Genomic DNA, 56,635 nt, shown 5'->3' with positions numbered 1-56,635 from the left:
GAACTGGGCGCGCTGGACGCGGACCAGAAGGACCCGCGCAAGCGCCTCACCGACACCGGCCGCAAGCTCGCCCAGCTGCCGGTCGACCCGCGCCTCGCGCGCATGGTCCTGGAGGCGGACAGGAACGGCTGTGTCCGCGAGGTCATGGTCATCGCCGCCGCGCTGTCCATCCAGGACCCGCGGGAGCGCCCGGCCGACAAGCAGGCCCAGGCCGACCAGCAGCACGCCCGGTTCAAGGACGAGACGAGCGACTTCCTCGCCTATCTCAACCTCTGGCGCTACATCCGCGAGCAGCAGAAGGAGCGCGGCTCGTCGTCGTTCCGCCGGATGTGCAAGCAGGAGTATCTGAACTTCCTGCGCATCCGCGAATGGCAGGACATCTACACCCAGCTGCGCACGGTCGCCAAGCAGATGGGCATCCATCCCAACGAGCAGGACGCCCCCGCGGACCGCGTCCACATCTCGCTGCTGGCCGGTCTGCTCTCGCACATCGGGCTGAAGGACGTGAAGGAGTCCAAGGACTCCGCCCCCGGCACCCGCAGGGACAGCGGGCGCAACGAGTACATCGGCGCCCGTAACGCCAAGTTCGCGATCTTCCCCGGCTCGTCCCTGTTCAGGAAGCCGCCGCGCCTCGTGATGTCGGCCGAGCTGGTCGAGACCTCCCGGCTGTGGGCCCGGGTCAACGCGAAGATCGAGCCGGAGTGGGTCGAGCCGCTGGCCGGCCATCTGCTCAAGCGGACGTACAGCGAACCGCACTGGGAGAAGGACCAGGCGGCCGTGATGGCGTACGAGAAGGTCACGCTGTACGGCATCCCGATCGTCGCCCAGCGGAAGGTGAACTACGGGCGGATCGACGCCGGGGCGAGCCGCGAACTGTTCATCCGCAACGCCCTCGTCGAGGGCGACTGGCGCACGCACCACAAGTTCTTCGCCGACAACCGCAGGCTCCTCACCGAGGTCGAGGAGCTGGAGCACCGCGCCCGGCGCCGGGACATCCTGGTCGACGACGAGACCCTGTTCGACTTCTACGACCAGCGGGTGCCCGACCATGTGGTGTCCGGTGCCCACTTCGACTCCTGGTGGAAGCACAAGCGGCACGAACAGCCCGACTTCCTCGACTTCGAGCGCGAGATGCTCATCAACGAGAAGGCGGGCGCGGTCACCAAGGACGACTATCCGGACTCCTGGCGTCAGGGCCGGCTGAAGTTCCCGGTCACGTACCAGTTCGAGCCGGGCGCGGACGCGGACGGTGTGACCGTCCACATCCCGCTCCAAGTCCTCAACCAGGTCACGGAGGAAGGCTTCGACTGGCAGATCCCGGGGCTGCGGGAGGAACTGGTCACCGAGCTGATCCGCTCCCTGCCCAAGCCCATCCGGCGCAACTACGTCCCGGCGCCGAACTACGCGAAGGCGTTCCTGGAGAAGGCCGCGCCCCCGGAGGGGGGCGCTCCGGCACCGTCCGTCCAGGAGCCGCTGACCACGGCGATGACGCGCGAGCTGAGACGCATGGTCGGCGTGCCCTTCGAGGCCGACGACTTCGACTGGTCCAAGGTGCCGGACCATCTGACGATCACTTTCCGGATCGTCGACGAGCGGCGCCGCAAGCTGGCCGAGGACAAGGATCTCGAAGCGCTGAAGCTCCGGCTGAAGCCGAAGGCGCGCCAGGCCCTCTCCCAGGCCGCGGCGGCCACCGCCGAGCGACAGGGCGGGGAGTCCCTGGAGCGCACGGGCCTGACGGACTGGACGATCGGCTCCCTCACCCGTGTCTTCGAGACCCGGCGGGCCGGTCAGCCGGTGAAGGCGTACCCGGCGCTGGTCGACGACGGGGACACGGTCTCCGTACGCCTCTTCGACACCGAGGAGGAGCAGGCGCAGGCGATGTGGAAGGGCACCCGCCGGCTGATCCTGCGCAACATCCCCGTCAGTCCGGCGAAGTTCGCCTCCGAGAAGCTGACGAACCAGCAGAAGCTCGGCCTGTCCGCGAACCCGCACGGCTCGATCCAGACCCTGTTCGACGACTGTGCGACGGCCGCCGCGGACCAGTTGATCGGCGACTTCGGCGGACCCGCGTGGGACGAGGAGTCGTACCGGAAGCTGTACGACAAGGTGCGGGCGGAGATCGTCGACACGACGGTCCGTACGGTCGGACAGGTGCAGCAGGTGCTGGCCGCGTGGCAGGCCTGTGAGCGCCGTCTGAAGGCCGTGCGGAGCCCGGCGCTGCTGCCGAACCTGGCGGACGTACGAGCCCAGCTGGACGCCCTCGTGAAGCCCGGCTTCGTCACGGAGACGGGCATCCGGCGGCTGCCCGACCTGATGCGCTATCTGGTCGCCGCGGACCGCCGGCTGCAGCAGATGCCGACGAACGTCCAGCGGGACACGACGCGTATGGCGAAGGTCCAAGAGATGCGCGACGAGTACGCATGGCTGCTCGAACAGCTGCCGCAGGGCCGGCCGGTCCCGCAACCGGTGCTGGACATCCGCTGGATGATCGAGGAGCTGCGCGTCAGCTACTTCGCGCACGCGCTGGGCACGGCGTACCCGGTCTCGGACAAGCGGATCGTGAAGGCCATCGACGCGGCGGCTCCGTAACGGGACGTGCACGGGGGGTGAGTTCGACCAGGGACCCACCCTCCTGTACAGTCTCTTCTCGCAGCGCACCGCACGAAGCGCCGGGGAACCGGAGCCTTCGGGCGGGCGAGCTCCCAGGTCCTGTGGAGCAGTTTGGAGTGCTCGCCACCCTGTCAAGGTGGAGGCCGCGGGTTCAAATCCCGTCAGGACCGCAGCAAAGCCCCGTATCCGTGCCGGATGCGGGGCTTCTTCGTGCCCTCGACGCGCAGGCCTCGCCGCCAACGCTCCTGCCCCTGCGGCCCGGACGAGGACCGCGCCGGCGCCACGCCCGCAGCCGCGCCTCGCGGCGCCCGGGACCGCGACGCCGACCGCGCCTCCTCCGACCAGGGTCTTGTGCACGCCTCCCGGTGGCGCCGGCGGCGGAGTTCGCCCCGGAGGCCCCTTCCGGACGCCATGCGGCCGCCGGGGCCCGCCCGTACGCCCCCGGGCCGTCTTGACGGCGTCATCTTCCGCCGGTACCCAGAACTCAGGGCCCCGCCCCCTCGGGCCCCTGGGGAGGTGGGGTATGGCGGCATCCGCTCGGCACGAGACCCGTGCCCTGCTCCGTGCCCATCTGTCCGCCGCTTCCGGGTACCGCCATCTGACCCGGCACTGCGCGATCTGCCACCATCTTCTGCGACTGGCCATGGAACCCGGCCAGCGCGGCGAGGAAGACGCCGAGACGGCGTCCGAGGAGGACCACGCCCCGACCGCGTGAACCGGCCTCCCGGCCCGGGCCAGGGGAGGTTGGCGCGGCGCCCGCATGGGCACTCCTGGACGTACGACCCACCCAACACCCGCTGCACGCAGTGGTGTTCCTCTAGCAAGGACACCATGAGCACAACAAGGCTCAGGAGGTGTGACGGGTGTCACCACATAAGTTTTGGGGACCGAGGATCTTACGCCCCTCCTACAATAGGTCAATTTAATATGTGCAATTGCACTGTCTCCTGAGGTCCCGCACAGCAGATCCGACACCCCTCCCCAGACTCCGACAAGGCCGCTCACACACCAGCCCGCACACCCCGCAGAGGGCACAAAAAAAATCGCGCTGGACCCGGCGGAGTCCAGCGCGATCGACGACGCACCCTTGTCGTGCCTCTACTGAGCTTGGGCGAGGGTCCTGTTGGGGCAGAACCCGCGTCGCTTGGAGCTGTGGTTCGGACGTCGCGGCAGGTTGGGGGACCTACCGATGTGTCCGGTATGCGGTTGTTCAGGCCTCGCTGCGCTGCTGCGGGATGCCCGCGAGCAGAGCGCGGACCTCAGCTTCGCGGTAGCGGCGATGCCCGCCGAGCGTACGAATCGACGTGAGCTTGCCGGCCTTCGCCCACCGCGTGACCGTCTTGGGGTCGACGCGGAACATCGTGGCGACCTCAGCCGGGGTCAGCAGCGGCTCGGCATCAGGGGTGCGAGCGGTCATGAGCGGCCTCCTCGGGAGAACCGAACCTTCTCGGTTCTTTCCTCTAAATTCTGCACCTTGACCCGCGTTGCCCGAAATGGCGGACGCGAGTCGAGTCGGTTATAGGACGAACGGCTTGTCCTCGGCACTACAACTACACCATCTGTCCAGCCGCGTCGGCCAAACCGATGGAATTGCCCTCCCAGGTGTTCATCAGCGACGGAAGCCGATGGACCATGCCATAGCGGACAGTCACGCCACTGTGACGATCAGTCACAGTGGCGATCAGGAGGCGCCAAACCCACCAAAGGGCGCAATGCTGCGATTCCGCCCAAAAGTGGGTTCACGTGGACAGAGAGAGCCTCCCCCGGGCTCCTTGTCCTATTTTGGCATGAGGAGGGACGTAAGACGCAAGGTCCTTGTAAGTGCTGTCCGTCACGCTTGACGGCATAAGCCCGGATCGAGGCATACGTCCCCCAGGGGAGCTGCAGTAGGTCAACCATGGGCCAAAGGTTGTGACTTCACCATGTCCTGCAGGTCACAATTCGTGCACTGGTTCCCGAAGGCCCCACCATGGGCACCGCCCTGGCCCCGGGGGCCGCCTCCCGGCGGCGGGCCGCCCTCAGTTCGCCGAGCGACGGTCCCGCACGGCCCGCCAGCGCTCCACCAGCCGTCCGTAGGCCTCCCCGGCCGCGGCCCCGTCCCCGTGCCGCAGGGCCTCGATGCCGTCGGCGACGTCCGCGGCCGAGTGGTCCCCGTCCAGCGCCGCGGGCGGCAGGACATGGACGAGCCCGCCGTAGTCCAGCTCGACCAGCGACCGCGGGTGGAACTCCTCCAGCCACCGCCCCACATCCACCAGACCGTCGATCAGCGGGCCCTCGTCGAGGGTGTCCCTCAAGGTGCGCAGCGCCCGCGCGGTGCGCCGCCGCGCCTGCACCATCGGCGTGCGGTACCGCAGCATCGGGGGAATCTCCGGCGACCCCTGGTCGTAGCGCCGCTCGGCGTCCGAGACCAGCACGAACCAGTGCAGCGGCACCTGCCAGGTCGCGGTGCGGATCCACGGGCGGGCGTCCGGGTTGCCGGCCAGCCAGCGCTCGTAGTCCTGGACGGCCTGGCGGCGCACGACCGGCGGCAGGACCGCGTCCAGGACCGGCGGCGGCAGCTCCTGCGCCAGCTCCCCCAGCGCCTGCCAGCCGCGCAGCCGGGTGCGCCACGGGCAGACGCACAGCACGCCCTCGACCTCGGTCACGAAGGCGTCACTGCTCTCGTGCACCGGCACCGCGACCGGCGGCGTGGGCACCAAGTCGGCGAGGGAGCGGCGCAGTTCGTCCTGGTACGAGGGGCGCTCGGGACGCCGGGCGTAGCGCGCCCAGTGGCTGCGCTCCGGCTCGGGGAAGGCGGCCAGCGGCTCGTACACGCGCAAGTAGGACGCATACGGCACGATCACCGAGGACACCTTGGGCACGCCTGCTCCCTCCCCAACGGACCTGACGCGAAACCCGTCCGGGTGCCGCCCGGACGAGGTCGAAAACCATTGCAAATCGTCCCACGAACCGATCCCGGTGTACTCCGGGGGAGGGTGATCCTGGGCACTGCGCGGCTGCCGGGCACCCGCACGCTCTACGCTCATGCCCACGGGAACCGCCACCCGCACGGGACCCGCCCCCAACCGCCGCTACTCCACCGGGAGTCACCACCGTGACCGACGTAACCGACGGCGTCCTGCACACCCTGTTCCGCTCGGACCAGGGAGGCCATGAACAGGTCGTGCTCTGCCAGGACCGGGCCAGTGGCCTCAAGGCCGTCATCGCGATCCACTCCACCGCCCTGGGCCCCGCGCTCGGCGGCACGCGCTTCTACCCCTACGCGACCGAGGAGGAGGCCGTCGCCGACGCGCTGAACCTCGCGCGCGGGATGTCGTACAAGAACGCCATGGCCGGGCTCGACCACGGCGGCGGCAAGGCCGTGATCATCGGCGACCCCGAGCGGATCAAGACGGACGAGCTGCTGCTCGCCTACGGCCGTTTCGTGGCCTCGCTCGGCGGGCGGTACGTCACCGCCTGCGACGTCGGCACCTATGTCGCCGACATGGACGTCGTGGCACGGGCGAACCCCTGGACCACCGGTCGCTCCCCGGAGAACGGCGGCGCGGGCGACTCCTCCGTCCTGACCGCCTACGGCGTCTTCCAGGGCATGCGGGCCTCGGCCCAGCACATGTGGGGCGACCCCACCCTGCGCGGACGCACGGTCGGTGTCGCGGGCGTCGGCAAGGTCGGGCACTACCTGGTCGAGCACCTGCTGGAGGACGGCGCCCGGGTCGTGATCACGGATGTGCGCCCGGACGCCGTGCGCCGGATCACCGAGGCGCACCCCGAGGTGGCCGTGGCCGCCGACACCGAGGACCTCATCCGTACCGAGGGTCTCGACATCTACGCGCCCTGCGCCCTCGGCGGCGCGCTCGACGACCACTCCGTGCCGGTGCTGACGGCGAAGGTGGTGTGCGGCGCGGCCAACAACCAGCTCGCGCACCCGGGCGTGGAGAAGGACCTCGCCGACCGCGGGATCCTGTACGCCCCCGACTATGTCGTCAACGCCGGCGGTGTCATCCAGGTGGCCGACGAGCTGCACGGCTTCGACTTCGACCGGTGCAAGGCCAAGGCGTCGAAGATCTTCGACACCACGCTGGCCATATTCACACGTGCGAAGGAAGACGGTATTCCGCCGGCCGCCGCGGCCGACCGGATCGCCGAGCAGCGGATGGCGGAGGCGCGGACGGGAGCCCTCGCGGAACCCCTTCCCGGGGGTGCCGCACAGCGTTGACCGGTACCCGCCGACGGGAGGTTGGAGAGAACTCTCACTCTTATCGGCGGGTCGTGCGCCAATAAGTGGTTAAAATCGGCCGTGACCAGCGAGGACGGGGCGCCTCGAGGGTTCTGAGCACACGCCCGCCTTGCGGGCGACGTACCGTATGGGCGTGGGCTCAGGTACCGTGGAAGCCCTACGGACCGGTCTCTCCGCGGAGAGCCCGTTCCGGATCATGAACGCGTGTCAAGACTCTGGGGCCGTCGAGCCCCGTCGTTGAGGGGGTCGAGCCATGGGGCGCGGCCGGGCCAAGGCCAAGCAGACGAAGGTCGCCCGCCAGCTGAAGTACAACAGCGGTGGGACGGATCTCTCACGCCTGGCCGAGGAGCTGGGCGCATCGACGTCGAACCCGTCGCCGAACGGCGACCGGTTCGAGGACGATGAGCAGGACGACGACGTGTACGCACGGTACGCCGACCTCTATGAGGACGACGACGAGGACGAGGACGACCAGTCCCCGCAGCAGCGTCGCCGCGGCGCTTGACCCTGCGCTGAACTCGCATCCGGTCCGTGACTCTGGTCACGGACCGGTTTCTCTGCGTCCGCCGGGGCTCAGCCCGCGTAGTCGCCGACCAGCTCGGCGCCCGTCGTGTGCTCACCCCTGCGGGTGATCTCGCCGGAGATCCACGCCTCGACCCCGCGGTCGGCCAGGGCGGCGAGGGCGACGTCGGCCGACTGCTCGGGGACGATCGCGATCATGCCGACGCCCATGTTCAGCGTCTTCTCCAGCTCCAGGCGCTCGACGTCGCCGGTCTTCCCGACGAGGTCGAACACCGGCGCGGGCGCCCAGGTGGACCGGTCGACGACCGCGTGCAGATCGTCCGGGATCACCCGGGCCAGGTTGGCCGCGAGCCCGCCACCGGTGACGTGGCTGAACGCGTGCACCTCGGCCGTACGGGTCAGGGCCAGGCAGTCCAGCGAGTAGATCTTCGTCGGCTCCAGCAGTTCCTCGCCCAGGGTGCGGCCGAGTTCCTCGATGTGCTGGTCGAGGCCGAGCTTCGCCCGGTCGAGAAGGACGTGCCGGACGAGCGAGTACCCGTTCGAGTGAAGTCCGGAGGCGGCCATGGCAATCACCGCGTCACCCTCACGGATGCGCTCGGCGCCGAGCAGCCCGTCGGCCTCCACAACGCCCGTACCAGCCCCCGCGACATCGAAGTCGTCCGCACCGAGGAGACCGGGGTGTTCGGCCGTCTCACCGCCCACCAGGGCGCATCCGGCCAGCACACAGCCCTCGGCGATGCCCTTCACGATCGCGGCGACGCGCTCGGGGTGCACCTTGCCGACGCAGATGTAGTCGGTCATGAACAGCGGCTCGGCACCGCACACCACGATGTCGTCCATGACCATGGCGACCAGGTCGTGGCCGATGGTGTCGTAGACGCCCATCCGACGCGCGATGTCGACCTTCGTCCCGACGCCGTCCGTGGCGGAGGCGAGCAGCGGACGCTCGTAACGCTTGAGGGCGGAGGCGTCGAAGAGGCCGGCGAAGCCGCCGAGGCCACCGAGCACCTCGGGCCGCTGCGTCTTCTTCACCCACTCCTTCATGAGCTCCACGGCGCGGTCGCCCGCTTCGATGTCGACGCCCGCTGCTGCGTAGCTGGCGCCGCCCTCGGCACTGATGGTCTCAGACATGACGATGAGAACTTTCGTGTCGTACGGCAGGTGTCACGGACGACGGATCGCGTCGGCCGCGGCCGTGGCGGCCGGACCGGCCGCCAGCTCGGTCTCCAGCAGCTGCTTGCCCAACAGCTCCGGGTCCGGCAGCTCCATCGGGTACTCCCCGTCGAAGCAGGCGCGGCACAGGTTCGGCTTCGCGATGGCGGTCGCCTCGATCATGCCGTCGAGGGAGATGTAGGCCAGGGAGTCGGCGCCCAGCGAGGTGCCGATCTCCTCGATCGTCATACCGTTGGCGATCAGTTCGGCGCGGGTGGCGAAGTCGATGCCGAAGAAGCAGGGCCACTTCACCGGCGGGGACGAGATCCGGATGTGGACCTCGGCGGCGCCCGCCTCGCGCAGCATGCGCACCAGCGCCCGCTGGGTGTTGCCGCGCACGATCGAGTCGTCCACGACGACCAGGCGCTTGCCCTTGATGACTTCCTTCAAGGGGTTCAGCTTCAGCCGGATACCGAGCTGGCGGATGGTCTGCGAGGGCTGGATGAAGGTGCGGCCGACGTACGCGTTCTTCACCAGGCCGGCCCCGAACGGGATCCCGGAAGCCTCCGCGTAACCGATCGCGGCGGGGGTCCCGGACTCGGGCGTCGCTATGACCAGATCGGCCTCGGCGGGCGCCTCCTTGGCCAGGCGGCGGCCCATCTCGACGCGCGAGAGGTAGACGTTGCGACCGGCGATGTCGGTGTCCGGGCGGGCCAGGTACACATATTCGAAGACACAGCCGCGGGGCTTCGCTTCCGCGAATCGGGAGCTGCGCAGACCGTTCTCGTCGATCGCGACGAACTCGCCGGGCTCGATCTCGCGGACGAAGCTGGCGCCCGTGATGTCGAGGGCGGCGCTCTCCGAGGCGACGACCCAGCCGCGCTCGAGGCGGCCGAGGACCAGCGGGCGGATGCCCTGCGGGTCGCGGGCCGCGTACAGGGTCTGCTCGTTCATGAAGACGAGCGAGAAGGCGCCCATGACCTGCGGAAGGACCTTGGCGGCCGCTTCCTCGACGGTCAGCGGCTTGCCGTCGTCGTCGACCTGGCCGGCCAGCAGCGCGGTGACGAGGTCGGTGTCGTTGGTGGCGGCCACCTGGGTGGCGCGGCCGTTCTCCTTGGGGAGCTCGGCGACCATCGCGGCGAGCTGCGCCGTGTTGACCAGGTTGCCGTTGTGACCGAGCGCGATGGAGCCGTGCGCCGTGGCCCTGAACGTCGGCTGGGCGTTCTCCCAGACGGAGGCACCGGTGGTCGAGTAGCGGGCATGTCCTACCGCGATATGACCCTGGAGCGAACCGAGCGAGGTCTCGTCGAAGACCTGGGAGACCAGGCCCATGTCCTTGAAGACGAGGATCTGGGAGCCGTTGCTGACCGCGATTCCCGCGGATTCCTGGCCCCGGTGCTGAAGGGCGTAGAGCCCGAAGTACGTGAGCTTTGCGACCTCTTCGCCCGGAGCCCAGACACCGAAGACGCCACACGCGTCCTGGGGGCCTTTCTCACCGGGGAGCAGATCGTGATTGAGTCGACCGTCACCACGTGGCACGGCTCCGAGTGTAGGCGAGATCGTGCACTGGTCCGAATCCGGTCATCTGTAGCGCAGGGCCTCCGGCCGCGTCGGCCGGACGGACTCATCACTCCGCGGCCGCCTGGACGCCCTTGCCGTTTTCGCTGGTCAGCGTGATCTCGCGATGGGCGAGCCGATAGGCCAGCGGCCGGGCGAGCCGCTCGGTCAGATTCTTCTCGACGCTCATGAGTGAGCCGTCGCACATCTTGCGGGTGGTCCGTGGACTGCCCAGAGTGAGGTGACGGTCCCGTACGGTCGCGGGCGCGGTGAACCGGTTGCAGCCGAGGCTGCCGGAGGCCGTGCCCGTCTTCCGGTCGAGCGTGAACCACGCCTTGCCGACGGCCGCGGTCGGCAGCGAGGAGGCGACGTCCCCGTCGACCAGTGCGGTGATCCGCCACCTGGTGCCGTGCAGGGGCGCGTCATGCTCCCTGGTCAGGCGCACCCGGTCGCCGTTCTCGGTGGTGAGAGTGAGCTTGCCGTGGTCGACGGCGGCGGCGAGCGAACGGCCGGCGAGCACCCGGGAGAAGGCCGCCTCGAAGGCCATCGGGTCCTTGGCGCAAGCCATGTCGGTGGCCTCGGCGGGGCCGAAGTCGATACGGCTGTCCCGGAATGCAACAGGCGCGCCGAAACCGTTGCAGCCGTAGTTGCCATGGGCCCGGCCGTGGTCGTCGATCCGGAGGTACGCGCCGTCGGGGGCCTTCCGGGTGGTGCCGCCGGAGGTGAGGCTGTCCACCCGCCAGTGGACGCCGGTGACGGACGGGTCGGTGCGCCGGGCGACGGAACCGCTGCCGCCGTCCGAGGCGGATCCGGTGCCGCAGGCCACGGCGAGGGGGAGCAGGGTCAGCACGGTGAGGGTCAGTCGGTGCTTGTCCATGGGGGTGGGACGGGCGGGGCTCAGGCACGGTTCCACGGCCGCACCCGGCCGGGTCAGGTCATCAGGGGCAGCAGGGGACCGAGATCGGCCCGTTCACCGCTCGCGCTGACCTTGGCGTCGGCGAGAGCGAGGTCCCATGCGGTACGGCCCGTCGCCAGCCGGATCCAGGTCAGCGGGTCGGTCTCGACGACGTTCGGCGGGGTGCCGCGGGTGTGGCGGGGACCCTCGACGCACTGCACGACGGCGAAGGGCGGAACGCGCACCTCGGTCGAGGCGCCCGGCGCCTTGGCCGCGAGCGCGTCGGCGAGCAACCGGGTGCAGGCGGCGAGAGCCTGACGGTCGTACGGGATGTCGAGACCCTGGACGGCGTCGTTCAGGTCGTCGGTGTGCACGACGAGTTCGACGGCGCGGGTGACGAGGTAGTCGACCAGCGGCATGGCGCCCGCGTCGGTGTCGAGCAGCCGGGTGGCGGGCGGCTGCGCGAGGCGCTGTGTGACGTGCTCCTCCGTGTCGGCGAGGAAGACGTCGAGATCGGGGTGCTGCCCGGCCGGTGCGCGGGAGATACCGGCGAGGGCGCCGGAGTCTGCGGGGGCGGCGAACGGCCAGTCGAGGACGGTGGCGTTCTGCCGGGCCGGCTCCGGCTTGTCGAGGAAGCGGCCGACGGCCTGGAGGGCCATGCCGAGGTGCGCGACCAGTTCCCCTACGGTCCGGTCCCCGAGCCGGGTGGGGAGCGCGAGTTGGGCGGGGGTGAGGGTTCCCACGGCTTCCCGTACGTTCCCGAACTGGGCGAGGACCGCGGCACGGGTCCTCGCCGGGTCGTAGGTGCGGGCGCGCTTCTTGGCCGGGGGCATGGTGGTGAGCCTATGCCTTCACCGCGCGCCCGCTCAGCCTTCGGCGACGAGGTCCGGGGCGCGGACCGGGCGTACGGCCGGGTGAAGCCCCGCCCGGCTGGGCGGGGCCGTCACCGTCCTGGACCGCTCACACGAGCAGCGCCGGAATGGTCTCCTCGTGGGCCTTCCGCAGCTCCGTCAGCGGCAGCTCGAACTCGCCCTGGAGTTCCACCGTGTCACCGTCCACGACACCGATGCGGGTGACGGGCAGACCGCGCGCACCGCACATGTCGTTGAAGCGGACCTCCTCGGAGCGCGGCACCGCGACGATCGCGCGGCCCGCCGACTCGGAGAAGAGGAAGGTGAACGCGTCGAGCCCGTCCGGCACGATCAGCCGCGCACCCTTGCCTCCGAGCAGCGCCGACTCGACCACGGCCTGGATCAGACCGCCGTCGGACAGGTCGTGCGCGGAGTCGATCATGCCGTCGCGGGAGGCGGAGATCAGGATCTCGCCCAGGAGCCGCTCCCGCTCCAGGTCGACCTGCGGCGGCAGACCGCCGAGGTGCTCGTGGACGACCTGCGACCAGGCCGAACCGCCGAACTCCTCACGGGTGTCGCCGAGCAGGTAGAGGAGCTGGCCCTCCTCCTGGAAGGCGACCGGGGTACGGCGGGCGACATCGTCGATGACACCCAGCACCGCCACGACCGGGGTCGGGTGGATGGCCACCTCGCCCGTCTGGTTGTACAGGGAGACATTGCCGCCGGTCACCGGAGTGCCCAACTGCAGACAGGCGTCCGCGAGTCCGCGGACGGCCTCCGCGAACTGCCACATGACGGCCGGGTCCTCGGGCGAGCCGAAGTTCAGGCAGTCGGAGACGGCGAGCGGCTTGGCGCCCGTGGTGGCCACGTTCCGGTACGCCTCGGCGAGCGCGAGCTGCGCGCCCGCGTACGGGTCGAGCTTCGCGTACCGCCCGTTGCCGTCGGTCGCGATGGCGACACCGAGCCCGGACGTCTCGTCGATACGGATCATCCCGGAGTCCTCGGGCTGGGCGAGGACCGTGTTGCCCTGGACGAAGTGGTCGTACTGAGAGGTGATCCACTTCTTGGACGCCTGGTTGGGGGACGCCACCAGCCGCAGGACCTGGTCCTTCAGTTCCTCGGACGTCTTGGGCCGCGGCAGCTTGTTCGCGTCGTCGGCCTGGAGCGCGTCCTGCCACTCGGGACGGGCGTACGGACGCTCGTAGACCGGGCCCTCGTGCGCGACCGTGCGCGGGTCGACGTCGACGATCTTCTCGCCGTGCCAGTAGATCTCCAGCCGGTCCCCGTCCGTCACCTCACCGATGACGGTGGCGATGACGTCCCACTTCGCGCAGATCTCCAGGAACCGGTCGACCTTCTCCGGCTCGACGACCGCGCACATCCGTTCCTGCGACTCGCTCATGAGGATCTCCTCCGGCGAGAGCGTGGAGTCGCGCAGCGGTACGTCGTCCAGGGTGACGCTCATCCCGCCGGAGCCGTTGGAGGCGAGCTCGGAGGTCGCGCAGGACAGACCGGCGGCACCGAGGTCCTGGATGCCGACGACCAGCTTCTCCTGGAAGGCCTCCAGGGTGCACTCGATGAGCAGCTTCTCCTGGAAGGGGTCGCCGACCTGGACGGCGGGGCGCTTCGACGGCTTGGCGTCGTCGAAGGTCTCGGAGGCGAGGATCGAGGCGCCGCCGATGCCGTCGCCGCCGGTGCGGGCGCCGTACAGGACGACCTTGTTGCCCGCGCCGGAGGCCTTCGCGAGGTGGATGTCCTCGTGCCGCATCACACCGATGGCGCCCGCGTTGACCAGCGGGTTGCCCTGGTAGCAGGAGTCGAAGACGACCTCGCCGCCGATGTTGGGCAGGCCGAGGCAGTTGCCGTAGCCGCCGATGCCGGCGACGACGCCCGGCAGGACGCGCTTGGTGTCGGGGTGGTCGGCCGCGCCGAAGCGCAGCGGGTCGACGACGGCCACCGGCCGCGCGCCCATCGCGATGATGTCGCGGACGATGCCGCCGACACCGGTCGCGGCGCCCTGGTAGGGCTCCACATAGGACGGATGGTTGTGCGACTCGACCTTGAAGGTCACCGCGTAGCCCTGGCCGACGTCGACGACACCGGCGTTCTCGCCGATACCGACGAGCAGCGCGTCGGACTGGGGGGCCTTCTCACCGAACTGACGGAGATGGACCTTGGAGGACTTGTACGAGCAGTGCTCGGACCACATGACCGAGTACATGGCGAGCTCGGCGCCGGTGGGGCGGCGGCCCAGGATCTCGACGACCCGCTCGTACTCGTCCTTCTTCAGGCCGAGTTCGGCCCAGGGCAGCTCGACGTCGGGGGTCGCGGTCGCGTGCTCGACCGTGTCCAGAGGCGTCCGGCTCATGCGCCCACCAGCTTCTTGAGGATCGACGTGAAGAACGGGAGCCCGTCGGTACGGCCGGTACCGATCAGCGGCTCGACGGCGTGCTCCGGGTGCGGCATGAGGCCGACGACGTTCCCGGCCTCGTTGGTGATGCCGGCGATGTCGCGGAGCGAGCCGTTCGGGTTGAAGTCCAGGTAGCGGAAGACGACCCGGCCCTCGGCCTCCAGCTTGTCGAGCGTGTACTCGTCGGCGACGTACCGGCCGTCCATGTTCTTCAGCGGGATGTGGATGTCCTGACCGGCGGTGTAGTCGCTGGTCCAGGACGTCTCCGCGTTCTCCACCCGCAGCTTCTGGTCGCGGCAGATGAAGTGGAGGTGGTCGTTGCCGAGCATCCCGCCCGGGAGGAGGTGGGCCTCGGTGAGGATCTGGAAGCCGTTGCAGATGCCGAGGACCGGCAGACCGGTCTTCGCCTGCTCGATGACGGTCTCCATCACCGGCGAGAACCGGGAGATGGCACCGGCGCGCAGATAGTCGCCGTAGGAGAAACCGCCGGGCAGCACCACGGCGTCGACCTGCTTGAGGTCCTTGTCCTTGTGCCAGAGGGCGACGGGTTCGGCGCCGGCGAGGCGGATCGCGCGCTGTGTGTCCCGGTCGTCGAGGCTTCCCGGAAAAGTGACGACGCCAATACGAGCGGTCACTTGGCGGCCTCCGCCACTTCCTCCACCTTGACGGTGAAGTCCTCGATCACGGTGTTGGCGAGGAAGGATTCCGCGAGCTCGTGGATGCGGGCGAGCGCGGCGTCGTCGACCGGGCCGTCCACCTCGAGTTCGAATCGCTTTCCCTGACGTACATCGGAGATGCCTTCGAAACCGAGCCGCGGCAGGGCGCGCTGGACCGCCTGGCCCTGGGGGTCGAGGATCTCCGGCTTGAGCATGACGTCGACTACGACGCGTGCCACTGGCACTCCCGGTGTGTGGTGCTGAGCAGGTTCCTTCAGACTACCCGCACAAAATTTCTACTCGCGTAGATTCGTAGCTTCCTACGTGAGCCCCGTCACGATCGCGCAACGCCGAGCGGCCTCCACACGGAAAATCCTCGGAAAAACCGCAGAAGAGCGCGGCAGAGCATTGCCTGGTGGACACGCGGGCGTATTCAGTCGGTCTTCACAATGCAATGCCGGGCACTGTACAAAGGAAATGGCAATAGCCGATACTTTGCCCAATTACTGCCGGACAGTCGACATCTCCCCGGCATCCCCGGACGTCCGCGCACGTCATGGCGGATGAGCGCGGAGGTGCCGCACGAAGGGACCGATATTCGTGGCGCAGCGTGTCGTGGTCACTCTCTTTGACGACATCGACGGCTCAGAAGCGGCGGAAACGATCGTCTTCGGACTGGACGGCAAGTCGTACGAGATCGACCTCAATCAAGCCAATGCCAAGAAACTGCGTAAGGCGCTGGCACCCTACGTCGAGGCCGGCCGCAAGAAGGCCAAGTCCGGCAAGGCGTACACCCACACGGCGTTGACCCCGGACCCGGCCGCCGTCCGCGCCTGGGCCCGTTCCAACAAGATGGACGTGCCGCCGCGGGGGCGTATCCCGAAGAAGGTCTACGAGGCGTTCGCCGAAGCGCACTGAGCGGTGGCGGGCGGTCGGGGGCGCCGGAGCGTTCGGGGCATCGGAGCGTTCAGGGCGTCGGCGCCTTGAGGGGCGCCGGCGCATCCGCCGGGGTGCCGAACTGTTCACCGGGCGCGGTGAGCTGCCGGGGCTGGTGTGGCGGCCGGGGTTGATGTGACCGTCGAGGTGACGCTCCCTGCCGGGGTTTCCGTGGCGGTCGAGGTGACCGTCCCCGCTGGAGACTGCCGTGGCGGCCGGGGTGGCGTGCGGCGGCCGCCATCGCGCCCCGCTCGCAACCGACTTGCGTTGCACCCCAGGTGATCAGCTAAAGTCTGGAGCACGCCGAGGGGCAAGGCCGAAAGGTCGAGACCCGAGGAGTCACGCGGGTGTAGTTCAGTAGCAGAACACCCCCTTTCCAAGGGGGAGGCGCAGTGTGCAATCCCTGTCACCCGCTCCACAGCACCGGCTCAACCAGTCTTCTGGATCAGGTAAGCTGGTGCTTGCACCGATCGGTGAGAGCCGGTCGGAGGCAATGCGGACGTAGCTCAGTTGGTAGAGCGCAACCTTGCCAAGGTTGAGGTCGCGAGTTCGAGCCTCGTCGTCCGCTCCACGGAGCAAAGGCCCCGGTCAGTCGACCGGGGCCTTTCTCGTGTGCGTGTCCGTAGCGGCATGGGGCGCGACGGGTGTCTGACATTTGTCATGCCGAGTGATGACATCGCGCACTGCCGACGGTCTCGGTACGCCGGGACGCTGGAAGCATGAACGCGAACGAGCGTGACGAAGTGATTCAGGTCACGGACCTGCGTCGAGTGTACGGAGGCGGCTTCGAAGCCGTGCGCGGCATCACCCTCTCGGTGGCCCGCGGCGAGCTCTTCGCGCTCCTCGGCACCAACGGGGCGGGCAAGACCTCGACGGTGGAGCTGCTGGAGGGTCTCGCACCGCCGACCGGTGGCCGGGTGCGGATCCTGGGACACGATCCGTACGAGGAGCGGGCGGCCGTGCGCCCCAGAATCGGAGTGATGCTCCAGGAGGGCGGCTTCCCCTCGGAGTTGACGGTCACGGAGACCGCCAGAATGTGGGCCGGCTGCACAAGCGGCGCCCGCCCCACGGACGAGGCACTGGAACTGGTCGGCCTCGCCCACCGCTCGGGCGTCCGGGTGAAGCAGCTGTCCGGGGGCGAGAAGCGACGCCTGGATCTCGCACTCGCGCTCCTCGGCCGCCCCGAGATCCTCTTCCTGGACGAGCCGACCACGGGCTTGGACGCCGAAGGACGCATGCGCACCTGGGAACTGGTCCGGGAGCTGCGCGCCGACGGCACCACGGTCCTGCTCACCACGCACTATCTGGAAGAGGCGGAGGAGCTGGCCGACCGGCTCGCGATACTGCACGAGGGACGCATCGCCGTCTCCGGCACCCCGGCCGAGGTGACAGCCGCCCAGCCGTCCCGGATGTCCTTCGAGCTTCCCGAGGGGTACTTCCTCGGGGACCTGCCGCCCCTTCGGGAACTCGGCGTCACAGGGCACGAGACCGCCGGCCGCACGGTCCGCCTCCGAACGCACGAGCTGCAACGCACCGCCACCGCCCTGCTGCTCTGGGCCGAGCGCACCCATGTCGAGCTGCGCTCGCTCGACATCCGCTCGGCCTCCCTCGAGGAGGCGTTTCTGCACATCGCCCGTGAGGCGAGGGAGGACACCGGCCGAACACGCCACGACGGGCCACGAGACGACAGGGCCGCGCGCACAGCGGCGGACAAGGAGGCGGCGGCATGAGCGGCGTCGCGACCACCACACCCGCCGCACGACTCGGCGCCCTCGCCCGCGCCGAGCTGAGTCTCCTCGGACGCAACAAGAGCGTGATCACCACGGCGGTGCTCGTGCCGTCGGCCCTGCCTCTCGCCACACGGCCCGCGGTCGAGCAGATGGCCCGCAAGGCCGGCGGGCTCACACCCGGCACGATGATGATCACCGCCGCGATCGGCTTCTCCTTGCTCTTCGCGGTGTACGCGGCCCTGGTCAGCACCTATGTGGCACGCCGGGAGGAACTGGTCCTCAAGCGGCTGCGCACCGGGGAGCTCACCGACCGCGAGATCCTCGTCGGGTCCGCACTGCCCGCCGTGTCCATCGGCGTCGTGCAGTGCGTGCTCCTGACCATCGGCTGCATGGCCTTCCTCGACGCCGGGGCGCCCCGAGCACCCCATCTCGCCCTCCTGGGACTGCTGTCGGGTCTGATGCTGTGCGCGGCGCTGGCCGCGCTCACCGCGACCTTCAGCAGATCCGTCGAGAGCGCACAGGTCACGGCGCTGCCGCTGCTGTGCGTGTCAATGCTCGGCTCCGGCATCGCCATCCCGCCCGACCTCCTCCCCCACCGTGTCGCCTCCCTCTGCGAACTGCTGCCGCTGTCACCGGCGATGCGCCTGATACGCGGCGGCTGGACAGGCGGCCTCCCCGCACACGAGGCCCTGAGCGCCGGCGCGATGGCGGTGGCCTGGACTGTGCTCGCGGTGTTTGCTGTACGACGGTGGTTCCGCTGGGAGCCCCGGCACTGATCCCGGCCCGGTACCCGCCAGGACCAGGCGGAGGGGCACTCGCGCCGGAACCGGACGGGGACAAGACATGAGGAGCAGGCGGTCATACGACGACCGCAGCTGATCGGGGGACGAAGGACGTGGGGGAGCCGACAACTGGGGCACGTGGGACGGAAGACGCGGTGGCGATGACCCCGGGCAGGAAAACGACCGGGGACCCGATGGCGATGACCCCGGGCAGGAAGACAACCGGGGACCCGGTCGCACCGCCGACGGGCGAGCGAGGGGCCGGCAGACAGGCACCCGTCACGCGGTCCGAAGGGGGGACAGGATGATCGGACGGCTCAGGCACTGGCAGCGCCGCGCCTGGCACGACCGCAGCAAGGCGGCCCGGGTCGAGCTGCAGAGCGTCATCGTGACGCACTGCACGCTCTGGCTGTTCTCCCTGTCCTGGCTCATGCTGCCGCTGCTGTCCGGGCTCCACCCCGGGCCGATGCCTCGGCTCCTGGGCGGGCTGCTTCTGCTCCTGGGTGCCCTCCAGTGCACGGTGGCCAACCGCCGCGTCCGGCCCGTCCTCGATCACTATCTGGGCCGCGCCGAGCTGCCGCCGCGCGCCCTGCGGGCACCGGCCGGACTGCTGATGCTGGGACTGGCGCTGCTCGTGGTGCTCGACCTGCTGGATGCGGCCCCCGCGTTCACCGTCCGGCTCATACTCGGTGCCACGCTGATGCCCTTCGGGATGCTGTACGCCCTGGTGGTGCCTCTCCGGGTGTTCCTCCGACAGACCGCGGTCCTCACCGCCGTCCTCGCCGTAGTGCTCGGGCTGGCCCGGCTGGACGGCATGGCAGCCCTGGAGTCAGCCGCCATGGTCGTGTTCGTCGGTCTCTTCTGCCTGCTCACCTCCCGGTGCGGGGCGTGGACCCTGTCCGTGCTGTGGGAGGCGGAGCGGGCCCGGGATGTCGAGGCCCAGCTCGCCGTCGCCGAGGAGCGGCTGCGGTTCGGACGTGATCTGCACGATGTGCTCGGGCGCAACCTCGCCGTGATCGCCCTCAAGAGCGAACTCGCCGTCCAGTTGGCCCGCCGCGGGCGCCCCGAGGCCGTGGAGCAGATGATCGAGGTGCAGCGATTGGCCCAGGAGTCGCAGCACGAGGTGCGTGAGGTCGTGCGCGGCTACCGGGAGGCGGATCTCGGCAAGGAACTGGCCGGCGCCCAGGGGGTGTTGACGGCGGCCGGGGTCGAGTGCACGGTGAGCGGCTCGGCCGTCGGACTGCCGGCACCGGTGCAGTCGGCGCTGGGCTGGGTGGTACGGGAGGCAGCCACCAATGTGCTGCGCCACGGGGACGCCCGGCACTGTGCGGTGACACTCAAGATCAAGGAGGAGCGGGCCGTGCTGTCCGTCGAGAACGACGGGGCGCCGAGATCCGGACCGGGCCCGGGATCGGGGCTCACGGGACTGCGGGAGCGGCTGTCGAAGGTCGACGGCACCCTGCGGGCCGGACCGGACGGGGAGGGCTCCTTCCGGCTGACCGCCGAGGTGCCGCTCTCCCCCGTCGACCCCTTCGCCCCGCCCCGCACCGTGAGCGAGGTCACTCCATGACATCTTCCCCGCCGGTCCGGCTGCTCCTGGCGGACGACGAACACCTCATCCGGGGAGCGCTCGCCGCCCTGCTGGCCCTGGAGGACGACCTCGTGGTGGTCGCGGAGGCGGCGACCGGTCCCGAGGCACTCGCCATGGCCCGGGCGCACCGGCCCGATGTGGCGGTGCTGGATCTTCAGATGCCGGGGGCCGACGGTGTGAAGGTCGCCACATCCCTGCGGGCCGAGCTGCCGGAGTGCCGGGTGCTGATCGTGACCAGTCACGGTCGGCCCGGGCATCTGAAGCGGGCGCTCCAGGCCGGTGTGCGCGGGTTCGTCCCCAAGACCGTCAGTGCGCAGCGGCTCGCGGAGATCATTCGCACCGTGCACGCCGGACATCGTTATGTGGACCCGGACTTGGCCGCGGACGCGATCTCCGCCGGGGACTCACCGCTGACCGCCCGCGAGGCCGAGGTGCTTGAGCTCGCCGCCGACGGGGCGCCCGTGACAGAGATCGCGGAGCGGGCCGCGCTGTCGCAGGGGACCGTGCGGAACTACCTGTCGTCGGCCGTCTCGAAACTCGGGGTGGAGAACCGTCATGCCGCGGTGCGTCTCGCACGGGAGCGAGGTTGGGTATAGTTGCTCTCGCGCAACGGCGCAATGCGGACGTAGCTCAGTTGGTAGAGCGCAACCTTGCCAAGGTTGAGGTCGCGAGTTCGAGCCTCGTCGTCCGCTCCACGGAGCAAAGGCCCCGGTCAGTCGACCGGGGTCTTTCTCGTGTGCGGGGGGCGACCGTCAGGTCCAGCGGACGCCCGTCAGACGCTCGTACGCCTCCGCGTACTTCGCCCGGGTCGCCTCCACGATCTCCTGCGGCAGCGGCGGCGGGGGCTGCTCGTCGGCGCGGTCCCAGCCGGAGGCGGGGGAGGTGAGCCAGTCCCGGACGAACTGCTTGTCGAACGACGGCTGAGAGTGGCCCGGCTCCCACCGGTCGGCCGGCCAGAAGCGGGAGGAGTCCGGGGTGAGGACCTCGTCGGCGAGGACGAGGGTCTCGCCGTCGTACCCGAACTCGAACTTGGTGTCCGCCAGGATGATCCCGCGCTCGCGGGCGATGTCCCGGGCACGCCCGTACACCGCGAGCGTCGCCTGCCGCAGCTGGGCGGCGGTCTCGGCGCCGACCTGGCGGGCGACCTCCTCGTAGGAGACGTTCTCGTCGTGCTCGCCGACTGCGGCCTTGGTGGCGGGCGTGAAGATCGGCGCGGGCAGCTCCGAGCCGTCCACCAGTCCCTCGGGCAGGGCGAGGCCGCAGACCGTGCGGGACTCCCGGTACTCGACGAGGCCCGAGCCGGTCAGATAGCCGCGGGCCACGCACTCCACCGCGATCATCCGCAGGGACTTGCAGACCAGGGTGCGGCCGGCCCAGTCGGCGGGGGCGCCGGGCGGGAGCTCGGTGCTCAGGACATGGCTCGGCACCAGATCGCGGAGCTGGTCGAACCACCAGAGCGACAGCTGGGTGAGGATCCGGCCCTTGTCCGGGATCTCGGTCGGCAGCACCCAGTCGAATGCGGACGTACGGTCGCTGGCGACCATCACGAGGTCGCCCGCCTCGTTCTGGTACAGGTCGCGCACCTTTCCGGTGTGCAGATGCACCAGACCCGGCACCTGGACGGGCTCGGGCTTTACGACGAATCCGGACACGGTTCCTCCCCGTGGTTCTGTCCAATCGGCTCGATTCTCCCGTATGCGAGGAACGAGCGGAGTACGGGGTGGGCCGCGGAGGGATCAGTCCCGCTTGCAGATGCGGTCCAGGAGGTTCGCCGTGGCCTGCTGGACACGGGTGTCCGTGTGGCCGGGGCGGTCCAGGGCGGGGGACCAGGCGAAGGTCCCGGAGGCGAAGACCAGGGCTCCCGACGGGGCCCGGTAGAGGGAACTCTCCTGGTGGCGCAGGGCGCCCTCGCCGTCCCGGTACGGGGAGTGCGCGAGCAGGATGCGGCCCTGGTGCTCGGGCAGGGGGGCCCGCGGGAAGTAACGGTCCGCCTCGCCGGCGACCATCCCGTCCAGTTCGTCGCCCTCGTGGGCGCCGGTCGACTCCCAGAGCCAGTGCTCGGCGTTGCGGACGACGAGGGGGTGGGGCTCGGGGACCCGTCCCGCGTACTGGATCCCGATCATCTCCTGCTCGGGGCGGTCGATCTCCCGCCACAGCGCGGCCCTCCCCGGGCCGCGGCGCTTGCGGCAGATGAGCAGCCGGTCCGGGACCCCGGACGGGGAGGGACTCAGCTCCACCTGCCAGTACATGGTGTTGGCGGACAGGAACACCAGTGAGGTGCCGTGTTCCCGGGCGAGTTCCACGGTGCGGCGCATCTGCGTCGACCAGTACTCGTCGTGGCCGGGGAAGACGAGGCCGCGGTAGCGGGTGGGGTCGACGCGGCCCGCGTGCAGATCGCGGGCGTCGGCGTAGGCGATGTCGTAGCCGTAGCGCTCGGCCCAGCGGATGAAGTCGTAGGCGTGGCCGACATGCAGAGGCAGGCCCGCGCCCGCGTACGGGCGGTCGAAGGAGACCGTGGTGGCCGCGTCGGCCTCGCCGAGCAGCCGGCCGTTCTCGTCCCAGGCGTGGTAGAGGCTGGCGCCGGTGTGCCCGTCCTCCGGATAGAGGTTGTACGCCTGCCAGGTGATGTCGGGCAGCAGCAGTAGCAGGTCCGCCGGGCGGCCGTCGCGGACGGTGAAGGGCACATGGGAGCGGTAGCCGTCGGCGGTGGTGAGGACGGCGACGTACGCGCCGATGCTCCAGTACGAGGGGACCTGCAGCCGCCAGGAGAGCCACCAGTGGTGGCAGGAGACCGTGCGATCGGCGGTGAGCGGAGGCGGCTGGACGATGCCGGAGAGACGGGGGCTGGTGGTGATCTTGGATGCACCGTCGCCGCCGTAGTGCCCGATCCGGTACACGTCGACGGCGAACTCCTGGGGCGGGTCGACGGTGATGTGGAAGTCGATGGCGTCGCCCGGTGCCACCGCGCCCGTCGAGGTGAAGCCCTTGATCTGGCGGTGGACGTCGTCGGCCGAGCGGGGGCCGCTGGTGCGGGGCGCCGGGATACGGGTGCTCTTGGAGCCCTGGGAGGGGATGTGGGCCGGTGCCGGATCCACGTACCAGGGGACCACGTGTCCCGTGTCGTCGAAGTACGTCTCACTTCCCCGGAGCCAGGGAACGGGGCCCTGGCCGAAAGGATCCGTCACGGCATGCGCGAGAGCGCCCGACTCCCAGCGGCGGATGTGCTCCGACCCCATGTGATGTCCCCTCCCTCGTCCCCCGTGAGCCGTCCTCGGCCCCTGCCCCGGCATGTGCCTCGTGCGCGATCGGTCCCAGCACATCACATTACGCACGCACTCCGTCACCGTTCGTCGTGAATTGACGTGAACGGAATGGGATTCTCCGGCCAGGGGTCGGGGTCGCGGAATCGGAGGTCCGGCATCTCCGCAGGTGGGCGGAGGCGGGGATGCCGACGGGTGGGGCGGATGCGGGTGGGAGCGGGCCCCGGGTCGGCGCGGACCGAGGGGCCGCGGGTGCCGTCTGGCCGGATGTCAGACCAGCCGGACCGGCTTCTCGGCGCGCACCCCCAGGTTCAGCAGCCAGGCGTACAGCGGGCCCGGGTCGCCTTCCTCGACCAGGGTGAGGACCCGGGGGGCCAGATCGACCGTGCGCTCGCCCCTGACCAGGAGGGACGGCCCGTCCAGCCAGTCGAGCCCCGGCACCGCTCCGGCCGTGTCCATCGCGGCACAGCACACCATCGCGGTGACATGGTCCACGAGCAGTTCCCGGCCGGTGCGGGGCGGCTGGAGCGGGAACAGCGGCAGCACTCCCTCGTCCCACAGCGCCGGGACCGGGCCCGGCGTCTGCCCCGCCTCACCGCCGCCCGGCGTCCGGCCGACGGCCGCCTCCTCCCGCGCCATGGCGGTGCTGAGCCCGGCGGCGAGGGCGGCGGCGCGCACGCTGGCGACCACGCCGTCGTCGTCGGGAGCCGCGGGCACCGGCGCCTCGCCCTCGGTGCCCGGCGCCCGGACCGTCAGATACTCCAGGACCCGCTCCAGCGTCGGGCCGTCCGCACCGGGCACCGACCTGGGCGTGGGCTGGTGGACGCCCAGGGCGTCCAGGACGCGTTGGAGGCGGGCCGCGTCCGTGCGCCACTTGCGGTCGACGACCTCCTCCGGGTAGTCCCGCCAGTCCACCGGCGCCCACTGCGGGCCGGGCTCGGCCGGGCCTCCGTGGAAGAGACGGGCCGCGAGCAGCGAGGCCGCTTCGTCGACGGCACCGGGCTCCTCGAGCAGATCACAGGCCGGCCGCTCGCCCAGCCGGGAGGTGAAGCCCTCGGCCAGCCGGTCCCGGCGCGACAGTTCCGTCAGTGCCGCGACCACACCCGCGTCCAGCCGCGAGGGCCAGCGGCCCATCCGCCACGCCGGCAGGGCGACCCGGGTCAGCAGGCGGTCCCAGCCCGCGTACGCCAGCCCGACCTGCTCCTGCGCCACGATCCGCAGACCGTAGTCCACAGCCTGTGCACGCTCGGCCGCTGCCGCCGCCACCCCCCGCTCCATCTCCGCCGCATGCCCGCGGCAGCTCCGCAGCAGCAGACGCGCCACCCAGCCGACCCCGGCGAGCAGCGTGCGTATCGGCGGGCTGTGCTCGGGGGCGGACGTCACGGCCACGGCCGCGTCCAGTCCTCGTACGAAACGGCGGGCCGCCGCTATGTCGGGGTGCGCCGACGGGCCCGTACCGGCCACGACCGGGGCGAGGACCGCGCGCAGTTCGCCCACCCGCATCCACCACAGGAACGGCGAGCCTATGACGAGTACGGGCGCGGTCGGGGCCCGGAGGGGCCGGGGGGCCGCCAGACCGCGTATTCCCCGGGGCGCGGCTATCTCCTCTCCGCCGCGGGGCGGCGGGCCGTGGGCGCGGTGGGTGCGGTCCTCCAGCCAGCTGTCGCAGTCCGGCGTGAGCGCTATCGCGGAGGGGGCGGGGACGTCCAGGCGGTCGGCCAGGTCCCGGACCATCCGGTACAGATCGGGGGCCGCGTCCTCCGAGACAGGGACCGTCGGGCTGACGGCCGGGCGGGCGCGGGCGACGACCAGGGCGATACCGGCGGCGGAGAGCAGCACGACGGCGGCGACGGCGGTCACGACCCAGCGGGTGATCACCCAGTCGTGGCCGCTGATGTGGCCGGTGGACTCGCCGGCCAGCAGCACGACGGCGACGGCGGCGGGCAGCAGGGCGACGGCCAGTGCCCTGCTGCGGATCCGCAGCACGGCAAGAGCCCGTGAGCGCGCGCCCTGCGCGCCCGCCTCCACACCCATACCGGTCACGACCGGACGTCACCCCCTCTGTCCCGCCTCTGTACAGCCCGCCTGCGTCCGGCGCGGCCTGCGCCGAGACGGTCTCCGTCGTGTCCGTCGCGGAAGTCGTCGCCGGACACCCGTGCGTTGCTCACTCCCCCACTGTGGCACCCGCCACCGACATCGCAATGCAGGTGGGCCAAGTGCCGGAACAGCTTGCGCCGCACCCTAGTTGGGGCTCTCGCCGCCGTCAGCCGGATGGGTCACCGCTCACTCGATGGAATGGCTTTGGGGAAAGGTGGATGACGCAGGGCACGGACCGGGCCCCGAATCCGGAGAGGGATTCGAGGCCCGGGGGGTTCATCGCTCACCGCCCTTTGGGGCGGGGACCCGTCTTCAGACGGGTGGCGCCAGCCGGGGCTCAGGCCCGGGCGTCGGCCTCCGCGGCCTTCGCCGCGATGTCCGTACGGTGCTGGGAACCGTCGAGACGGATGCGGTCCACCGCCGCGTACGCCCGTCGGCGCGCCTCAACGAGGTCCGCACCGGTCGCCGTGACGGACAGCACACGGCCGCCCGCGCTCACCACCGCGCCGCCCTCGCGCCGGGTGCCCGCGTGCAGGACGTACGCGTGCGGGGCGTCCTCGGCCGCCACCTCGTCGAGGCCGGCGATCGGGTCGCCGGTGCGCGGAGTGCCCGGGTAGTTGTGCGAGGCCACGACCACGGTGACGGCCGCGTCGTCGCTCCAGCGCAGGGGTTCGGCATCGGCGAGGGTGCCGTTCGCCGCGGCCAGCAGCACACCGGCGAGCGGGGTCCGCAGCCGGGCGAGGACGACCTGGGTCTCCGGGTCGCCGAAGCGGGCGTTGAACTCGATGACCCGCACACCGCGCGAGGTGATCGCCAGGCCCGCGTAGAGCAGACCGGAGAACGGGGTGCCGCGGCGGCTCATCTCGTCGACCGTGGGCTGCAGAACGGTCCGCAGGACCTCGTCGACCAGCTTCGGATCAGCCCACGGAAGCGGCGAGTACGCGCCCATGCCGCCGGTGTTCGGCCCCTCGTCGCCGTCCAGGGCGCGCTTGAAGTCCTGCGCGGGCTGGAGCGGGACGACGGTCTCGCCGTCGGTGACGGCGAACAGGGACACCTCGGGGCCGTCCAGGAACTCCTCGATGACGACGCGCTCGCAGCGGGCCGCGTGCGCCCGCGCGGCGTCGAGATCGGCGGTGACGACGACACCCTTGCCGGCGGCGAGGCCGTCATCCTTCACGACGTACGGGGCGCCGAAGGCGTCGAGCGCCTCCTCCACCTCGTCGGCGCTGGTGCAGACGTACGAGCGCGCGGTGGGGACGCCCGCCTCCGCCATCACGTCCTTGGCGAACGCCTTGGAGCCCTCCAGCTGCGCGGCCTCCTTGGAGGGGCCGAAGACGGGGATCCCGGCTTGCCGCACGGCGTCCGCGACACCCGCGACGAGCGGTGCCTCCGGGCCCACGACGACGAGCCCGACGCCGAGTTCCGTGGCGAGCGCGGCCACGGCGTCTCCGTCGAGGGCGTCGATCCGGTGCAGCTGGGCCACCTCGGCGATACCGGCGTTGCCGGGAGCGCAGTGCAGCGCGGTGACGTCGGGGTCGAGGGAGAGGGAACGGCACAGGGCGTGTTCGCGGGCGCCGCTACCGATGACGAGGACCTTCACGAGGTCAGCCTAACGGTCGCGAGCCGGTGGCCTTGTGGGGGCCGCCGAAGGACAGCGGAAGGGAGGTTTGTGGCTTTACCCAAACCGCCACCCGTCGGTGACTCACTCATCACTCGTTGGAGAACTCCTCCACGACGGTGGCGCCCAGCTCCCGGACGATCAGTTCATGGCCCGAGAGGGCCGACTCGTCCAGGTCGGGGTCGTCGTCCTCCGGCATGTCGTCCTCGGGGGCGACCGGCTGCCGCGCCGGGGCGGAAGGCGCGGCGGGAGCCGGGGCGGAGGCGGGACCGGCCGGTGCCGGGGGCGGGGCCGCCGCTGCGGACGGACGCGCTGCCGGTGCCGACTGCTGGGGTGCGGGGCGCGGCGCTGCCGGTGCCCCGGCGCCGTAGCCACCACCACCGCCGGCGTTGAAGCCGCCGCCGAAGCCGGAGCCCCCGGAGGGCTGCGGGGCCGAGCCGCCCGACGGGTCGACGATCGCCTCGATCTTCCACTGCACATTGAACTGCTCGGCCAGGGCGCCTCGCAGCACGTCCTCGCTGCCGCTGCTCAGGAAGTTGTCGCGCGCGCCCGCGTTCACGAAGCCGAGTTGCAGCGTCGTGCCGTCGAAGCCCGCCACCTGGGCGTTCTGGCTCAGCAGGATCCAGGTGAAGCGGCGGCGGTTCTTCACCGCCTCCAGGATGTTCGGCCACAGCATGCGGGGGTCGAGGCCGCCGGGAGCCGGGGCGGAGGCCGCGGTCCGGGTGGACGCGGCGGCCGGAGCGGCGGACGCGGCGGGCGCCTGCGCGGCCGCGGGGCCCGCCGGTGGCACGGGCGCGGCCGGGCCCTGACTCCCGCCCGCGGGCGTCGCCGTGGGCCACCCGCCGGGCCGTCGGCCACCGCCGGCCGCGCCGGCGGTGGGCCAGGAGCCGGGAGCGGCGGCGGCCGGAGCCTGCGGCTGCGCGGCGGGGGCGGCGGCGGCCGGAGGCTGAGCAGAGGCGGCGGGAGGCGCCTCCTGGGGTGCGGGCGGCGGGGCCGCGGCGGGCGCCGCCCCGCCGTCGTGGCCACCGGGACCCCCGGCCCCGTACACACCCGCGCCGGACGCCGGCGCACCGCCGGGCCCGGGGCCCCCGCCGCGCACTGCGGCCCGAGCCGCCGCGGCACCGCCGCCGGGCGGAACGGGCTCCGCGTGCTGCGGCACCGGTCCCCCGGCCATCGCGTCGTGCGCTCCGGGTCCCGGGACATAGCCCATGACGGGGCCCGCTCCACCGGAGAAGTCGACGCCCCGCTCCAACCGGTCGAGGCGCGCCATGACGGACCGCTCGTCCCCGTACGCGGCGGGCAGCAGCACGCGCGCGCAGATCAGTTCGAGCTGGAGCCGAGGGGAGGTCGCGCCCCGCATCTCCGTCAGCCCCTCGTTGACGAGGTCGGCGGCACGGCTCAGCTCGGCCGGGCCGAACACGCCCGCCTGGTCCTGCATTCGCTCCAGTACGTCGGCCGGGGCGTCGATGAGTCCCTTCTCGACGGCGTCGGGCACGGCGGCGAGGATCACCAGGTCGCGCAGCCGCTCCAGCAGGTCGGCGACGAACCGACGGGGGTCGTTGCCCCCCTCGATGATCCGGTCCACGACTTCGAAGGCGGCGGCCCCGTCCCCGGAGGCGAAGGCCTCGACGACGGAGTCGAGGAGCGAGCTGTCCGTGTACCCGAGCAGGGAGGTGGCCATGGCATACGTCACACCGTCGGTGTCCGCGCCCGCCAGCAGCTGGTCCATGACGGACATGGAGTCACGCACGGACCCCGCGCCCGCGCGCACGACGAGCGGCAGCACCCCGTCCTCGACGGGGATGCCCTCTTTCTCGCACACCTCGGCGAGGTAGCTCCGCAGGGTCGCCGGCGGCACGAGCCGGAAGGGGTAGTGGTGGGTGCGCGAGCGGATGGTCCCGATGACCTTCTCCGGCTCCGTGGTCGCGAAGATGAACTTGAGGTGCTCGGGCGGCTCCTCGACGACCTTCAGCAGCGCGTTGAAACCGGCCGACGTGACCATGTGGGCCTCGTCGATGATGTAGATCTTGTACCGGCTGCTCGCGGGTCCGAAGAAGGCCTTCTCGCGCAGGTCACGGGCGTCGTCCACACCACCGTGCGACGCGGCGTCGATCTCGATGACGTCGATGGACCCCGGTCCGTTCCGCGCCAGGTCACGGCAGGACTGGCACTCGCCGCACGGGGTCGGCGTGGGGCCCTTGTCGCAGTTCAGGCAGCGCGCCAGGATGCGGGCGCTGGTCGTCTTGCCGCAGCCGCGGGGCCCGCTGAACAGGTACGCGTGATTGACCCGGTTGTTCCGCAGCGCCTGCTGCAGCGGGTCAGTGACATGCTCCTGCCCGATGACCTCGGCGAAGGACTCCGGGCGATAGCGGCGGTACAGCGCGAGAGACGACACGCTTACGAGGTTATAGGCGCCCACCGACAACACGCCCCGCCCGAAGCCGCTCCCCCCGCGGGGCCCGCCCGGCCCCTGAGAAAGACCCGGCCCCCGGCTGCCCGGGGAACGCCTTTGCTGCCCGGAAACAGAGAAGACCCCTCACGCACCCGCCAGAGCCGACCTACCCTTGCTGCCTTCCGGCCCTGGGGGAGTTCAGTCAGATAGCGCCGCGTGAGGGGCTGAGCCCCAGCCTACCCGATCGCCCAGGCCCCGAACGAGTTCGCTAGCACTCCCTCGCGTCATGTAATGTTTCCGGCGGAGGATTCGCCTAGAGGCCTAGGGCGCACGCTTGGAAAGCGTGTTGGGGGCAACCCCTCACGAGTTCGAATCTCGTATCCTCCGCCAGTGCCTCACCGGGCACGATGTCGAAGGGCCCCACCGTTCGCGGTGGGGCCCTTCGACATTGTCCGTCTCGGTTTCCGTCGCGGTTTCCGTCTCGGTTGGATTTCCCGTCGGGTTCAGGCGGCGCCCAGAGCGCGTCTCGCCGGTCGAGGCCTTCGACGGTGTCGGGGCCTTCAGTGTTGTCGGGGCCTTCGACGGTGTCGGGGTTCAGGATTCGGTGGGATCGGGGGATGCGCGGGGGCCGCCGAAGCCGTGTTCCGACAGGTCGAACCAGTTGCCCTCCGGGTCCATGGCCCGGTACTCGGCGAAGGGGCGGTCGGTGAAGCGTTCGGCCGGTTTCGGGGTGCCGGCCGCCATCAGGGCCTCGGAGGTGGCGGCCGTGTCCTCGACATGGAAGCCGAAGTGGTTCATGCCGACCGGGGTCTCGCCGTCGAGCTGGTGCTTGATCAGGGCGAGGGACAGCCAGCCGTCGGAGAGGAAGCAGCTGCCGTCCGGATCGCGGTGGAAGAGTTCCATCGCGAAGACCGAGCAGTAGAACTCCGCCAGCTTCTCGGGGTCGCGGGCCACGATGGCCAGGTGGCGGAGTTTCGGCCGAGCGGTGGGTTCGTCCACGGCGGGATCCTTCGGGTCGAGGGCGCGCTGTGCCGGGCGGGGTGCGGGGACCATGTTGTGGAACGCCCTGATCAGCCAGTGGCGCTGCGCTGTCCGCTCCACGACGGCCAACGCGTGCGTGGTGGCGAGCGGCTCGCCGTCCGGGGCGGTGATGGTCGACTCCGCCTCGACCGTGGCCAGGTCGGGGCGGAGGAATCGGACGGCCATGACCCGGGCGTCGAGGACGGTTCCGGCGTACGGTCCGTGGAAGAGGGCGCGATGCCCGGCCTCGATGCCGGTCCGGCCGGGCGGTTTGTCGCCTCGTACGGTCGTGAAGTCGCAGTCCTCCGCGAAGCTCGCGGCGAAGAGCGCGGCGTCGCCCGCCGCCCAGCCGCGTGCCATCTCGGCCCACAGGGCCCGGATCGCCTCAGCGGCGTCCTGGGTATCGCCTTGAGTGCTGCCGTCCTGGGTGCCGTCCTGGGCGGGGGTGTTCGGGTCGTCGGGCTGGTGCATCGGTGTCACGCCTCCAGCAGTGCGCTCGTACGGACACGGAGGGCGAACTCGGGGCACTCGGTGCCCTCGGAAGGCTGCCGGGGAGGCGGGGCCCAGGCCGCCAGGGCGTGGTAGAAGACGCCGCCGCGGTGCTCCAGATAGCAGATGATGTTGAGGGGCCACCCGGTCCGGCCGAACAGGTGGCGGTCCATGGGAGTCGGGCGTTCGCTGAGCACCTTGCCCCGTTCCGACGGCGGGCCCAAGCGGTGCCAGTCGGGGTGCATATGGATGGAGCCGAGCAGGTCCATCCCGAGGGCGTCGGCTTCGCGGGACGCCCGGAGGAGGTCGCGGGAGTCCATCCACCAGCCACGGTGCTCGTTCTCGTAGGCCGGTCCGAACTCCGGCACGATCGTGTCGCGGAACTCCTGTCGGGCCGCCGGGTCACTGGTCCGGGCGTTGCGGCCGAAAGCGACACGCCGTACGTGGTACGTCGTCCCCTCCGCGCTCCCGAGCAGAAGCGCGAAACAGGGCAACGGGGTCTCGGGGGTGACGAGTCGGTACTCGCCGACGGCCGCGTTGAGGAATTCCGCGAGTGCCTGGTCGTCCATCAGGACGGTGGGAGGAGTGCGCGTGGTGCGGACGGGCGGGGAACCGTCAGGGGTGCCGCATCGGGCGTCCGGTAACGCGGACTCGGATGCGTTCGTCGTTGCGGGCATGGGCTGTGGTCTCCGTTGAGATGGGGGGTGGGGAGGCCGTTGGAGCGGATGCCCGGAGACGGTACTTGAGAGTTCACCATCTTTGACCGTGACCGCTGTGAATCGTGGGGTATTCCCTACGGCTCGTTAGGGACTTGCGGCCACGGGTGTGCCGTGGTGGGGGGATGAGGAAGGGCCCGGCCGGTTCGCCCCGGTCGGGCCCTTGAACGTGTTCCGTTCTCACCGGCGGTCCCTCGGGCGGGGTCATGGAGACTCCGCCGGCCGCCAGGCGTCCTCAGGTGCTCTGTGCTGCCGCCTTCCGACGCCGCAGCAGCACGGTGACCGGCAGGAGGGCGCCGCCCAGGACCAGCCCGGTCGCCCCTCCGTAGAAGGCCATGGACCTGCCGGCGACGACGGCGTGCGCCCGGGCCGCCCGGCCGTGGCCGCTGTGGCGCGGGAAGGTGATGCGGGCGCGGTAGGTCTCCTCGTACTGGCCGCTCCTGAGGCGGAGGGTGGCCTTCCAGGGGCCGTTCGCCACCTGGTCGGTCACCACCACCGTCACCGGTTCGGACTGGCCGGGCGCGAGGGTGGTGCCGAGCTCGACCGGGTAGGGGCCGGCGTTGATGCTGCCTCTCACCTTGGTCAGGTCCAGGGTTCCGCTCAAGTCCAGAGCACGGCCACCGGTGTTGTGGACCTGCGCCCTGACGATCGCCCGGCCGGACCGGTCGCGTTCGCCGGTCATCGTGTCCACCCGGAATCTGGTCGCCGGTGGATTGTGACCGCCCACGGAGAGATACACCCGGATACCGGCGCGGTTCACCAAGGTGACACCGGGGCCGTGTCCTCCGGACATCTGGGCCCAGACGACGCCGTATCTCTCGCCGGGCGCCGCGTCCTGGGGCACGTGGATCGTCACGGTCGTACGGGCCGTGGAGCGGGGCGGTACCCGCAGCCACTTCCTGTCCAGTGACATCCAGGAGGTCAGTTCGTTTCTTCGCCTTCCGAAGGTGCCGACGAACGAACCGTGCTTGATTCTCGCGGAGCTGGGATACATCACGACGCGGGCCGGTTCGCGGGAGGTGTTCGCCACCTCGACACGTCGGCGGATGGTGGCGCCGGGACGGAGATTGTCGATGATGTACTGACGTGCGCGTGTGTCGTTGACGAGAGGCGCGGGAACGTCGACGAGCCGTACGGAGAAGCTGCCTTGACCGCGGGCGCCCCCCGCCGCCGCGACACGGGGTGACGCGATCGCGGACGGAGGGCCGCCGACGGTCCCGGCAAGCGCCAGCAGGCACAGCGCTCCGGCCGGAATGTACTTGTGCACAGAAGAACCTCGGCTCGCGTTACGTCACGCCACGGAATGCGTGATGGTCGAGGTGTACGTGCCCGCGAGCGAGTTCGCGGGCACCGTGATCGAGATCGTCGGGTTCCAGGTGGCCGAGTTGGTGCCGGTGACCGCAGTGGCGGTCTGCACGGGGCCCGGCGGGTACATGGGGCTCAGGTCCGACGGGGTCACCGTGGCGGAGCCGATCACGCTCGCCTGAGGAGCGTGATACGTACTGGAGTTCGGCGCGGAGACCGAGATGGTGGAGTTGTTGGGCCCGACGAAGTCCACGGCCTGGGCCGTGACGATCCAGCCGGCGGTGCCGCCGCGCTGATCGGTCACGGTGACGTTGCCCAGTTGGTTGGTGACCGTCTGCGGGCTGGAGCTGACGTTGGTCGCACCGAGGTCGACCGGTCCCGCCGGCACCGTGATGCCGAGGCCGCCGCCGGTCACCTCCAGTGTCACGGGGGTGTCTTCGGCGGAGGCCGATGCGGGACAGGCCAGAACTGCCAGGGACGACAGCATCACCGACAAGGGAATGCCACGACGCATTCTCTTTTTCCTCTCGGGGGGAGACGCAGCAGTGTCTCGCTGCATGATCACTGGCATAGTGAGCACCTGCGTCACCGTCTGCAGTCGTTCCCCGATCCGACACGACCGCATCTAGCCGATTCGGGTCAATATGCGCACCGGACCCCGGACTCCGGCCGCGCGCACCATCTCTGATGGCACCTCAGCCCTCGTCGAAGCCGTGGAAGGTCCCCGACCCATCAGCGGCATCGGCGAATTCGGCGAAGTCCATGTTGGCGAGGCTGAGGTTCGCCGACACGTCGAAGAACCACCGGGCAGGGACTCTGAACGTCCGCCCGGGTTCGTCCGCCAGGTCCACGGCCAGCAGCGGATACGACGGATCCGCCATGGTGGCCGCGTCCGCCAGGAAGACATGGAAGGCCCGCTCGTCCCCCTCTGTCGCGGCTTCCTCGTTCAGCAGCGCCTGGACGCTCGCCTCGGCGAAACGAGGGTCGTCGACGTATGTGGCGGGGGAATGGTCGTCCGCGGCGTCGAGTGCGGCTCGAACCGCGTCCCAGGATCCGTCGTCACCGAAATCGGTGCGCAGAACCAGCGAGGTCAGATCATCGGGTTCAGGCAGAGACATGGCAGCGATCCTGTCACCCGCCTACGACAACGGCCGCCGGCTCCCCCTTTCCCGCCCCAGGGTGCGCAGTTCCGCCCAGGCGGCCGGGGTCCGTCCGCGCTCCTGCCAGTACGGATGGAAGAGCACCGCGGTCGACAGCCGGTACAGGCGCCGGCGCAGCTCGGTCCGGCCGGGCCGTTCGGCGAGCCGGCGATAGATGGTGCTCCACTCCTGCTGGGCCTGGACGAGGTCGTCGGGAAACCGTCGCATGCACAGATTCAATCACGTGTTCGATTTCAGTGGCATCCAGAGTCCGGCCCGTCGCAGCGCAAGGCGCCGGACCCGGCCCGCCGGCCCGGGTGTCCGGAGCGCCTGGAACGCGGGTTGATGGCACGTTTCGGGTGAGTGGGTCCTTGTTCGCCCCACGGTGTTATGAAGGGAACATGGAGGTGTTGTCCGGCGGTACTGGAGCCCGTCGTGTCTGCTGAACGCCGGCCGCGCACTGGTCGTCCCCGGCTGCTGAACCTGCACAGCGTGGCCGGGCAGGTCTTCCTCGTCCAGTTCGTGATCGTGGTCCTGCTGGTCGGGGCCGCAGTGGCGGCCGTGGTGCTGCAGTCGGCCCGGGACGCCCTGCAGGAGGGGAAGCGGGAGGCGGTCGTGGCGGCGCACACGTTCGCGAACGCTCCCGGTGTGGTCCAGGCGTTCCGCAGCCCTGACCCGACCAAGGTGCTGCAACCGAAGGCCGAGGCGGCACGGAAGCGGTCCGGCGTGGACTTCGTGGTGGCCCTGAGCACCCAGGGGATTCGTTACACCTACCCGTACCCGGAGGAGATCGGGAAGAAGTTCGTCGGCACCATCCAGCCTGCGCTGCACGGCCACACCGTCGTCGAGCAGGTCGGCGGGCCGCCCCTGCCCGCGGGCAAGGGGACCGCCGTGCAGGCGGTGGTCCCGGTGACCGACGCGCACGGGACGGTCGTGGGCCTCGTCTCGGCCGGGATCACGGTCAAGAACGTGTCCGGACTGTGGATGCCGCAACTGCCGCTCATCCTGGGGGCAGGCGCGGGCACGTTCGTGGTGGCCACGGCCGGGACGACGCTGGTGGCCCGGCGGCTGCGGCGGCAGACCCGCGGCCTGGCCCCGGAGGAGCTCGCCCGGTTGTACAAGCACCACGACGCGGTCCTGCACTCCGTCCGGGAAGGCGTGCTGATCACCGACGCCGACGATCGGCTGCTGCTGGCCAACGACGAGGCACTGCGGCTGCTGGGCCTGCCGCCGGGTGCCAAGGGGCGCCCGGTGCGGGAGCTGGACCTGCCGGAGCCGCTCACCCGACTGCTCGCGTCGGCGGGGCCGGTCACCGATCAGGTCTACCGGGTGGAGGACCGGCTGCTGGCGGTGAACAAGCGGCCCACGGTCCCGGACACGGGACCCGACGGCAGTGTGGTGACCTTGCGGGACACCACCGAGCTGGCGGCGGTCACGGGGCGGGCCGAGGTGGCGCGGGAGCGGCTGACCCTGCTGTACGAGGCCGGTGTGCGGGTCGGGACGACCCTGGACGTGCTGCATACCGCCGAGGAACTGGCCGAGGTGGCGGTGCCGCAGTTCGCCGAGGCGGTCACGGTGGACCTGCTGGACTCGGTGCTGCGCGGCTGGGAGCCGACGGCCGAGGGATGGCGGCATCTGCGGCGCGCGGCGATCACCGGCGACACCCGGATGATCCCGGTCTATCCGGTCGGCGAACTGATCACGATCTCGCCCAAGGGTCCGCAGATGAGGACGTTGCAGCAGGGACGGGGGGTGCTGGAGCCGGACCTGCGGCAGGCGCCCGACTGGCAGGCGCAGGACCCGGGGCGTGCCCGGAAGGCCCTGGAGTGCGGTCTGCGTTCGCTGGTGGCCGTGCCGCTCCAGGCCCGGGGGATGCCACTGGGCGTGGCGAACTTCTACCGGATGGCGGGATCCCCGGCGTACGGGCCGGAGGACCTGTCGTTCGCGGAGGAGCTGGCCGCGCGGGCGGCGGTCGCCATCGACAACGCCCGCAGGTTCACCCGGGAGCACAAGATGGCGGTGACGCTGCAGCGCAGCCTGCTGCCGCGCGGCCAGCCGGAACAGGAAGCGCTCGATGTGGCCTGGCGGTATCTGCCGGCGGAGGGCCGGGGGGTGGGCGGGGACTGGTTCGACGTGATCCCGCTGTCGTGCGCGCGGGTGGCGCTGGTGATCGGGGACGTCGTCGGCTACGGCCTGCACGCGGCCGCGACGATGGGGCGGCTGCGCACCGCGGTGCACAACTTCTCCACGCTGGACCTCCCCGTGGACGAGGTGCTCGGGAACCTCGACGACCTGGTCGTGCGCATGGACAACGAGGAGCGGCCGAACGGTGCCGCCGAAGGCCACGAGGGAGAGGGGGTGACCGGGGCGACCTGCCTCTACGCGATCTACGACCCGGTGACGGGGACGTGCACGATGGCCCGCGCCGGGCATCCCGGCCCGCTGGTGGTCTCCCCGGAGGGGGTCGTCAGCAGTCCCGAGGTTCCGGCCTCGGCCCCGCTGGGACTGGGCGGATACCCCTTCGAGACCGCGCAGCTGCGGCTGGCCGAGGGATCACAGCTGGTGCTCTACACCGACGGTCTGGTGGAGAACCGCAGCCGTGACATCGACACCGGACTGGCCGACCTGCGCCGGGCCCTGGACGGGGCCGGGGGGCGCAATCCGGAGGAGGCCTGCCGGGCGGTGATCGACGGGCTGAAACCGGACCACCCCTGCGACGACATCGCCCTGTTGGTGGCGCGTACCCGGTTGTTCCCGCCCTCGCACGTGGCCGACTGGGACGTGCCCTCGGACCCGGCGATGGTGCCCTCGGTACGGGCGCAGTGCCGGGAGAGGCTGTGCGACTGGGGGCTGGAGGAGACCGCGTTCACCACCGAACTCGTCCTCAGCGAGCTGGTCACCAACGCCATCCGGTACGGCGCCCCGCCGGTCAGGGCACGGCTGCTCTACGGGCGCTCGCTGATCTGCGAGGTCGCGGACTGCAGCAGCACCTCGCCGCGGCTGCGGCGGGCGGCGACCACGGACGAGGGCGGGCGCGGGATGTTCCTCGTCGCGCAGTTCTCCCAGCGGTGGGGAACGCGGTACACCCCCCGCGGCAAGGTCATCTGGGCGGAACAGGCCCTGCACGGCGGCGCGGCCTCGGGCGCCGGACAGCGACCGGTCGACGCGCTGCTCGAACAGTTCGGCGAGGCCACTCTGTGAGCCGACGACTCCCCTGGGTGCCGGGGGCCCCGCCGGGCCGGGCCCCCGCACCACCGCCGTATCTCGCCGGTCGGGTCAGCCCTTGTTGGAGCCCAGGGTCAGACCGCTGACGAACTGGCGCTGCAGCGCGAAGTACACGATCAGCGTCGGGATCGCGGTCAGCAGGGCGCCGGCGGCGACCAGGTTGGGATCCGTGAAGTACTGGCCGGACAGGTTGTTCAGGGCCGAGGTGATCGGCATCTTCTCGCCGGTGGAGATCAGGACCAGGGCCCAGAAGAAGTCGTTGTAGATCCAGATGGACAGCAGGGTCGCCAGGGCCGCCATCGCCGGTTTGCACAGCGGCAGCGTGATCTGCCAGTACAGCCGCCACACCGAGGCGCCGTCGACGAGCGCGGCCTCGGTCAGCTCGTGCGGCAGCGAGCGCATGTAGTTGCTCAGCACGAAGGCGCAGAAGCCGGACTGGAACGCCACATGGATGAGGACCAGGCCGAGCGCGGAGTCGTACAGCTTGCCGCTCTCCGTGATGCCCGGCAGGTTGGTGAGCAGGTACAGCCGGTACAGCGGGGTGATGATGACCTGCTGCGGGAGCAGGTTGCCCGCCGTGAAGAGCAGCATCAGCGCGAGGTTGAGACGGAAGTCGAAGCGGCTGACGTAGAAGGCGACCATCGACGACAGGAACAGCGTCAGCAGCACGGCCGGCACCGCGATCAGCAGTGTGTTGCCGAAGTAGTGCAGCATGCCGGACTGCTGATAGGCGTTCGTGAAGTTGTCCAGGCTCAGCTTGTCCGGCCAGGACACATAGCCCTTGGCGCTGGTCTCGCTGTACGGGCGCAGGGCCGAGAAGATCGCCCACAGCAGCGGAGCGAGCCATGCCAGGGCCGTACCGGCGAGGAAGACATGCAGCAGGACGCGGGCGGGGCGGACGGGCGCGCGCTTCGTCGGCGCGCCGGTCGCGAGGGTGGAGGCGCTCACGCTCGCCGCTCCTTCCGGAAGGTGGCCACCAGATACGGGATGATCACGGCGAGCGAGATCACCAGCAGGACGACGGCGATCGCCGACCCGTAACCGATACGGCTGGACTCACCGATGATGTTGTTGGTCACGAGGATCGACAGCAGCTCGGTGCCCTGGGCGCCCTTGTTGAAGACGAAGACCAGGTCGAAGGCGCGCAGCGACTCGATGATGGTGACGACCAGCACGACGGTGTTGGTCGGGCGCAGCGTGGGGAAGATGACGCTCTTGAACGTCTGCCACTCGTTGGCGCCGTCCAGGGCCGCGGCCTCGCGCAGCGAGGGGTCCACGCTCTTCAGACCGGCCAGGTACAAGATCATCATGTAGCCGGTGTGCCGCCAGGACGCAGCGATGAGGACGGCCCACAGATTGAGGCTGGGGTCGCCGATCCAGTCGATGTAGTGGCCCGGCTTGTTCGCGCCGATGATGCTGTTGATCAGGCCGGTGTCCGGGTTGTAGACGAGCTGCCAGACGAAGCCGATGCACGCCATGGAGATGACGACCGGCAGGAAGTACGCGGTCTGGTAGACCCTGCTGAACCGGATCTTCTTGTCCAGCTGTACAGCCAGGAACAGGCCGAACGGCGTCGGGATCAGGATCAGCACCACGAACCAGACGACGTTGTGCTGGACGGCCGGCCAGAACTGCGGGTTGTCGGTGAAGAGTTGCTTGAAGTTGTCCAGGCCCACCCACTGGATCGAGTCGAACCCGATGCCGTCCCAGGTGGTGAAGGCGAGCGCGATGGAGGCCAGGGCGGTGACCCAGACGAGGGCCACGTGCAGGACCGTGGGCACGCCCGCCATCAGGGCGAGCGTGATCCGGTCTCGGCGGGTCAGCAGGCGACGGTGCCCCCGCGTGACCGCCTTCTTCTTGGATGCGGTGCCCGGGGGCGGCTCGGGGGCCGCCTCCGGGGTCTTCGTGGTCGTGTCGGCGCTCATGCGGACGCGAAGATCGTCTTCTTCTGGCGCTCGATCGAGGACAGCTGGCTGTCGACGCCCTTGGGGTCCTGGATGAACTTCTGCAGCGCGGGCTGCATCACCGTGGAGGTGAAGTCCGGGCGGCTGTCGCGGTCCATGAACTGGGTGAGGCTCTTGGCGCCGCCGATCATCTCGAACGCCTTCTTCTGCAGCACGCTGTACGAGGAGGTGTCGGCCTTGGAGGAGGCGGCCACCACGCTGGGGTCGGTCTTGAGGTAGGTCTCCTCGGCACCGGGGGAGCCCAGGTACTCCAGCAGCTTCAGGACGCCCGCGTGGTTCTTCGGGGCCTTGCTGACCATGAAGCCGTCGGTGGGCGCCTCGACGGTGTCCTGGCCGTAGGCGGGGTTGATCTCCGGGAAGGCGAAGAAGTCGAGGTCGTCCAGGTCCGCCTTGTTGGTGAACTGCTGGGCCACGAAGCTGCCCAGGAGGTACATGCCCGCCCTCTTCGACACCAGCGTCTGCGCGGCGTCCTGCCAGGTGCGGCCCATGGCGCCGTCCTGGTGGTAGGGCAGGATCTCGGTCCAGTGGTCGAAGACGGCCTTGACCTTGGCGTCGGTCCAGGACGCCTTGCCCGCCATCAGCTGGACGTGGAAGTCGTAGCCGTTCAGGCGGAAGTTGATCTGGTCGAAGGTGCCCATCGCCGGCCACGCGTCCTTGTCGCCGAAGGCGATCGGGACCAGGCCATCCTTCTTCATCTGCTTGCACAGGGCCACGAGCTGGTCCCAGGTGGTGGGGACCTGGTAGCCGTGCTGCTGGAAGACGCTCTTGCGGTAGAAGATCGCCCACGGGTACGTGGTCAGCGGCACGAAGTAGTACTTGCCGTCCTCGCCCTTGCTGAGCTTCTTCATCGCGTCGGGGAAGTTGTCCCCGATCTTCTGCCACACGTCGTCGATCGGCGTGGCGAGCTTCTTGGCGGCGAAGAACTGCATGCGGTAGCCGGCGAACCAGTTGAACACGTCGTCCGGCGTGCCCTGCAGATACGAGTTGATCTGCTCCTGGAAGGTGTTGTGGTCCTTCGTGTTGACGTCGACCGTGATGCCGGACTGCTTCTTGAAGGCCGCGTAGACCTCCGTGAAGGCCTTCTTCGGCACGGCGTCGGAGGCGTTGGAGCCGAGGGTGACGGTCTTCGGGTCGGAGGACGTTCCGCTGCCGCCGCAGGCGCTGAGCAGGGGTATACCAGCTCCGGCGAGGACGGCGGCGCCACCGACACCGCGCAGCAGGGAGCGGCGGTTCAGGCTCGGGAGGGAGGGACCGGACGGAGTGTGCTGCATGACGGCTCCTGGGGGCAGGGTCGGTCATGGCTGGCCCCTGTGAGCGGGTCAGAATCAATCAGAAACCAACTTGACCGAACATCGTGGGCGTCATCCCACTCGCATGTCCGGGTATGCGTCAAGAGGCCCCCGCAGCCGTTTTGGAAACGTAATCGACACGACCTTGATCGCTGCTGCTCACAACCAGGCAGTGGAGAACCGGTATCGAGGCGCCGCATGGTGGGCGTTCGACGGGTCGTCACCCATGGTCAGTCGTGAGGTCGGAGCCCTTGAACCAAACAGGTCCGCTCACCGCCCACGGGTGACGGAACATCATCTTCCGCACCCTGCTCCCGCTAACCGATCGTCACCGTCCTCGACACGGTGACCTGGTCGATGTCGCTGGTGCGGATGGTCGCCTTCATGGTCCAGGCGCCCCGCAGCGGCAGGTTCAGCACGTCCGCGGCCCAGTAGCCGCCCCGGTCGGTGAGCCCCGCGTCCAGGGGGCCGAGGTTGCGCGCCTTGAACGTGAAGGTCAGGCGCAGTTCCGGAACGGTGGCGATCCCCCCGTCCGGACCGTAGACGACCGCCTGGACGGCGTTCTCGCCCGCCCGGGCCGGCGTCAGCTCGATCTGCACCTTGCCGTGCCCGCCGGCCGTTCCCACGTCGAAGGGGAGCTCCGTGGTGGAGCCGAGGGACTCGTCGGCCACAGCCGTCGAGGCCGCCGACTCCGTCGCCGCCCGGCCCGGCTGGGTGCCGCTGAGCAGTGTCGAGAGCACCAGCACCACAATCCCGATCGTGACCTCCGCCAGCACCGAGCGGCGCAGGGCGCGCCGCTGCGGTCCCGGCTCCGGCGGGCCGTCCTCGTGCAGCGCCCCCGGGCGTGCCGGTCCGCCCCCGGCCGTCACCGGTTCCCGTGCCCGCTCCGGCACCGGCACCCTGGCCGCGGGCACCGCGAGCCGTGCCGTCCAGCGGCGCGAGTACGCCGCCGCCGCCAGCAGGCACACCACCGCGACCAGCTTGGCGGTCAGCAGCCTGCCGTAGACCGTGGAGGTGAGCGCGTCGAGGGAGCCGAGGCCGCGCCAGGACTGGTAGACGCCGGTGGCGACCAGTACGGCGACCGCGGCGAAGGCCAGCCGGGAGAACCGGGCGACCGCGTGGGCCGGGAGTTCCTCCGGCGCCCGGTACAACACCGTGAGCAGCGCCGCGAGACCGCCCAGCCACACCGCCATCGCCAGCAGGTGCAGCACCGCCGAGGTCATCGCCACCGGCACCTGTATCCCGGCGGAGGCATGCTCGGACACCGCCCAGGTGAGGGTCAGCGCGACCGACAGCACGCTCACGATCGCGAACCGCGGCCGGCCGCGCGGCGCCGCCCCCGACCGGCCGACGACCACCGCCGCCAGCCCCAGCACCACCAGCCGCGCGAGCAGCGCGAGGCCCGGCCGGCTCGTCAGCGTCTCCCGCAGGACCGACGGGTCGAACGCCGCCGCCGGGCCGCTGCCCCGCTCGTACGGGCCCCGGAGCAGCAGCAGCGCGCACGTAGCGCCCAGCAGCGTCCACCAGCCGCCCACGAGCAGACCGCGGGCCCCGTTCACCCCGGTCGCCATCGCGAACACGCTGATGCCGAGCACCAGGGCCAGTCCGCCGTAGGCGACGTACCGGGCGATGTCGTAGAGCGCGGCGGAGGCCGCGTCCTGGGCCTCGTCGCCTGTGACGACGGCGGTTGTCACAGAGGGCTTGCCGACGGAGAACGTGAGGGCGCCGTTCACCGGGTGACTGTCGGCCGACACCACCCGCCACGCCACGATGTAGGTGCCGTCGGGCAGGTGCGGGAGCGTGACCCGCGCGGTGTCGGCGCGCCCGTCCGCGTGCTCCGGACTGCCCGTGTGCACCCGGCGGTTGCCCGGGTCCAGGACGCGGATGGAGTTGTCCAGCAGGCCGACCGACTCGGAGAAGGTGAGGGTGACCGCCTTCGGTGCCGTCCTCAGCACGGTGCCGTCCGCCGGATCGGTGCCCTTCAGTGCGGCGTGCGCGGACGCGGAACCGCCTCCCGCGAGGAGGACCAGGGGGACGACGACCAGCAGGAGGGCCAGGCGCCGAAGCCCCCCGCGACGCCCGCCCGCCCCCGGGCTCCTTCCCTGCACGCGTGCTGCGCCCACGTCATGTCTCCCGTATTCGCCGTTCCCGGGTCCTGTTACGTACGGACGCGGTGTCCCCTGTGCTCAGCACCGGGGCGACGCCGCACGTCCGTACGAGGGTTATGTCATCATGACCGGGCGGCCGTGTCACCACGTGGGCCGGGCCGACACCCCGCCGTCCACCACCAGGTCGTGGCCGCTGATCCAGGACGCGAGCGGGGAGGCCAGGAACACACAGGCGTCACCGATGTCCTCCGGGCGTCCCAACCGGCCGGTGGGGACGGCCCGTTGCCACCGCTCCACGCCCTCCGGCCAAGCCTCGGCCAGGCCTTCGCGGGCGATCAGGCCGGGCGAGACGGTGTTGACGCGGATGCCGAGCGGGCCGTACTCCAGGGCCGCCGACCGGGCGTGCATGACGACGGCCGCCTTGGCGGCGCAGTAGTGGGCGTGCAGGGGCGCCGGGTGCGTGGCCTCGATCGAGGCGATGTGGGTGACACTGCCGCCGCCCGTCTCCCGCATGACCTCCACGGCCGCCTGGGTGCAGGCGAACACGCTGGAGAGGTCGGTGTCGACCACGGCCCGCCACTCGGCGGCCGTCATCCCGGCCAGTTCCCGCGTCGGCTGCACCCCCGCGTTGTTGACCAGCGCGGTGAGCCGGCCCACGCCGAACTCGGCTGCCTCCCGCACCAGGCGCCGGCAGGCGTCCTCGTCGGTCAGGTCGGCCCGCAGGACGACCGCCCGGCCGCCGGTGCCGCGGATCCGCTCGGCCACCTCTCGCGCCGCCGCCACCGAGGTGCGGCAGTGCACCGCGACCGCCGCGCCCTCCTCGGCGAACCGCAGCGCGATACCGCGTCCGATGCCGACGGCCGCCCCGGTCACCAGGGCCGTCTGCCCCGCCAGCAGTCCGCTCACGGCCGGCACAACTCCGCGATCCGGTCCGCCGCGGCCGGGTAGCGGGCGCTCAGCACGGCCGCGTCACCGTGCTCGTAGCCCTCGTCCGTGAAGCCCGGCGCCATCGTGCAGCCGAAGAGCGTCCACGCCCCGCCGTCGGCGACCCGCCCGCCCATCCAGGTGCCGGCGGGCACGGTGAGCTGGATGTGCTGGCCGCGCAGGACGTCCGGCCCGAGGACGGCGGTGCGGACACCGCCGTCCGGGGCGAGGAGCAGCAGGTGGAGCGGGTCGCCGAGGTAGAAGTGCCAGACCTCGTCGGCCGGGAGGCGGTGCAGTGCGGAGCAGTCCTGCGGTGCGGCGGTCAGCAGCGCGACGATCGCGGTGCCCTCCGGGCGCCCGTCGGGCCGCTCCGGTCCCGTCCAGGTCCGCCGGAACCGCCCGCCCTCACGCGGGATCGGTTCCATGCCGTAGTGCGCGATGAGGTCGTGAGGGGTCACGGCAGGCAGGGTAGGCCCTGTCGTCGAACTCCCGCCTGCCCCGCGACGCCATCCGGGCGGACGACGGGAGTGACGGCAGGACCTAGGGCCGCCTCACGGTCGAGGAACGCCAACCGGGCGCGCTTCTCGGGCAGGTACACGTCCGGGAGGTCGATCTCCGGCAGGACGACGGCCGGGCCGGCGACGAAGCCCTGGCGCAGGAAGCGGGCTGTCGCCTTCGTGTTGCGCTCGTCGGGGTCGACCACGATCCGCCGCCGGCCGAGAACGGTGAAGACGTACGCGACGACGGCGACCAGCAGGCCCGACGTCCAGCCGGGCCGGGCCCCGCCGGGTCCGGCGGGCGCGAGGAGGAGATGGACGCCGAGGTCGCCGGGCTCGACGGGGTAGCACTCGCCGACCCGGTCGGCCTCCGGCTCGTAGGTCTGCAGGAGCGCGGCCGGTTCACCGTCTTTGACGAGGAGAAAAGCATGGTGGGTGTCGAGTGTGTCCATATGGGCGTAGATCTCGCCCACTTGCTGTCTCGTCATGCCGTTCATGCCCCAGAAGGAGGCGCGTTCGTCGCTCACCCAGGTGTGCACGGCGTCCAGGTCGGCCCGGGGGTCCAGGGGCAGGATCCGCACGGTGCCGAAGTCGTCGACCGGCTGTTCGTGGACGGCCTCGCGGTCGGGGGCGTGGGGCTCAGCGGCCATCGGTGCTCTCCTTCGTCAGACGTTCCCAGTCGGTGACGACCGGGACGAGGTCCCCCTTCAGCCACAAGGGGAGTTGATCGCGGTGGTGGGGCGAGCCCGGGACGCCCGAGGCACCGAAGGGGACCACCCAGAGGCTGTTCTCGCGGCGGGACAGGTCCCAGACGTACCGGGCCGCCGGGCCGCGTGCGCTTCGGTCGGTCAGCCCGGGGACGGCGGAGGTGCACAGGACGCAGTCGTGGTCGCCGGACAGACCCGGTTCCTCGTACGACGTCTCCGGCAGCGCCCGCCAGGGGGCCAGCCGGTGGGTGTCCCCCCAGGTGCCCCCCGGCGGGTTCGCGGCGACCTCCTCGACGGCCTCCCGCAGCATCGCCGCGCGGTCGGCGCCGTACAGCCGCTCCGCCCTCAGCAGGTGTTCGAGGGCGTAGCCGATCCGGGGCACGAGCGCGAGCCAGGGCGCGAAGACCTCCGGGTGGCCGGTCGGGGCGGCGAGCGCGGCAAGGGCGGGGTGGGCCGCCAGCCGGCGTACGAGCGCGTCGCGCACCGCCGCGTACGCCGCCGCGTCCGTGCTGCCGGCGTCCATGTGCCGGTCCCAGCGCAGCAGGCGGTCACGCAGCGCGCCCGCCTCGGGGGTGAGGCCGTCGAGGGCGGCGAGACGATCCAGCAGGGGCGCGACGGAGGCGAGATGGGTGTCCATGTGCAGGGCCGGCATGTCCTGAGCGGACCAGGCGGCCTTCCGGCTCAGCAGGGCACGGATGCGGTCGGCCCGGTGCGCGGGGGCGAACTCGACGCCGAGCGGGGCGGCGAGGCCGCGTTGGTTCGCCATCACGGCGATGCCGTCGTCGACGGTCCCGCGGGGCGTCGGCTGCCATCCCCGCCACTCGTGGCCGGGCTCCCAGGCGGGGACGGGCCGGGTGCGGTTGGCCTCGGCCCGCTGCGGCACGGCGCCGGCGACGCGGTGCAGCACTTCGCCGTGGACGTCCGCCGCCAGCACGACGTTGACGGGTTCGGCCCACCGGTCCAGCGCCCGGTCCACCTCGGCGACGCTGCGCGCCCGCAGCAGCGGGAGCAGGGCGCCGAAGCCGAGTTCGCCGGTGACACGGGCCGGATGGCGCAGGGCGAGGGCGATCGGGGGGTCCTGGTCGGCGGCCTCCCGGTCGGAGTGGGCGTCCTGCGGGCCGCCGCTGACCACCGGGCCCCTCGGCGTCTCGATCACCTCCACCTCCACCGGATCGCCCCCGGCCACCTCGACCTTCTCGATGTGCCGGGTCACGGCACGCCACCGCCCGTCCGGGTCCAGGGCCTCCACGCCGCCGTCCGCGGTGCGGCGCAGGCGCTCGCTGTAGAGGTCCTGGTAGTCGGCCATCGCGTTGGTGATCGCCCAGGCGACCGGGCCCGTGTGGGCGAAGTGGGCGATGCCGGGGACGCCCGGGACGGCGAGGCCGGCGACGTCGAACTCCGGGCAGGCCAGGCGGATCTGCTGGTAGACGCCCGGGTCCTCGATGAAGCGGTGGGGATCGCCCGCGATGAGGGCCCCTCCGGTCGTGGTCCGCTCGCCGCCGGCCAGCCAGCCGTTGCTGCCCAGGGTGCCGGGCCCATCGGTGGCGAAGAGGGCGACAGCGTCCTCGCCGAGATGCCGGACGACCTTCTCGCGCCAGAGCTTGGCGGGGAACCCGGCGAACAGGATGTGGGTGGCGAGCCAGACACCGAGCGGATGCCAGGGCTCCCAGCGGCCGGGGGCAAGGCCCGCGCTCGCGAACTCGGGTGCGCGCCGGGCGCCCTCGTCCAGCCCCTCGGCGACCCCCTCGGTGTAGGCGCTCACCCAGGCGGCGGTCTCCGGGTCCTGTCGCTCCAGGGCGGCGAAGCAGCGTCGCGCCGTGTCCTCGATGCGGGCCTGTCGCGCGAGGACGTCCCAGGCCAGGGCGGACGGGCCGAGGAAGGACGCGGAGGTGCCCTGGGCGCGGTGCCGTTCGACCTCCAGCTGCCATGCGCGGTCCAGCGCGGTGACCCGGCCCTGGGCACGCGCGAGCGCCCGGGCGTCGTCGGCTCGCAGATGCGGGATGCCCCAGGCGTCGCGGTAGGTCTCGGTGGTCACCCTGCACCCCATTGTGATCGACACGGACAGCTCAGCTTAGGTAAGCCTTGCCTAAGTAGTCAGCGCATCGTACGCGAAGGGTGCGGACGGCGCTCGGCGGGGCGATCATCGGGACATGGACGTCACGCTGCACCTCGCCCAGGACCCCCCGGCCGACGCGCTCCTCGGGCACAGCCCGCTCGCCGCGCTGACCGGGATGCTGCTGGACCAGCAGATCCCGATGGAGTGGGCGTTCAAGGGGCCGTGGACCATCGCGCAGCGGCTCGGCACCGAGGACCTCGACGCGCACGAGATCGCGGCGTACGACCCGGAGGCGTTCGCCGCGCTGCTGTCCGAGAAGCCCGCGGTGCACCGCTACCCGGGATCGATGGCGGGGCGCATCCAGCAGCTGTGCCGCTATGTCGTCGAGCACTACGACGGCGACGCCGAGGCCCTGTGGCGGGACGTCGACAGCGGACCGGAGCTGCTGAAGCGGCTCCAGGAGCTGCCGGGGTTCGGCCGGCAGAAGGCGCAGATCTTCCTCGCCCTGCTCGGCAAGCAGCTGGGGGTGCGGCCCCGAGGCTGGCGCGAGGCCGCGGGGTCGTACGGCGAGACGGAGTCCTTCCGTTCGGTCGCGGACATCACCGGTCCCGAGTCGCTGGCGAAGGTGCGGGCGCACAAGCAGGAGATGAAGGCGGCGGCCAAGGCGGCGAAAGCGGCGAAGGCGACCGGGACGGCACGCGCGTAGGGCCCGGTCCGGGCGCACCCGGTCGTCGGACCGGCCCCGGCGGCCCCGGCCGCCTGTCCGTGCGGTGTCCGTTCCGTCGATCGGACCACCCGGGTGGCGGGCCCCCGGGCGGCGGTCCAAGCATGGACCATGACCGACGCACCGAGCGGTTCCCCGTGGGGATCCGAGTACGACGACCGCCGGGTCCACGCCGGCCGCGACCCGCACGCGCAACGACCGCTGTCGGACGGCCTGGAGCCCCCCGTCGAGGGCATCCTGCACCTGCTCTCCCGCACCGCCTGGCAGGTCGTGCTGGCCACGGGTGTCGCGTCCCTGATCCTCGGGATCCTGATCCTGCTCTGGCCGGGGCCCTCCCTGCTCGCCGCCGGAGTCCTCTTCGGGCTCTATCTCATCGTCAGCGGCGTGCTCCAGGTGGCGTCCGCCTTCGGTACGCACCGGGCCACCTCGCTGCGGGTCCTCGGCTTCCTCAGCGGGGCCCTGTCGATCGTGCTGGGGCTGTTCTGCTTCCGGGGTCCCCTGGAGTCGATCCTGCTGCTCGCGTTGTGGATCGGCATCGGCTGGCTGTTCCGCGGGATCGCCCAGACCGTGGCGGCCGCCCATGACCCCGCGGTGCCCGCGCGCGGCTGGCAGGCCGTCCTCGGGATCGTCACCTTCGTCGCCGGGATCGTGCTGATCGTCTCGCCGTTCCATTCGCTCGCCGTGCTCACGCTGGTCACCGGCTGGTGGCTGATCGTGGTCGGCATCGTCGAGCTGATCACGGCGGTCCGTATCCGCGGCCGCGCCGAGCGGATCCCGCACACCGTGTGAATCCGTCAACCACGCGCCGCACACCTCACTCGACCGGGCGATTCTGCCGTCCGATGCGATGAACGGCGCCGTGTCGACGGGCAGATGACCCCTGTGAGCACCACCCCGCACCCCCCTCGTACCGCTCGTCGGTATGCCTGGCTGCGGGTGCTCCTGGTGCTCATCGCGCTGCTCGCGGCCGGTGCGCACGCCGAGGCCGTGACGGACGATTCCGACACGGTGTTCGCGTCCCAGGCCTGCGACGCGGAGCACGAGGTGCTCGTCGCGGCACTGCGGCCGGCGAACCCCCAGGGACCGCGTGCGCCCGTACCGCTGCGGCCGGTGCCACGGGGGACCGGCGGGCCGTCCGAACCCCGGGTCCCTGCCCCCGCGCCCGCCCGAGCACCGTTCTTCCCCGCCCTGTGCGCCCTGCGCACCGTCGTCCTGCGCTGCTGACCGGTCCGGCCTCCGCACCGTCGACCGCCGTCAGCAACCGCCGTCAGCAACCGCCGTCAGCAACCGCCGTCAGCAACGCAAGGACGAAGTCATGCCCAGAGATCCGTACGCCGCCCTGCTCGCCCTGCTGCGGGCCGAGGCCGTCCGCACCACCAAGCAGCGACCGAAACCCGATCCCGAACCCGACACCGGCGAAGAGCCCCCGCCGGCCGGCGCCCGGGAGAGCGACCACGAGTAGCAGACAGCGGCCGCCCGCACCGGGCGGCCGCCCCTACACGGTCCGGTGCTGCGACCGCCCTTCCGGTCGCGGCACTAGCGTCCGCGGCGGGCCGTTCCGAAGAGGGAGCGTGTGATCTCCCGGCCCAGCTGCGTGCCCAGGGAGCGGGCCAGGGACTTGAAGGCCCCGCTGGTGACGACCTGTTCGACCAGGGACGGCTCCTCCCGTCCGGTCTCCCGCCCGCCCCCGGTCGTCGTCTCCTTGACCGGCCGGCCTGCCGTCTCCCGGGCCGCGAGCCTCTCGTACGCCGACTCACGGTCGACCGCCTGCGCATAACGCCCGTACAGCGGCGACGACGTGACCGCCCGCTCCAGCCTCTCCGCGTCCACCGGCCCCATCAGGGACTCCGGCGCCCTCAGCCGTGTCACCGCGACCGGTGTCGGGGCGCCCCGCTCGCTCAGGACCGTCACCACCGCCTCCCCCGTGCCGAGGCCGGTCAGCACCTCCTCCAGGTCGTAGGCGGAGGTGGGGAAGGTCCGCACCGCGGCTTTCAGCGCCTTCTGGTCGTCCGGGGTGAAGGCGCGCAGCGCGTGCTGGACGCGGCTGCCGAGCTGGGCCAGGACCTCCGCGGGCACGTCCCGCGGGGTCTGCGTGACGAAGAGGACACCGACACCCTTGGAGCGGATCAGCCGCACCGTCTGGGTGATCGCGTCCAGGAACGCCTTGGACGCCCCGCTGAACAGCAGATGCGCCTCGTCGAAGAAGAAGACCAGCTTCGGCTTGTCGACGTCACCGACCTCCGGCAGATCGTGGAAGAGATCCGCGAGGAGCCACATCAGAAAGGTGGAGAACAGCTGCGGCTTGTCCTGGACCGCGGGCAGTTCGAGCACGGACAGCGTGCCCCGGCCGTCGGACGCCGTGCGCAGCAGCTCGCTCGTGTCGAACTCCGGCTCCCCGAAGAAGGGCGCCATCCCCTCCGCCTCGAAGGCCGTCAGCGCCCGCAGGATCACCCCGGCCGTCGCCGTCGACAGACCGCCGATCTCCTTCAGCTCCGCCCGGCCCTCGTCCGACGTCAGAAAGGCCACCACCGCCCGCAGGTCCTTCAGGTCGACCAGTTCCAGACCCTTGGTGTCCGCGTAATGGAAGATCAGGCCGAGCGACTGCTCCTGAGTCCGGTTCAGCTGGAGCACCTTCGACAGCAGCACCGGGCCGAAGCTCGTGATCGTGGCGCGGACGGGGATGCCCCGGCCGAGGCCGCCCAGTGCGTAGAACTCTGCGGGAAAGGCGGTGGGCGTCCAGTGCCCGCCGGTCTCGGCCGCCCGTGCGCGCACCCGCTCGTTCTCCTGCCCGGGTGCCGAGACACCGGAGACGTCCCCTTTGACGTCCGCCAGGAACACGGGCACGCCCTGGGCCGAGAGTTGCTCGGCGATCAGCTGGAGCGTCTTGGTCTTGCCGGTGCCGGTCGCGCCCGCGACCAGGCCGTGCCGGTTGAGCACCGACAGCGGGACGCGGATCCGCGCGCCGGGCAGGCACTGCCCGTCCCACACCAGGGCGCCCAGGTCGACGGCCGGACCCGCGAAGGCGTACCCGGACGCGATCTCCAGAGCCTGGGGAGGGAGCGCGGGAGCACTCCCCGGGGTCGCGGGCGCGGCGGCCCCGGGTACCGGCCGGCTGTCGCTCATCTCGTAGCACCTGTTCCGTTTTGCACCCGTTTACTGCATCTTTTCCAGCGTCGCACTCCGTCGCCATGGCTGCGCCCGGAACGTGTCGCCCGGTAGGCTTTCCGTGTGATCTTCAAGCGCATCGGAAACGGCCGGCCGTACCCCGACCACGGCCGGGAGAGCACCCGGCAGTGGGCGGACGTCGCGCCGCGCCCGGTCCGCCTCGATCAGCTCGTGACGACCAAGCAGCAGCTCGATCTGGAGACCCTCCTCGCCGAGGACTCGACGTTCTACGGCGATCTCTTCGCGCATGTCGTGAAGTGGCAGGGCGACCTGTACCTGGAGGACGGCCTCCACCGCGCGGTGCGCGCGGCGCTGCAGCAGCGCCAGGTCCTGCACGCGCGCGTGCTCGAACTCGGCTGATCCCCGGGCGGTCGTCCGCCCCTTCCCGGGGCGTTCGGCCGACTTCCCGGCGGACCTCGCCGCTCCGGCGCACTCCGCTCGATCCGGCGCGCCCGCTCTCGCGCCCGCGCCGTCCGCTCACTCCCCGCGCCCCCGTGTGCGCGTCCCCCGCGCGAACCTCCATGCCCGCGTCCGCACGCGGCCCGCGTCCGTTTCCTCGTCGGCTGCGCCCGCGTCCACTGCCTCGTCGGCCGCACCCGTTCGCGCACCGCCCGCCGTACGCGCCCGCGTCGCCGTCCGTTCGCCCCGATGACCCGTTCGGGTTGGACTGAGGGGCGCCCAATGATCATCTAGTAGGCATTGCCGCCTGGGCGCACTACGCTGCGCCCATGAGCATGCTGACTCCCCCCGGCATGGGTGGCCAGTACCGGATCACGGGGAGCAAGTACCCGAGGATGCGCCGACCCCGACGCCGCGGCAGACTCGTGGTCGCCATCGTCGCGTCGGTGGCCGCCGTCGGACTGATCGGCTGGGGAACACTGCAGCTCATCGATGTCTTCACCGGCGGCGACAAGACGTTGGCGGCCGGCTCCAAGGCGGGCTGCGCGCCCAAGGTGAGCCCGTCGCCCGCGGCCACCGGGACGGCCCTGCCCGCGCCCGGCCAGATCACCGTGAACGTCTTCAACGCCACGGCCCGCAGCGGCCTCGCCAAGGAGACCGCCGACGAACTGAAGAAGCGCGGCTTCCGCATCGGCACGGTGGGCAACGCGGCCGAGGACTACGACAAGAAGGTCAAGGGCGCCGGGGTACTGCTCGGCGCCAAGGCCGCCATGGGCACCAGCCTGCCCGTCCTCGGCACACAGCTCGCCGACGCCGACCGACGCACCGACGCCCGCACGGGAGGGTCCGTCGACCTCATCCTGGGCGACGGGTTCAAGTCCCTGACGGACAAGCCGGCCGCGGACAAGGCACTGTCGGCACTGGCCGCCCCGGCCGCGTCACCGTCAGCGGGCAAGAACAGCAAGAAGAGCTGCTGAGCCACTGGGCCGCCGGCCACGGCGTCCGGATCCGGACACCCCGCCGGAAGGCGCCCGCCCGAACCCCCGCCGGACCGGCGGGGGCGGGGCAGGGGGGTTCTACTCCGCCGCCCCGTACAGCCGGTCGCCCGCGTCGCCGAGTCCCGGCACGATGTAGCCGTGCTCGTTGAGGTGGTCGTCGACGGCGGCCGTGACCACCGTGACCGGCGTACCCGCCAGTTCGCGCTCCATCACCTCGACGCCCTCCGGGGCGGCGAGCAGCACCACGGCGGTCACATCGCGCGCCCCGCGCCTGATCAGCTCCTGGATCGCCGCCACGAGCGTGCCGCCGGTGGCGAGCATCGGGTCCAGGACGTACACCTGGCGCCCCGACAGGTCCTCCGGCATGCGCGTCGCGTACGTGGAGGCCTGGAGCGTCTCCTCGTTGCGGATCATGCCCAGGAAGCCCACCTCGGCGGTCGGCAGCAGCCGGACCATGCCGTCGAGCATGCCGAGACCGGCGCGCAGGATCGGCACGACCAGCGGACGGGGGCGGGACAGCTTGACGCCGGTGGTCACGGCGACCGGGGTCTCGACGTCGATCTGCTCGGTGCGGACGTCCCGCGTGGCCTCGTAGGCGAGCAGGGTGACGAGCTCGTCGGCGAGCCGACGGAAGGTCGCGGAGTCGGTGCGGCGGTCGCGCAGCGTGGTGAGCTTGTGGGCGACCAGGGGGTGGTCGACGACGTGGAGACGCATGTCCCTAACAGTAACCGGGCTTTCCACGGCCACCGCGCCGCGTACGGCCCCGGCCCGTCGCCCGGCCCCGGCTCGTCCGCGGAACGCTCCCGGTCCCGTCGCCCTTCCCCGGCCTCCCTGGCATCGAACCCCCCATCAGGGGGAAAGTGGGAAGGACGGAACCGGGGTGGTGTGCCTATGTCCGACCGGGAATCCCACGGGGACCCCGAAGCACAGGAGCCGGACGACGAGCGCAGGCGGCGCCGGGCCCTGTTCCTGCGCGAACTCACGGAGGCCCGGGAGCTTCGCGACCGCGTCCGGCCGCGCCGCGCCAAGGCCGCGCGCCTGCGTCACGCCATGCGCATGCGCACCTTCCGCTGGTAGCGACGCGGCCGCCTTGGGGGTGGCCGTGCGGCCACACCGCCCCGGGCCGCGTACGATCCGCTGGTGGCGGCAATGAGTGCGCTGGTGAGTGGACCGCTTCGGCCGGGGTGTTCGATCGGAGCATCCTCGATCGAAACGGCCAGACACAGGGAGCCGAAGACGTCCCCTGAACGCCTTGTTTCTGCCACGATTCCGAGTGGGCGGGGCTCGGAGAGAACACTCCCCGCCCACAACCTCCGCCGGGGGGAACCCCAACCGGCACGCCTATGACCAGTGGGAGAGTCACGGTGTACTTCGCCGCACTGCTCGCGCGCACCGAAGACGGGTGGGAAGCGAGCGACACAGAGCTCGACGATGTGGAGACCCTGTCGGATCTGACCGACCTGGCCCGCGACGCCTCGGTCGACGAGGACACGGTGCTCGTACTCATCGAGCAGGAGGACGCGTGGTTCGGCGTCGTCCGCGTGGACGGCGAGGACGACCCTCGTATCTACGTCTCGGACGCCTCCGCCGCCGCCCGTAGCTCGTACGGCGAGATCCTGCTCACCGACGAACTGCTCGGAAGGGAGCCCGGCGACGACGGCGCCGACCTGGACTCCCTCGACCTCGACGGCACCGAGGACGGTGAGCCCGAGGACGACGAGGACGGAACGGGCTCGGACGCCTCCGTGCCGCACGGCCCCGTGGGCGACAGCGAGATCCTCGACGACCTCGGCGTCGACGAGAAGGAGCTGCGCATCCTGGACGCCGAGGACGCGCTCAGCTCGATCGCCGAGGCCCTGGGCGCCTCGGAGGTCCTGGAGACCGTCCGCTAGGTGCACCGGGTGACCGAGGACGGGACGCCGGCCCCCGATCCGGTGCGCGACCGGTGGCGGGCCGCGATGCGGCTCGCCCTGGACGAGGCCGGCCAGGCCGCCGAGGGCGGTGACGTGCCCGTCGGCGCGGTCGTGCTGGCCGCGGACGGCTCGGTGCTGGCCGTCGGTCACAACGAACGCGAGGCGACGGGCGATCCGACGGCCCATGCGGAGATCCTCGCGCTCCGCCGGGCCGCGAGCGCGCTCGGCGAGTGGCGGCTGTCCGGCTGCACACTCGTCGTCACGCTGGAGCCCTGCACGATGTGCGCGGGCGCGCTGCAGCAGTCCCGGGTGGACCGGCTGGTCTACGGCGCACGTGACGAGAAGGCCGGCGCGGCCGGGTCGCTGTGGGACCTGGTGCGCGACCGGCGCCTCAACCACCGCCCCGAGGTCATCGACGGCGTACTCGCCGACCGGTGCGCCCAGCTGCTGACGGACTTCTTCCGGGCCCGCTGAGGACCGGCCCGGGAGGCCCCCGGAAACGGATTTCAGACCATGGCCCCCTGTGGGGTAGGGTCTCTCTCGGTAGCGTGTCCGAGCGGCCGAAGGAGCTCGCCTCGAAAGCGAGTGTGGCGCAAGTCACCGAGGGTTCAAATCCCTCCGCTACCGCCGAAGAAGGGCCCCGTCGACAGACGGGGCCCTTCGTGCGTCCACGAGCCCGGAGCCCGCGACACGACCCCTGGAAGAAGGCCGGGTGAGGGCCTGGTGCGATTCGTGATCTTTTGCGGTTCCCGAACAACAGGCCGAGATACACTCACCGGCGGCGAACAGGCCCACGGGGCGCAGCAGACGGGGGGAGGCCGCGGTGGCGGTGCAGGGGAAGAAGGTCGCGGTGTACGCGCTCGTGGTCTTCGCGCTCTACGTGATCATCACCGACCCTGCCAAGGCCGCCGACTATGTCCAGATAGGCTTCGAGGGCATCTCCAGCGCCGCCAAGGCCATCGGCCACTTCATGACCTGGATCGCCGACGGAGCCAAGTGAGGCTCCCGGCCGGGCGGCCACCGTCACCCCCCTGGGAGCGCCCGTGATCCGCCACCTGGTCCTCTTCAAGCTCAACGAAGGCGTCCGGCGCGACGACCCGCGCGTGGCGGAGGGGGTGCGCGCCTTCGAGAGCCTCGGCGACCGGATCGACGAGCTGCGCGCCTGGGAGTGCGGCTGGAACATCACCGACCGGCCCATCGCCTACGACTTCGCGATCAACTCGGCGGTCGACGACACGGACGCGCTCCGGCGTTACCTGGAGCACCCGGCACACCAAGCGGGCGTCGCGATGTGGCGCGAGTTCGCCACATGGGTGATCGCCGACTACGAAATCTGAGCGACACCGCCCACTGATTCCGTGCGACACCCCTCGCGGAGCCCCCCATCTCAACGATGGGGGGCTCTGCTGTGTCTTGTGCCCCAACTCTCCTTCAACACGGGGTTATGCGGTGCTTGCACCCAGTGTCCATTCTTGTGATGCTATGACCGCTTTTGACAGTGAGTTGACAGAGGCGTTGACGGATGAAGAGGTGGCGTTGACCGTGTCGGCCAGTACTGCGCCGCCTCAGGACGAGGCTTCGAGCCCGAGTCCCGACCGGCACCGGACACCCGCCACGGCCCCCGCACGACCCCAGGAATCCGACACCGCCCCCGCACGACCCCAGGAGCCCGACACCGCCCCCGCACGACCCCAGGAGCCCGACACCGCCCCCGCACGACCCCAGCAGCCCGACAGCACCTCCTCAGCCCCTTCCGCCCCTTCCGTCACGGCCGCCACGTCCACCCCTTCCGCCGCCCAACCGTCCGACAGCGCACCCCCCGCACCGCCGCCTCCCGACAGCGACTCCTCCGTCCCCTCCGCCCCTTCTGTCCCCTCCATCCCCACGGACCCCGAGGACCCCGAGGATCCCGACTCGGCGACCACCCCCCAAAAGCGCCGCGGCGCCGACACCCGGGCCCTCACCCAGGTGCTCTTCGCCCAGCTCAAGGACCTGGAGCCGGGCACGCCGGAGCACCACCGCGTACGCGGGGCGCTCATCGAGGCCAACCTCCCGCTCGTGCGCTACGCCGCCGCCCGCTTCCGCTCCCGCAACGAACCCATGGAGGACGTCGTCCAGGTCGGCACCATCGGCCTGATCAACGCCATCGACCGCTTCGACCCCGACCGGGGCGTACAGTTCCCGACCTTCGCGATGCCGACCGTCGTCGGCGAGATCAAGCGCTACTTCCGCGACAACGTCCGCACGGTCCACGTCCCGCGCCGGCTGCACGAGCTGTGGGTGCAGGTCAACAGCGCCACCGAGGACCTCACCACGACGCACGGGCGCTCCCCGACCACCGCCGAGATCGCCGAGCGGCTGCGTATCACCGAGGAGGAGGTGGTGGCCTGTATCGAGGCGGGGCGCTCGTACCACGCCACCTCGCTGGAGGCCGCCCAGGAGGGTGACGGACTGCCGGGTCTCCTCGACCGGCTCGGCTACGAGGACCCGGCCCTCGACGGGGTCGAGCACCGTGACCTCGTACGGCATCTGCTCGTCCAGTTGCCGGAGCGCGAACAGCGGATCCTGCTGCTGCGCTACTACAGCAATCTGACCCAGTCGCAGATCAGCGCCGAACTGGGTGTCTCCCAGATGCATGTGTCAAGGCTACTCGCCAGGAGCTTCGCGCGACTGAGATCCGCAAACAGGATCGACGCATAAC

52 protein-coding genes, 6 tRNA genes and 1 other RNA gene (1 of these 59 cut by a window edge) are annotated in these 56,635 nt (G+C 71.1%); 28 read left to right on the top strand and 31 right to left on the bottom strand.

Going from position 1 to position 56,635, the window contains the following annotated elements; translation table 11 throughout:
* The 3 genes from hrpA to AB0L95_RS08225 all read left to right on the top strand — a co-directional run.
* Positions 1-2,589 carry the 3' portion of an ATP-dependent RNA helicase HrpA gene (hrpA, locus tag AB0L95_RS08235; RefSeq protein ID WP_365158713.1) on the top strand. The gene continues 1,455 nt to the left of window position 1, outside the view, so the window shows 2,589 of its 4,044 coding nt (coding positions 1,456-4,044); its start codon lies off the left edge, out of view; it ends in the stop codon at positions 2,587-2,589.
* A gap of 116 nt (positions 2,590-2,705) precedes the next feature.
* Positions 2,706-2,780, top strand: a tRNA-Asp gene (locus tag AB0L95_RS08230).
* 353 nt (positions 2,781-3,133) lie between these two features.
* A complete protein-coding gene (locus AB0L95_RS08225) occupies positions 3,134-3,325 on the top strand; it encodes a DUF6274 family protein (protein ID WP_365158710.1) in 192 nt (63 codons plus the stop codon).
* 495 nt (positions 3,326-3,820) lie between these two features.
* Here AB0L95_RS08225 and bldC read toward each other — a convergent pair whose 3' ends face one another.
* Positions 3,821-4,027 carry a developmental transcriptional regulator BldC gene (gene bldC / locus AB0L95_RS08220; protein WP_003949541.1) on the bottom strand — a complete coding sequence of 69 codons (207 nt, stop codon included), beginning with the start codon at positions 4,025-4,027 and terminating at the stop codon, positions 3,821-3,823.
* Positions 4,028-4,628: 601 nt separating this feature from the next.
* On the bottom strand, positions 4,629-5,471 hold the full coding sequence (locus tag AB0L95_RS08215; RefSeq protein ID WP_365158708.1) for a hypothetical protein: 843 nt from the start codon (positions 5,469-5,471) through the stop codon (positions 4,629-4,631).
* A gap of 233 nt (positions 5,472-5,704) precedes the next feature.
* On the opposite strand from AB0L95_RS08215, the gene AB0L95_RS08210 reads away from it, so the two are divergent.
* A complete protein-coding gene (locus AB0L95_RS08210) occupies positions 5,705-6,826 on the top strand; it encodes a Glu/Leu/Phe/Val dehydrogenase dimerization domain-containing protein (RefSeq protein WP_365158705.1) in 1,122 nt (373 codons plus the stop codon).
* A 274-nt stretch (positions 6,827-7,100) separates the two neighbouring features.
* On the top strand, positions 7,101-7,352 hold the full coding sequence (locus tag AB0L95_RS08205; RefSeq protein ID WP_365158703.1) for a DUF3073 domain-containing protein: 252 nt from the start codon (positions 7,101-7,103) through the stop codon (positions 7,350-7,352).
* Between the two features lie 68 nt (positions 7,353-7,420).
* Here the strand turns inward: AB0L95_RS08205 and purM are convergent, their stop codons facing one another.
* From purM to purS, 7 genes are all read right to left on the bottom strand, one after another.
* A complete protein-coding gene (purM, locus tag AB0L95_RS08200; protein WP_365158700.1) occupies positions 7,421-8,500 on the bottom strand; it encodes a phosphoribosylformylglycinamidine cyclo-ligase in 1,080 nt (359 codons plus the stop codon).
* 33 nt (positions 8,501-8,533) lie between these two features.
* Positions 8,534-10,060 carry an amidophosphoribosyltransferase gene (gene purF / locus AB0L95_RS08195; protein WP_365158697.1) on the bottom strand — a complete coding sequence of 509 codons (1,527 nt, stop codon included), beginning with the start codon at positions 10,058-10,060 and terminating at the stop codon, positions 8,534-8,536.
* Positions 10,061-10,148: 88 nt separating this feature from the next.
* Entirely contained in the window at positions 10,149-10,955 is an 807-nt protein-coding gene (locus AB0L95_RS08190) for an META domain-containing protein (RefSeq protein ID WP_365158694.1), read from the bottom strand.
* Positions 10,956-11,008: 53 nt separating this feature from the next.
* Positions 11,009-11,806: a sterol carrier family protein gene (locus tag AB0L95_RS08185; RefSeq protein WP_365158692.1), complete on the bottom strand. Its 798-nt coding sequence runs from the start codon at positions 11,804-11,806 to the stop codon at positions 11,009-11,011.
* Between the two features lie 127 nt (positions 11,807-11,933).
* On the bottom strand, positions 11,934-14,192 hold the full coding sequence (gene purL, locus AB0L95_RS08180) for a phosphoribosylformylglycinamidine synthase subunit PurL (RefSeq protein ID WP_365158689.1): 2,259 nt from the start codon (positions 14,190-14,192) through the stop codon (positions 11,934-11,936).
* Positions 14,189-14,869, bottom strand: a complete 681-nt coding sequence (gene purQ, locus AB0L95_RS08175) for a phosphoribosylformylglycinamidine synthase subunit PurQ (RefSeq protein ID WP_365158686.1) — start codon at positions 14,867-14,869, stop codon at positions 14,189-14,191. The genes purL and purQ overlap by 4 nt, the downstream gene beginning before the upstream one ends.
* A complete protein-coding gene (gene purS / locus AB0L95_RS08170) occupies positions 14,866-15,129 on the bottom strand; it encodes a phosphoribosylformylglycinamidine synthase subunit PurS (RefSeq protein WP_108956272.1) in 264 nt (87 codons plus the stop codon). Before purS ends, purQ begins: the two co-directional genes overlap by 4 nt.
* Before the next feature lie 361 nt (positions 15,130-15,490).
* Between purS and AB0L95_RS08165 the strand changes: the two genes are divergently transcribed.
* The 8 genes from AB0L95_RS08165 to AB0L95_RS08130 all read left to right on the top strand — a co-directional run bounded on the left by AB0L95_RS08165 (position 15,491) and on the right by AB0L95_RS08130 (position 20,624).
* Positions 15,491-15,808 carry an Lsr2 family protein gene (locus AB0L95_RS08165; RefSeq protein ID WP_351230561.1) on the top strand — a complete coding sequence of 106 codons (318 nt, stop codon included), beginning with the start codon at positions 15,491-15,493 and terminating at the stop codon, positions 15,806-15,808.
* Between the two features lie 361 nt (positions 15,809-16,169).
* Positions 16,170-16,244 (top strand) — tRNA-Gly (locus tag AB0L95_RS08160).
* A gap of 77 nt (positions 16,245-16,321) precedes the next feature.
* Positions 16,322-16,397, top strand: a tRNA-Gly gene (locus AB0L95_RS08155).
* Between the two features lie 148 nt (positions 16,398-16,545).
* Positions 16,546-17,556 (top strand): ABC transporter ATP-binding protein, encoded by a 1,011-nt coding sequence (locus tag AB0L95_RS08150; protein ID WP_365158683.1) that lies wholly within the window; start codon positions 16,546-16,548, stop codon positions 17,554-17,556.
* Positions 17,553-18,332: an ABC transporter permease gene (locus AB0L95_RS08145; protein WP_365158680.1), complete on the top strand. Its 780-nt coding sequence runs from the start codon at positions 17,553-17,555 to the stop codon at positions 18,330-18,332. The genes AB0L95_RS08150 and AB0L95_RS08145 overlap by 4 nt, the downstream gene beginning before the upstream one ends.
* Positions 18,333-18,642: 310 nt before the next feature.
* A complete protein-coding gene (locus AB0L95_RS08140) occupies positions 18,643-19,908 on the top strand; it encodes a histidine kinase (RefSeq protein ID WP_365158677.1) in 1,266 nt (421 codons plus the stop codon).
* Positions 19,905-20,525: a response regulator transcription factor gene (locus AB0L95_RS08135; protein WP_365158675.1), complete on the top strand. Its 621-nt coding sequence runs from the start codon at positions 19,905-19,907 to the stop codon at positions 20,523-20,525. Before AB0L95_RS08140 ends, AB0L95_RS08135 begins: the two co-directional genes overlap by 4 nt.
* Positions 20,526-20,548: 23 nt before the next feature.
* Positions 20,549-20,624, top strand: a tRNA-Gly gene (locus AB0L95_RS08130).
* 57 nt (positions 20,625-20,681) lie between these two features.
* Here the strand turns inward: AB0L95_RS08130 and AB0L95_RS08125 are convergent.
* The 6 genes from AB0L95_RS08125 to ffs all read right to left on the bottom strand — a co-directional run bounded on the left by AB0L95_RS08125 (position 20,682) and on the right by ffs (position 29,525).
* Positions 20,682-21,581 carry a phosphoribosylaminoimidazolesuccinocarboxamide synthase gene (locus AB0L95_RS08125; protein WP_365158672.1) on the bottom strand — a complete coding sequence of 300 codons (900 nt, stop codon included), beginning with the start codon at positions 21,579-21,581 and terminating at the stop codon, positions 20,682-20,684.
* Positions 21,582-21,665: 84 nt separating this feature from the next.
* Positions 21,666-23,165 (bottom strand): N,N-dimethylformamidase beta subunit family domain-containing protein, encoded by a 1,500-nt coding sequence (locus AB0L95_RS08120; protein ID WP_365158669.1) that lies wholly within the window; start codon positions 23,163-23,165, stop codon positions 21,666-21,668.
* Between the two features lie 294 nt (positions 23,166-23,459).
* On the bottom strand, positions 23,460-25,223 hold the full coding sequence (locus tag AB0L95_RS08115) for a hypothetical protein (RefSeq protein WP_365158776.1): 1,764 nt from the start codon (positions 25,221-25,223) through the stop codon (positions 23,460-23,462).
* Positions 25,224-25,623: 400 nt separating this feature from the next.
* A complete protein-coding gene (purD, locus tag AB0L95_RS08110; protein WP_365158666.1) occupies positions 25,624-26,886 on the bottom strand; it encodes a phosphoribosylamine--glycine ligase in 1,263 nt (420 codons plus the stop codon).
* Positions 26,887-26,995: 109 nt separating this feature from the next.
* Positions 26,996-29,299: a DNA polymerase III subunit gamma and tau gene (locus AB0L95_RS08105; RefSeq protein ID WP_365158663.1), complete on the bottom strand. Its 2,304-nt coding sequence runs from the start codon at positions 29,297-29,299 to the stop codon at positions 26,996-26,998.
* Positions 29,300-29,428: 129 nt separating this feature from the next.
* Positions 29,429-29,525, bottom strand: an RNA gene (gene ffs, locus AB0L95_RS08100) — signal recognition particle sRNA small type.
* A gap of 73 nt (positions 29,526-29,598) precedes the next feature.
* Here ffs and AB0L95_RS08095 point away from each other — a divergent pair.
* Positions 29,599-29,686: transfer RNA gene (locus tag AB0L95_RS08095), tRNA-Ser, on the top strand.
* A gap of 204 nt (positions 29,687-29,890) precedes the next feature.
* Here the strand turns inward: AB0L95_RS08095 and AB0L95_RS08090 are convergent.
* The 6 genes from AB0L95_RS08090 to AB0L95_RS08065 all read right to left on the bottom strand — a co-directional run bounded on the left by AB0L95_RS08090 (position 29,891) and on the right by AB0L95_RS08065 (position 34,193).
* On the bottom strand, positions 29,891-30,787 hold the full coding sequence (locus AB0L95_RS08090; protein WP_365158660.1) for an SgcJ/EcaC family oxidoreductase: 897 nt from the start codon (positions 30,785-30,787) through the stop codon (positions 29,891-29,893).
* A gap of 5 nt (positions 30,788-30,792) precedes the next feature.
* A complete protein-coding gene (locus AB0L95_RS08085) occupies positions 30,793-31,482 on the bottom strand; it encodes a hypothetical protein (protein WP_365158657.1) in 690 nt (229 codons plus the stop codon).
* Between the two features lie 274 nt (positions 31,483-31,756).
* Positions 31,757-32,788 carry a hypothetical protein gene (locus tag AB0L95_RS08080; protein WP_365158654.1) on the bottom strand — a complete coding sequence of 344 codons (1,032 nt, stop codon included), beginning with the start codon at positions 32,786-32,788 and terminating at the stop codon, positions 31,757-31,759.
* Positions 32,789-32,812: 24 nt separating this feature from the next.
* On the bottom strand, positions 32,813-33,340 hold the full coding sequence (locus tag AB0L95_RS08075) for a hypothetical protein (RefSeq protein ID WP_365158651.1): 528 nt from the start codon (positions 33,338-33,340) through the stop codon (positions 32,813-32,815).
* A gap of 181 nt (positions 33,341-33,521) precedes the next feature.
* A complete protein-coding gene (locus AB0L95_RS08070) occupies positions 33,522-33,944 on the bottom strand; it encodes a hypothetical protein (RefSeq protein ID WP_365158648.1) in 423 nt (140 codons plus the stop codon).
* Positions 33,945-33,965: 21 nt separating this feature from the next.
* On the bottom strand, positions 33,966-34,193 hold the full coding sequence (locus tag AB0L95_RS08065) for a hypothetical protein (protein ID WP_365158645.1): 228 nt from the start codon (positions 34,191-34,193) through the stop codon (positions 33,966-33,968).
* 264 nt (positions 34,194-34,457) lie between these two features.
* On the opposite strand from AB0L95_RS08065, the gene AB0L95_RS08060 reads away from it, so the two are divergent.
* Entirely contained in the window at positions 34,458-37,166 is a 2,709-nt protein-coding gene (locus AB0L95_RS08060) for a SpoIIE family protein phosphatase (RefSeq protein ID WP_365158774.1), read from the top strand.
* Positions 37,167-37,241: 75 nt separating this feature from the next.
* On the opposite strand, the gene AB0L95_RS08055 is transcribed toward AB0L95_RS08060, so the two are convergent.
* The 8 genes from AB0L95_RS08055 to AB0L95_RS08020 all read right to left on the bottom strand — a co-directional run bounded on the left by AB0L95_RS08055 (position 37,242) and on the right by AB0L95_RS08020 (position 46,714).
* Positions 37,242-38,138, bottom strand: coding sequence for a carbohydrate ABC transporter permease (locus AB0L95_RS08055; RefSeq protein ID WP_365158642.1), 897 nt, complete (start codon positions 38,136-38,138; stop codon positions 37,242-37,244).
* Entirely contained in the window at positions 38,135-39,115 is a 981-nt protein-coding gene (locus tag AB0L95_RS08050) for a sugar ABC transporter permease (RefSeq protein WP_365158639.1), read from the bottom strand. Before AB0L95_RS08050 ends, AB0L95_RS08055 begins: the two co-directional genes overlap by 4 nt.
* On the bottom strand, positions 39,112-40,425 hold the full coding sequence (locus AB0L95_RS08045; protein WP_365158636.1) for an ABC transporter substrate-binding protein: 1,314 nt from the start codon (positions 40,423-40,425) through the stop codon (positions 39,112-39,114). Before AB0L95_RS08045 ends, AB0L95_RS08050 begins: the two co-directional genes overlap by 4 nt.
* 335 nt (positions 40,426-40,760) lie before the next feature.
* Positions 40,761-42,566: a copper resistance protein CopC gene (locus AB0L95_RS08040; protein ID WP_365158633.1), complete on the bottom strand. Its 1,806-nt coding sequence runs from the start codon at positions 42,564-42,566 to the stop codon at positions 40,761-40,763.
* A gap of 126 nt (positions 42,567-42,692) precedes the next feature.
* Complete coding sequence (locus tag AB0L95_RS08035) at positions 42,693-43,466, bottom strand: SDR family NAD(P)-dependent oxidoreductase (RefSeq protein ID WP_365158630.1); 774 nt, start codon at positions 43,464-43,466, stop codon at positions 42,693-42,695.
* Positions 43,454-43,933: a cupin domain-containing protein gene (locus AB0L95_RS08030; protein ID WP_365158627.1), complete on the bottom strand. Its 480-nt coding sequence runs from the start codon at positions 43,931-43,933 to the stop codon at positions 43,454-43,456. The genes AB0L95_RS08035 and AB0L95_RS08030 overlap by 13 nt, the downstream gene beginning before the upstream one ends.
* Positions 43,930-44,622: a GNAT family N-acetyltransferase gene (locus AB0L95_RS08025; RefSeq protein WP_365158624.1), complete on the bottom strand. Its 693-nt coding sequence runs from the start codon at positions 44,620-44,622 to the stop codon at positions 43,930-43,932. Before AB0L95_RS08025 ends, AB0L95_RS08030 begins: the two co-directional genes overlap by 4 nt.
* A complete protein-coding gene (locus AB0L95_RS08020) occupies positions 44,612-46,714 on the bottom strand; it encodes a penicillin acylase family protein (protein WP_365158621.1) in 2,103 nt (700 codons plus the stop codon). Before AB0L95_RS08020 ends, AB0L95_RS08025 begins: the two co-directional genes overlap by 11 nt.
* A 115-nt stretch (positions 46,715-46,829) precedes the next feature.
* Here AB0L95_RS08020 and AB0L95_RS08015 point away from each other — a divergent pair, with 115 nt between their 5' ends.
* The 4 genes from AB0L95_RS08015 to AB0L95_RS08000 all read left to right on the top strand — a co-directional run bounded on the left by AB0L95_RS08015 (position 46,830) and on the right by AB0L95_RS08000 (position 48,921).
* Complete coding sequence (locus AB0L95_RS08015; RefSeq protein WP_365158618.1) at positions 46,830-47,441, top strand: HhH-GPD-type base excision DNA repair protein; 612 nt, start codon at positions 46,830-46,832, stop codon at positions 47,439-47,441.
* A 129-nt stretch (positions 47,442-47,570) separates the two neighbouring features.
* Entirely contained in the window at positions 47,571-48,248 is a 678-nt protein-coding gene (locus AB0L95_RS08010) for an HdeD family acid-resistance protein (RefSeq protein ID WP_365158615.1), read from the top strand.
* A gap of 93 nt (positions 48,249-48,341) precedes the next feature.
* Positions 48,342-48,683, top strand: a complete 342-nt coding sequence (locus AB0L95_RS08005; protein ID WP_365158612.1) for a hypothetical protein — start codon at positions 48,342-48,344, stop codon at positions 48,681-48,683.
* Positions 48,684-48,774: 91 nt separating this feature from the next.
* On the top strand, positions 48,775-48,921 hold the full coding sequence (locus AB0L95_RS08000; RefSeq protein WP_365158609.1) for a hypothetical protein: 147 nt from the start codon (positions 48,775-48,777) through the stop codon (positions 48,919-48,921).
* A 74-nt stretch (positions 48,922-48,995) separates the two neighbouring features.
* On the opposite strand, the gene AB0L95_RS07995 is transcribed toward AB0L95_RS08000, so the two are convergent.
* Positions 48,996-50,582: a helicase HerA-like domain-containing protein gene (locus AB0L95_RS07995; RefSeq protein ID WP_365158606.1), complete on the bottom strand. Its 1,587-nt coding sequence runs from the start codon at positions 50,580-50,582 to the stop codon at positions 48,996-48,998.
* Between the two features lie 105 nt (positions 50,583-50,687).
* Between AB0L95_RS07995 and AB0L95_RS07990 the strand changes: the two genes are divergently transcribed.
* Together AB0L95_RS07990 and AB0L95_RS07985 are read left to right on the top strand one after the other, a co-directional pair.
* A complete protein-coding gene (locus AB0L95_RS07990; RefSeq protein WP_003986294.1) occupies positions 50,688-50,984 on the top strand; it encodes a type II toxin-antitoxin system VapB family antitoxin in 297 nt (98 codons plus the stop codon).
* 368 nt (positions 50,985-51,352) lie between these two features.
* On the top strand, positions 51,353-52,000 hold the full coding sequence (locus tag AB0L95_RS07985) for a LytR C-terminal domain-containing protein (RefSeq protein ID WP_365158603.1): 648 nt from the start codon (positions 51,353-51,355) through the stop codon (positions 51,998-52,000).
* A gap of 99 nt (positions 52,001-52,099) precedes the next feature.
* On the opposite strand, the gene upp is transcribed toward AB0L95_RS07985, so the two are convergent.
* A complete protein-coding gene (gene upp / locus AB0L95_RS07980; protein WP_365158600.1) occupies positions 52,100-52,735 on the bottom strand; it encodes a uracil phosphoribosyltransferase in 636 nt (211 codons plus the stop codon).
* Positions 52,736-52,912: 177 nt separating this feature from the next.
* Between upp and AB0L95_RS07975 the strand changes: the two genes are divergently transcribed.
* The 7 genes from AB0L95_RS07975 to AB0L95_RS07945 all read left to right on the top strand — a co-directional run bounded on the left by AB0L95_RS07975 (position 52,913) and on the right by AB0L95_RS07945 (position 56,634).
* Positions 52,913-53,098, top strand: coding sequence for a hypothetical protein (locus AB0L95_RS07975; RefSeq protein WP_365158597.1), 186 nt, complete (start codon positions 52,913-52,915; stop codon positions 53,096-53,098).
* Between the two features lie 287 nt (positions 53,099-53,385).
* Complete coding sequence (locus tag AB0L95_RS07970) at positions 53,386-53,913, top strand: hypothetical protein (protein ID WP_365158771.1); 528 nt, start codon at positions 53,386-53,388, stop codon at positions 53,911-53,913.
* 66 nt (positions 53,914-53,979) lie between these two features.
* Complete coding sequence (gene tadA / locus AB0L95_RS07965) at positions 53,980-54,408, top strand: tRNA adenosine(34) deaminase TadA (protein ID WP_365158769.1); 429 nt, start codon at positions 53,980-53,982, stop codon at positions 54,406-54,408.
* Positions 54,409-54,476: 68 nt separating this feature from the next.
* Positions 54,477-54,561, top strand: a tRNA-Ser gene (locus tag AB0L95_RS07960).
* A gap of 196 nt (positions 54,562-54,757) precedes the next feature.
* Positions 54,758-54,934 carry a hypothetical protein gene (locus tag AB0L95_RS07955; protein WP_365158595.1) on the top strand — a complete coding sequence of 59 codons (177 nt, stop codon included), beginning with the start codon at positions 54,758-54,760 and terminating at the stop codon, positions 54,932-54,934.
* Between the two features lie 43 nt (positions 54,935-54,977).
* Positions 54,978-55,271: a Dabb family protein gene (locus tag AB0L95_RS07950; protein WP_365158592.1), complete on the top strand. Its 294-nt coding sequence runs from the start codon at positions 54,978-54,980 to the stop codon at positions 55,269-55,271.
* Positions 55,272-55,812: 541 nt separating this feature from the next.
* On the top strand, positions 55,813-56,634 hold the full coding sequence (locus AB0L95_RS07945; protein ID WP_365158767.1) for an RNA polymerase sigma factor SigF: 822 nt from the start codon (positions 55,813-55,815) through the stop codon (positions 56,632-56,634).
* Position 56,635 lies beyond the last annotated feature (1 nt).

This window comes from Streptomyces sp. NPDC052036 (assembly GCF_040680495.1).
Classification (GTDB): Bacteria; Actinomycetota; Actinomycetes; order Streptomycetales; family Streptomycetaceae; genus Streptomyces.
This window is presented reverse-complemented; position numbering and strand designations above follow the sequence as displayed.

What these genes read in the sequence shown, in the direction of transcription:
- AB0L95_RS08225 (WP_365158710.1), top strand. Translation starts at nt 3,134, where the DNA reads ATGGCGGCATCCGCTCGGCACGAGACCCGTGCCCTGCTCCGTGCCCAT.
- bldC (WP_003949541.1), bottom strand. Translation starts at nt 4,027, where the DNA reads ATGACCGCTCGCACCCCTGATGCCGAGCCGCTGCTGACCCCGGCTGAG.
- AB0L95_RS08205 (WP_365158703.1), top strand. Translation starts at nt 7,101, where the DNA reads ATGGGGCGCGGCCGGGCCAAGGCCAAGCAGACGAAGGTCGCCCGCCAG.
- purM (WP_365158700.1), bottom strand. Translation starts at nt 8,500, where the DNA reads ATGTCTGAGACCATCAGTGCCGAGGGCGGCGCCAGCTACGCAGCAGCG.
- AB0L95_RS08190 (WP_365158694.1), bottom strand. Translation starts at nt 10,955, where the DNA reads ATGGACAAGCACCGACTGACCCTCACCGTGCTGACCCTGCTCCCCCTC.
- AB0L95_RS08185 (WP_365158692.1), bottom strand. Translation starts at nt 11,806, where the DNA reads ATGCCCCCGGCCAAGAAGCGCGCCCGCACCTACGACCCGGCGAGGACC.
- purL (WP_365158689.1), bottom strand. Translation starts at nt 14,192, where the DNA reads ATGAGCCGGACGCCTCTGGACACGGTCGAGCACGCGACCGCGACCCCC.
- AB0L95_RS08150 (WP_365158683.1), top strand. Translation starts at nt 16,546, where the DNA reads ATGAACGCGAACGAGCGTGACGAAGTGATTCAGGTCACGGACCTGCGT.
- AB0L95_RS08145 (WP_365158680.1), top strand. Translation starts at nt 17,553, where the DNA reads ATGAGCGGCGTCGCGACCACCACACCCGCCGCACGACTCGGCGCCCTC.
- AB0L95_RS08140 (WP_365158677.1), top strand. Translation starts at nt 18,643, where the DNA reads ATGATCGGACGGCTCAGGCACTGGCAGCGCCGCGCCTGGCACGACCGC.
- AB0L95_RS08135 (WP_365158675.1), top strand. Translation starts at nt 19,905, where the DNA reads ATGACATCTTCCCCGCCGGTCCGGCTGCTCCTGGCGGACGACGAACAC.
- AB0L95_RS08120 (WP_365158669.1), bottom strand. Translation starts at nt 23,165, where the DNA reads ATGGGGTCGGAGCACATCCGCCGCTGGGAGTCGGGCGCTCTCGCGCAT.
- AB0L95_RS08115 (WP_365158776.1), bottom strand. Translation starts at nt 25,223, where the DNA reads ATGGGTGTGGAGGCGGGCGCGCAGGGCGCGCGCTCACGGGCTCTTGCC.
- AB0L95_RS08090 (WP_365158660.1), bottom strand. Translation starts at nt 30,787, where the DNA reads ATGCACCAGCCCGACGACCCGAACACCCCCGCCCAGGACGGCACCCAG.
- AB0L95_RS08085 (WP_365158657.1), bottom strand. Translation starts at nt 31,482, where the DNA reads ATGCCCGCAACGACGAACGCATCCGAGTCCGCGTTACCGGACGCCCGA.
- AB0L95_RS08075 (WP_365158651.1), bottom strand. Translation starts at nt 33,340, where the DNA reads ATGCGTCGTGGCATTCCCTTGTCGGTGATGCTGTCGTCCCTGGCAGTT.
- AB0L95_RS08070 (WP_365158648.1), bottom strand. Translation starts at nt 33,944, where the DNA reads ATGTCTCTGCCTGAACCCGATGATCTGACCTCGCTGGTTCTGCGCACC.
- AB0L95_RS08065 (WP_365158645.1), bottom strand. Translation starts at nt 34,193, where the DNA reads ATGCGACGGTTTCCCGACGACCTCGTCCAGGCCCAGCAGGAGTGGAGC.
- AB0L95_RS08050 (WP_365158639.1), bottom strand. Translation starts at nt 39,115, where the DNA reads ATGAGCGCCGACACGACCACGAAGACCCCGGAGGCGGCCCCCGAGCCG.
- AB0L95_RS08045 (WP_365158636.1), bottom strand. Translation starts at nt 40,425, where the DNA reads ATGCAGCACACTCCGTCCGGTCCCTCCCTCCCGAGCCTGAACCGCCGC.
- AB0L95_RS08025 (WP_365158624.1), bottom strand. Translation starts at nt 44,622, where the DNA reads ATGGCCGCTGAGCCCCACGCCCCCGACCGCGAGGCCGTCCACGAACAG.
- AB0L95_RS08015 (WP_365158618.1), top strand. Translation starts at nt 46,830, where the DNA reads ATGGACGTCACGCTGCACCTCGCCCAGGACCCCCCGGCCGACGCGCTC.
- AB0L95_RS08010 (WP_365158615.1), top strand. Translation starts at nt 47,571, where the DNA reads ATGACCGACGCACCGAGCGGTTCCCCGTGGGGATCCGAGTACGACGAC.
- AB0L95_RS08000 (WP_365158609.1), top strand. Translation starts at nt 48,775, where the DNA reads ATGCCCAGAGATCCGTACGCCGCCCTGCTCGCCCTGCTGCGGGCCGAG.
- AB0L95_RS07995 (WP_365158606.1), bottom strand. Translation starts at nt 50,582, where the DNA reads ATGAGCGACAGCCGGCCGGTACCCGGGGCCGCCGCGCCCGCGACCCCG.
- AB0L95_RS07985 (WP_365158603.1), top strand. Translation starts at nt 51,353, where the DNA reads ATGAGCATGCTGACTCCCCCCGGCATGGGTGGCCAGTACCGGATCACG.
- upp (WP_365158600.1), bottom strand. Translation starts at nt 52,735, where the DNA reads ATGCGTCTCCACGTCGTCGACCACCCCCTGGTCGCCCACAAGCTCACC.
- AB0L95_RS07975 (WP_365158597.1), top strand. Translation starts at nt 52,913, where the DNA reads ATGTCCGACCGGGAATCCCACGGGGACCCCGAAGCACAGGAGCCGGAC.
- tadA (WP_365158769.1), top strand. Translation starts at nt 53,980, where the DNA reads ATGCGGCTCGCCCTGGACGAGGCCGGCCAGGCCGCCGAGGGCGGTGAC.